61 protein-coding genes (2 of these 61 running past the window's edge) are annotated in these 55,712 nt (G+C 64.4%); 31 read left to right on the plus strand and 30 right to left on the minus strand.

Translation table 11 applies throughout. The features are described from left to right. From MAB_RS00715 to MAB_RS00725, 3 genes are all read left to right on the plus strand, one after another. A protein-coding gene (locus tag MAB_RS00715) for a hypothetical protein (protein WP_005112861.1) crosses the window boundary here: on the plus strand, positions 1-1,257 show its 3' portion. It extends 204 nt beyond the left edge of the window; only the last 1,257 of its 1,461 coding nucleotides appear in the window; its start codon lies beyond the left edge, outside the window; its stop codon occupies positions 1,255-1,257. Between the two features lie 66 nt (positions 1,258-1,323). Further along, positions 1,324-1,815, plus strand: coding sequence for an ImmA/IrrE family metallo-endopeptidase (locus tag MAB_RS00720; protein ID WP_005062809.1), 492 nt, complete (start codon positions 1,324-1,326; stop codon positions 1,813-1,815). Next, entirely contained in the window at positions 1,812-2,927 is a 1,116-nt protein-coding gene (locus tag MAB_RS00725; RefSeq protein ID WP_005112862.1) for a hypothetical protein, read from the plus strand. The genes MAB_RS00720 and MAB_RS00725 overlap by 4 nt, the downstream gene beginning before the upstream one ends. A 104-nt stretch (positions 2,928-3,031) precedes the next feature. On the opposite strand, the gene MAB_RS00730 is transcribed toward MAB_RS00725, so the two are convergent. From MAB_RS00730 to MAB_RS00745, 4 genes are all read right to left on the minus strand, one after another. Next, positions 3,032-3,430, minus strand: coding sequence for a secretion protein EspR (locus tag MAB_RS00730; RefSeq protein ID WP_005062824.1), 399 nt, complete (start codon positions 3,428-3,430; stop codon positions 3,032-3,034). 1,177 nt (positions 3,431-4,607) lie between these two features. Then, complete coding sequence (locus MAB_RS00735; protein WP_005062827.1) at positions 4,608-5,141, minus strand: hypothetical protein; 534 nt, start codon at positions 5,139-5,141, stop codon at positions 4,608-4,610. Positions 5,142-5,307: 166 nt separating this feature from the next. Next, complete coding sequence (locus MAB_RS00740) at positions 5,308-5,931, minus strand: superoxide dismutase (RefSeq protein WP_005062831.1); 624 nt, start codon at positions 5,929-5,931, stop codon at positions 5,308-5,310. Between the two features lie 205 nt (positions 5,932-6,136). Next, positions 6,137-6,292, minus strand: a complete 156-nt coding sequence (locus MAB_RS00745) for a hypothetical protein (protein ID WP_005084135.1) — start codon at positions 6,290-6,292, stop codon at positions 6,137-6,139. 188 nt (positions 6,293-6,480) lie between these two features. On the opposite strand from MAB_RS00745, the gene msrA reads away from it, so the two are divergent. The 5 genes from msrA (at position 6,481) to MAB_RS00770 (ending at position 10,996) form a co-directional block, all read left to right on the plus strand. After that, positions 6,481-7,215 (plus strand): peptide-methionine (S)-S-oxide reductase MsrA, encoded by a 735-nt coding sequence (gene msrA / locus MAB_RS00750; RefSeq protein WP_005112865.1) that lies wholly within the window; start codon positions 6,481-6,483, stop codon positions 7,213-7,215. A gap of 244 nt (positions 7,216-7,459) precedes the next feature. Further along, a complete protein-coding gene (locus tag MAB_RS00755; protein WP_005084133.1) occupies positions 7,460-7,786 on the plus strand; it encodes a rhodanese-like domain-containing protein in 327 nt (108 codons plus the stop codon). A gap of 81 nt (positions 7,787-7,867) precedes the next feature. Beyond that, positions 7,868-9,031 carry a DUF4328 domain-containing protein gene (locus MAB_RS00760; protein WP_012296269.1) on the plus strand — a complete coding sequence of 388 codons (1,164 nt, stop codon included), beginning with the start codon at positions 7,868-7,870 and terminating at the stop codon, positions 9,029-9,031. Then, positions 9,006-9,869 carry a glycerophosphodiester phosphodiesterase gene (locus MAB_RS00765; RefSeq protein WP_005084130.1) on the plus strand — a complete coding sequence of 288 codons (864 nt, stop codon included), beginning with the start codon at positions 9,006-9,008 and terminating at the stop codon, positions 9,867-9,869. Before MAB_RS00760 ends, MAB_RS00765 begins: the two co-directional genes overlap by 26 nt. Before the next feature lie 26 nt (positions 9,870-9,895). Next, on the plus strand, positions 9,896-10,996 hold the full coding sequence (locus MAB_RS00770) for a GGDEF domain-containing protein (protein ID WP_005113741.1): 1,101 nt from the start codon (positions 9,896-9,898) through the stop codon (positions 10,994-10,996). Here MAB_RS00770 and MAB_RS00775 read toward each other — a convergent pair. The 5 genes from MAB_RS00775 to MAB_RS00795 form a co-directional block, all read right to left on the minus strand. Beyond that, positions 10,993-11,910: an SAM-dependent methyltransferase gene (locus MAB_RS00775; protein WP_005084128.1), complete on the minus strand. Its 918-nt coding sequence runs from the start codon at positions 11,908-11,910 to the stop codon at positions 10,993-10,995. The two genes, MAB_RS00770 and MAB_RS00775, sit on opposite strands and share 4 nt — an antisense overlap. 125 nt (positions 11,911-12,035) lie before the next feature. Further along, the gene (locus tag MAB_RS00780; RefSeq protein ID WP_005065153.1) at positions 12,036-12,581 is read right to left on the minus strand and encodes a ferritin; all 546 of its coding nucleotides are present in this window, start codon (positions 12,579-12,581) and stop codon (positions 12,036-12,038) included. A gap of 171 nt (positions 12,582-12,752) precedes the next feature. Then, on the minus strand, positions 12,753-13,310 hold the full coding sequence (locus MAB_RS00785; protein ID WP_005062850.1) for a ferritin: 558 nt from the start codon (positions 13,308-13,310) through the stop codon (positions 12,753-12,755). Between the two features lie 18 nt (positions 13,311-13,328). Then, a complete protein-coding gene (locus MAB_RS00790; protein ID WP_005084127.1) occupies positions 13,329-14,270 on the minus strand; it encodes an LCP family protein in 942 nt (313 codons plus the stop codon). 293 nt (positions 14,271-14,563) lie between these two features. Next, a complete protein-coding gene (locus tag MAB_RS00795) occupies positions 14,564-15,325 on the minus strand; it encodes a CPBP family intramembrane glutamic endopeptidase (protein WP_005129429.1) in 762 nt (253 codons plus the stop codon). Positions 15,326-15,347: 22 nt separating this feature from the next. Between MAB_RS00795 and MAB_RS00800 the strand changes: the two genes are divergently transcribed. Next, the gene (locus tag MAB_RS00800) at positions 15,348-16,037 is read left to right on the plus strand and encodes an alpha/beta fold hydrolase (protein WP_005087477.1); all 690 of its coding nucleotides are present in this window, start codon (positions 15,348-15,350) and stop codon (positions 16,035-16,037) included. Here MAB_RS00800 and MAB_RS00805 read toward each other — a convergent pair. After that, entirely contained in the window at positions 16,034-16,819 is a 786-nt protein-coding gene (locus tag MAB_RS00805) for a DUF2470 domain-containing protein (protein WP_005084123.1), read from the minus strand. The genes MAB_RS00800 and MAB_RS00805 overlap by 4 nt on opposite strands. 135 nt (positions 16,820-16,954) lie before the next feature. On the opposite strand from MAB_RS00805, the gene pheA reads away from it, so the two are divergent. Further along, positions 16,955-17,881 carry a prephenate dehydratase gene (pheA, locus tag MAB_RS00810; RefSeq protein ID WP_005062863.1) on the plus strand — a complete coding sequence of 309 codons (927 nt, stop codon included), beginning with the start codon at positions 16,955-16,957 and terminating at the stop codon, positions 17,879-17,881. Then, positions 17,878-18,564, plus strand: coding sequence for a histidine phosphatase family protein (locus MAB_RS00815; RefSeq protein ID WP_005084122.1), 687 nt, complete (start codon positions 17,878-17,880; stop codon positions 18,562-18,564). The genes pheA and MAB_RS00815 overlap by 4 nt, the downstream gene beginning before the upstream one ends. On the opposite strand, the gene MAB_RS00820 is transcribed toward MAB_RS00815, so the two are convergent. Then, a complete protein-coding gene (locus tag MAB_RS00820; protein WP_005062867.1) occupies positions 18,561-18,788 on the minus strand; it encodes a hypothetical protein in 228 nt (75 codons plus the stop codon). The genes MAB_RS00815 and MAB_RS00820 overlap by 4 nt on opposite strands. Positions 18,789-18,884: 96 nt before the next feature. Continuing rightward, positions 18,885-20,624: a ubiquinone-dependent pyruvate dehydrogenase gene (poxB, locus tag MAB_RS00825; protein ID WP_005087483.1), complete on the minus strand. Its 1,740-nt coding sequence runs from the start codon at positions 20,622-20,624 to the stop codon at positions 18,885-18,887. A 77-nt stretch (positions 20,625-20,701) separates the two neighbouring features. On the opposite strand from poxB, the gene MAB_RS00830 reads away from it, so the two are divergent. The 4 genes from MAB_RS00830 to MAB_RS00845 all read left to right on the plus strand — a co-directional run bounded on the left by MAB_RS00830 (position 20,702) and on the right by MAB_RS00845 (position 23,389). Beyond that, positions 20,702-20,911 (plus strand): hypothetical protein, encoded by a 210-nt coding sequence (locus tag MAB_RS00830; RefSeq protein WP_012296271.1) that lies wholly within the window; start codon positions 20,702-20,704, stop codon positions 20,909-20,911. Between the two features lie 77 nt (positions 20,912-20,988). Beyond that, on the plus strand, positions 20,989-22,095 hold the full coding sequence (locus tag MAB_RS00835; RefSeq protein WP_005062872.1) for an oxygenase MpaB family protein: 1,107 nt from the start codon (positions 20,989-20,991) through the stop codon (positions 22,093-22,095). Next, positions 22,092-22,655 (plus strand): peroxiredoxin-like family protein, encoded by a 564-nt coding sequence (locus MAB_RS00840; RefSeq protein ID WP_005062875.1) that lies wholly within the window; start codon positions 22,092-22,094, stop codon positions 22,653-22,655. Before MAB_RS00835 ends, MAB_RS00840 begins: the two co-directional genes overlap by 4 nt. 113 nt (positions 22,656-22,768) lie before the next feature. Further along, entirely contained in the window at positions 22,769-23,389 is a 621-nt protein-coding gene (locus MAB_RS00845; protein WP_005112869.1) for a TetR/AcrR family transcriptional regulator, read from the plus strand. Here MAB_RS00845 and MAB_RS00850 read toward each other — a convergent pair. From MAB_RS00850 to MAB_RS00880, 7 genes are all read right to left on the minus strand, one after another. Next, the gene (locus MAB_RS00850) at positions 23,346-24,236 is read right to left on the minus strand and encodes an alpha/beta fold hydrolase (RefSeq protein WP_005087485.1); all 891 of its coding nucleotides are present in this window, start codon (positions 24,234-24,236) and stop codon (positions 23,346-23,348) included. The genes MAB_RS00845 and MAB_RS00850 overlap by 44 nt on opposite strands. Further along, a complete protein-coding gene (locus MAB_RS00855) occupies positions 24,233-25,780 on the minus strand; it encodes a flavin-containing monooxygenase (protein ID WP_005112871.1) in 1,548 nt (515 codons plus the stop codon). Before MAB_RS00855 ends, MAB_RS00850 begins: the two co-directional genes overlap by 4 nt. Continuing rightward, a complete protein-coding gene (locus tag MAB_RS00860; RefSeq protein WP_005112872.1) occupies positions 25,777-26,811 on the minus strand; it encodes an alpha/beta hydrolase in 1,035 nt (344 codons plus the stop codon). The genes MAB_RS00855 and MAB_RS00860 overlap by 4 nt, the downstream gene beginning before the upstream one ends. Then, on the minus strand, positions 26,808-28,346 hold the full coding sequence (locus MAB_RS00865; protein ID WP_005112874.1) for a flavin-containing monooxygenase: 1,539 nt from the start codon (positions 28,344-28,346) through the stop codon (positions 26,808-26,810). Before MAB_RS00865 ends, MAB_RS00860 begins: the two co-directional genes overlap by 4 nt. Next, the gene (locus MAB_RS00870) at positions 28,343-29,203 is read right to left on the minus strand and encodes an SDR family NAD(P)-dependent oxidoreductase (protein WP_005112877.1); all 861 of its coding nucleotides are present in this window, start codon (positions 29,201-29,203) and stop codon (positions 28,343-28,345) included. The genes MAB_RS00865 and MAB_RS00870 overlap by 4 nt, the downstream gene beginning before the upstream one ends. Further along, positions 29,200-30,072, minus strand: coding sequence for an SDR family NAD(P)-dependent oxidoreductase (locus tag MAB_RS00875; RefSeq protein WP_005062891.1), 873 nt, complete (start codon positions 30,070-30,072; stop codon positions 29,200-29,202). The genes MAB_RS00870 and MAB_RS00875 overlap by 4 nt, the downstream gene beginning before the upstream one ends. A 191-nt stretch (positions 30,073-30,263) precedes the next feature. Next, a complete protein-coding gene (locus MAB_RS00880) occupies positions 30,264-30,896 on the minus strand; it encodes a TetR/AcrR family transcriptional regulator (protein ID WP_005084116.1) in 633 nt (210 codons plus the stop codon). Positions 30,897-31,059: 163 nt separating this feature from the next. Here MAB_RS00880 and MAB_RS00885 point away from each other — a divergent pair, with 163 nt between their 5' ends. Then, positions 31,060-31,809 carry an MgtC/SapB family protein gene (locus tag MAB_RS00885; protein WP_005062896.1) on the plus strand — a complete coding sequence of 250 codons (750 nt, stop codon included), beginning with the start codon at positions 31,060-31,062 and terminating at the stop codon, positions 31,807-31,809. Positions 31,810-31,819: 10 nt separating this feature from the next. Here MAB_RS00885 and MAB_RS00890 read toward each other — a convergent pair whose 3' ends face one another. The 5 genes from MAB_RS00890 to MAB_RS00910 all read right to left on the minus strand — a co-directional run bounded on the left by MAB_RS00890 (position 31,820) and on the right by MAB_RS00910 (position 36,191). Further along, positions 31,820-32,563, minus strand: a complete 744-nt coding sequence (locus tag MAB_RS00890) for an ESX secretion-associated protein EspG (protein ID WP_005087491.1) — start codon at positions 32,561-32,563, stop codon at positions 31,820-31,822. Next, complete coding sequence (locus MAB_RS00895) at positions 32,560-33,600, minus strand: PPE domain-containing protein (protein WP_005084114.1); 1,041 nt, start codon at positions 33,598-33,600, stop codon at positions 32,560-32,562. Before MAB_RS00895 ends, MAB_RS00890 begins: the two co-directional genes overlap by 4 nt. Positions 33,601-33,603: 3 nt before the next feature. After that, on the minus strand, positions 33,604-33,975 hold the full coding sequence (locus MAB_RS00900) for a PE family protein (protein ID WP_005062903.1): 372 nt from the start codon (positions 33,973-33,975) through the stop codon (positions 33,604-33,606). Positions 33,976-34,120: 145 nt separating this feature from the next. Beyond that, the gene (locus tag MAB_RS00905) at positions 34,121-34,471 is read right to left on the minus strand and encodes a metallopeptidase family protein (RefSeq protein WP_005087492.1); all 351 of its coding nucleotides are present in this window, start codon (positions 34,469-34,471) and stop codon (positions 34,121-34,123) included. Between the two features lie 46 nt (positions 34,472-34,517). After that, a complete protein-coding gene (locus MAB_RS00910) occupies positions 34,518-36,191 on the minus strand; it encodes a septum formation family protein (protein ID WP_005112879.1) in 1,674 nt (557 codons plus the stop codon). Between the two features lie 85 nt (positions 36,192-36,276). Between MAB_RS00910 and MAB_RS00915 the strand changes: the two genes are divergently transcribed. Genes MAB_RS00915 through MAB_RS00930 form a run of 4 tightly spaced genes read left to right on the plus strand, consistent with a single transcriptional unit; the run spans position 36,277 to position 39,346 of the window. Then, positions 36,277-36,714 (plus strand): ankyrin repeat domain-containing protein, encoded by a 438-nt coding sequence (locus MAB_RS00915; RefSeq protein WP_005084111.1) that lies wholly within the window; start codon positions 36,277-36,279, stop codon positions 36,712-36,714. Positions 36,715-36,756: 42 nt separating this feature from the next. Continuing rightward, a complete protein-coding gene (gene serS / locus MAB_RS00920; protein WP_005084110.1) occupies positions 36,757-38,013 on the plus strand; it encodes a serine--tRNA ligase in 1,257 nt (418 codons plus the stop codon). 5 nt (positions 38,014-38,018) lie between these two features. Further along, positions 38,019-38,840 carry a DUF5718 family protein gene (locus tag MAB_RS00925; protein ID WP_005112880.1) on the plus strand — a complete coding sequence of 274 codons (822 nt, stop codon included), beginning with the start codon at positions 38,019-38,021 and terminating at the stop codon, positions 38,838-38,840. A gap of 47 nt (positions 38,841-38,887) precedes the next feature. Beyond that, a complete protein-coding gene (locus MAB_RS00930) occupies positions 38,888-39,346 on the plus strand; it encodes a nitroreductase/quinone reductase family protein (RefSeq protein WP_005084107.1) in 459 nt (152 codons plus the stop codon). On the opposite strand, the gene MAB_RS00935 is transcribed toward MAB_RS00930, so the two are convergent. Further along, positions 39,343-40,896 carry an MBL fold metallo-hydrolase gene (locus MAB_RS00935; RefSeq protein ID WP_005084106.1) on the minus strand — a complete coding sequence of 518 codons (1,554 nt, stop codon included), beginning with the start codon at positions 40,894-40,896 and terminating at the stop codon, positions 39,343-39,345. The genes MAB_RS00930 and MAB_RS00935 overlap by 4 nt on opposite strands. A gap of 128 nt (positions 40,897-41,024) precedes the next feature. On the opposite strand from MAB_RS00935, the gene MAB_RS00940 reads away from it, so the two are divergent. Next, positions 41,025-41,462, plus strand: a complete 438-nt coding sequence (locus MAB_RS00940) for a MarR family winged helix-turn-helix transcriptional regulator (protein ID WP_005084105.1) — start codon at positions 41,025-41,027, stop codon at positions 41,460-41,462. A gap of 10 nt (positions 41,463-41,472) precedes the next feature. Here MAB_RS00940 and MAB_RS00945 read toward each other — a convergent pair whose 3' ends face one another. Beyond that, positions 41,473-42,186 (minus strand): AAA family ATPase, encoded by a 714-nt coding sequence (locus MAB_RS00945; RefSeq protein ID WP_005091945.1) that lies wholly within the window; start codon positions 42,184-42,186, stop codon positions 41,473-41,475. A gap of 129 nt (positions 42,187-42,315) precedes the next feature. Between MAB_RS00945 and MAB_RS00950 the strand changes: the two genes are divergently transcribed. Genes MAB_RS00950 through MAB_RS00960 form a run of 3 tightly spaced genes read left to right on the plus strand, consistent with a single transcriptional unit; the run spans position 42,316 to position 44,598 of the window. Next, complete coding sequence (locus MAB_RS00950) at positions 42,316-43,281, plus strand: NAD(P)H-dependent flavin oxidoreductase (RefSeq protein WP_005112881.1); 966 nt, start codon at positions 42,316-42,318, stop codon at positions 43,279-43,281. A 3-nt stretch (positions 43,282-43,284) separates the two neighbouring features. Then, complete coding sequence (locus MAB_RS00955) at positions 43,285-43,695, plus strand: tautomerase family protein (protein ID WP_005084102.1); 411 nt, start codon at positions 43,285-43,287, stop codon at positions 43,693-43,695. Between the two features lie 12 nt (positions 43,696-43,707). Continuing rightward, positions 43,708-44,598 carry a LysR family transcriptional regulator gene (locus MAB_RS00960; protein ID WP_005087496.1) on the plus strand — a complete coding sequence of 297 codons (891 nt, stop codon included), beginning with the start codon at positions 43,708-43,710 and terminating at the stop codon, positions 44,596-44,598. On the opposite strand, the gene MAB_RS00965 is transcribed toward MAB_RS00960, so the two are convergent. Both MAB_RS00965 and MAB_RS00970 read right to left on the minus strand, forming a co-directional pair. Continuing rightward, positions 44,599-45,162, minus strand: coding sequence for a CHAP domain-containing protein (locus MAB_RS00965; RefSeq protein ID WP_005091953.1), 564 nt, complete (start codon positions 45,160-45,162; stop codon positions 44,599-44,601). It abuts the gene before it with no gap. Positions 45,163-45,207: 45 nt separating this feature from the next. Further along, on the minus strand, positions 45,208-45,930 hold the full coding sequence (locus MAB_RS00970; RefSeq protein WP_005084097.1) for an aminoglycoside 3'-phosphotransferase: 723 nt from the start codon (positions 45,928-45,930) through the stop codon (positions 45,208-45,210). Between the two features lie 44 nt (positions 45,931-45,974). On the opposite strand from MAB_RS00970, the gene MAB_RS00975 reads away from it, so the two are divergent. Genes MAB_RS00975 through MAB_RS00990 form a run of 4 tightly spaced genes read left to right on the plus strand, consistent with a single transcriptional unit; the run spans position 45,975 to position 49,182 of the window. Continuing rightward, the gene (locus MAB_RS00975) at positions 45,975-46,748 is read left to right on the plus strand and encodes an SDR family NAD(P)-dependent oxidoreductase (RefSeq protein ID WP_005112883.1); all 774 of its coding nucleotides are present in this window, start codon (positions 45,975-45,977) and stop codon (positions 46,746-46,748) included. A gap of 47 nt (positions 46,749-46,795) precedes the next feature. After that, on the plus strand, positions 46,796-47,602 hold the full coding sequence (locus tag MAB_RS00980) for a lysophospholipid acyltransferase family protein (protein WP_005084095.1): 807 nt from the start codon (positions 46,796-46,798) through the stop codon (positions 47,600-47,602). After that, positions 47,603-48,367 carry a lysophospholipid acyltransferase family protein gene (locus MAB_RS00985; protein WP_005112884.1) on the plus strand — a complete coding sequence of 255 codons (765 nt, stop codon included), beginning with the start codon at positions 47,603-47,605 and terminating at the stop codon, positions 48,365-48,367. It abuts the gene before it with no gap. Then, on the plus strand, positions 48,364-49,182 hold the full coding sequence (locus MAB_RS00990; RefSeq protein WP_005084092.1) for a Cof-type HAD-IIB family hydrolase: 819 nt from the start codon (positions 48,364-48,366) through the stop codon (positions 49,180-49,182). The genes MAB_RS00985 and MAB_RS00990 overlap by 4 nt, the downstream gene beginning before the upstream one ends. Positions 49,183-49,196: 14 nt before the next feature. On the opposite strand, the gene MAB_RS00995 is transcribed toward MAB_RS00990, so the two are convergent. Next, positions 49,197-50,942, minus strand: coding sequence for an N-acetylmuramoyl-L-alanine amidase (locus MAB_RS00995; RefSeq protein ID WP_005113762.1), 1,746 nt, complete (start codon positions 50,940-50,942; stop codon positions 49,197-49,199). Positions 50,943-51,147: 205 nt separating this feature from the next. Then, complete coding sequence (locus MAB_RS01000) at positions 51,148-51,963, minus strand: hypothetical protein (RefSeq protein WP_005112886.1); 816 nt, start codon at positions 51,961-51,963, stop codon at positions 51,148-51,150. A 275-nt stretch (positions 51,964-52,238) separates the two neighbouring features. On the opposite strand from MAB_RS01000, the gene glf reads away from it, so the two are divergent. The 3 genes in view from glf to MAB_RS01015 are tightly spaced (each overlapping or abutting the next) and all read left to right on the plus strand, a layout consistent with a single transcriptional unit that may run on beyond the window. Beyond that, the gene (gene glf, locus MAB_RS01005) at positions 52,239-53,477 is read left to right on the plus strand and encodes a UDP-galactopyranose mutase (RefSeq protein WP_005096115.1); all 1,239 of its coding nucleotides are present in this window, start codon (positions 52,239-52,241) and stop codon (positions 53,475-53,477) included. Further along, on the plus strand, positions 53,470-55,422 hold the full coding sequence (locus MAB_RS01010) for a glycosyltransferase (RefSeq protein ID WP_005112887.1): 1,953 nt from the start codon (positions 53,470-53,472) through the stop codon (positions 55,420-55,422). Before glf ends, MAB_RS01010 begins: the two co-directional genes overlap by 8 nt. Further along, positions 55,419-55,712, plus strand: partial view of a phosphatase PAP2 family protein gene (locus MAB_RS01015; protein ID WP_005062953.1) — the 5' portion only. 270 nt of this gene lie beyond the right edge of the window; only the first 294 of its 564 coding nucleotides appear in the window; it begins with the start codon at positions 55,419-55,421; its stop codon lies off the right edge, out of view. Before MAB_RS01010 ends, MAB_RS01015 begins: the two co-directional genes overlap by 4 nt.

Here is a 55,712-nt window from a genome sequence, read left to right on the forward strand (position 1 = left end):
GCCCGTAACGCACCCTCGGCCCCGAGCTTCGGCAAGAGCCTGCACGGCGGCTCCGGGTCGGAAGGTGCCGCGGGGGGCAACGGCGACTCCGCCAAGAGCGATAAAGACAAAGACAAGGGCCCCGGGGCGAGTGTCCCGAAGCCCGGATCAGCCGGCTCCACCGGCAAGACAGCCGATAGCGCGGCAGGTAGCGCGGGTTCGGGCACCGGCACGCCGGGCGCCAATTCCAGCGCTCCGGGCGGCTCGAATGGCTCGTCCGGTGGAGGAATCGGCGGCGTGGGGACGACCGTGGGGACAACTCTGCCGCACTCGGGCGGTGCCGCTGGGGTGCACACCCCGACCGCCGAGGGTGCGGCTGCCACAGAAAGCTCCGCTGGCACCGGAACTCACACCGAAGAGCATCCTTCGTTGAAGGGTGCGCTCGGCTCGGTGGCCGGTGCGCTGGCACCCAAGACGGAGACCGCCACCACACCCAAAACGGAGACGGCGACCTCACCGCACACGTCGACGGCGCCGGGCGCGACGGCCGAGACACCCACCGCAGGCACCACGCACCCGGAGCACGAGTCGTCGGCCGAGGAGCCCAAGGTTCCCGGTGTCACCGTGAATATGGGCGGACGCACCATCATCATCTGGAAGAAGAAGCCGAGCACTTCGACGCACACACCGGGTGCGGGCACCGGAACGAATCCGGGGCACGAATCCGAAGGCGACCGCGACCACGTGATCAACCTGCCGGGCTTCCCCGCGCTGGGCGGTGCCACCAACCCGGACGCCCCGTTCGGTGGAGCCGCGGGAACGCGGACCCCGGGCGGGAACCCAAGCATCCACACCGGGCCGGTCGCGCCGCCGACGGTGCCCACTCCGAAGGCGCCTGCTGTTGCGATCGCGACACCGCCCGCGCCGCCGGTCCTCGCGCCGCTGGCGCCGGTCGTGCCGCCGACGCCACCGGTCGTCACCGTCAAGCAGGCCGAGGGCGGACGGGGCGGTGATGTCGTGGTCACCGCGGGCGGCACCAAGCAGCCAGAGGCCGTCACCAAGCCGATCCAGCAGTTCGTCGCCGCCGAGACCATCGCGCCGCGCACCGGCTACACCGATTACCTCCGTCTGACCAAGACATCCGAGATCGCCGCGGTGGCAATTCCGGGTGCCGCAGGTATCGCGATGATGACCTTCGTGGGAGCCGCGCTCGGATACCGGCAAGCCAAGGCCGGGCATACCGTGCGCGCCTCTGCCGCCGCCCGCTTCCTGGAATAGGGGAGAATTGACACAGCACCCCATGAGGGGTCTGTCCGGGAAGGCACACCGCGAGGGGAGAGGCACATGGGCGCAGGCCGTCGTGTGACCGATGCCGTCAACGCTGTGCTCGACCTTGCTCCTCGTAAGGGCGAGGTGACGCTGACCGCCCTCGTCGAGGCCGTAGGCCGTGACCGCGACCGGTCCATCGAGATCATCTCGGCCGATCTGCCCCCCGGGGTGTGCGGTCAATGGCGCCAGTACGAGAACGAAGACATCTTCATCATTCAGCGCGGCCTACCCACCTGGGATCGCACACTTGCCCACGAACTCGGCCACGTGGTGCTGCGCCACGAAGGTATCTCGGTAGTCGAAATGGCAAGAGATGAAGCGGAATTCGCCAGTGATGACCTGATCGCCTACATGCTGTCGCAGCGCACCGGATGTATGGGGGCCACCGGCATGGAGGCTGAACAGGAGGCCGAGGACTTCGCGGCGCTGTTGTTGTATCGGCTTGGCCGGCTGCCCTCCGACCGCGCGTCCATCGTTCAGGTGAGGCTCGGGGAGGCCTTTGGGTGATCGCCTGGGTTATTGCCGGGCTGCTGGGTATGGCGACGGGTCTGCGCATCGGGTGGGTGCTCGTCCACAAGCAATCCCCGGTCAGCACCGGAATGATTGTCGCCCTGGGAAGCCTGGCACTGGTATCGGCGCTGAACTGGGAACCGCTGACGATCTTGGTGGACAGCTCGCTGGGTTGGCCCAACATCTCGGTAGCGCTGAGCCAGGCCGCCTTGACGGCTTGCGCGGCCGGCAGTTGCGTGATGATCACGAGCATGTCCGCCAGCCGTACCGCGGTGGCCAACAAGCGATGGGCGCGCTGGCAGTACCTGGCCGCCACCGTGATTGGCGGCGCGAGCCTCGCGGTGTTCTTCTCCCGTGGCCGGCAGCCGGAGATGACCCCTCGTGAATTTCTGAAGCGCGATCTGGGTGGATTTGCATCCGGCACGGCCTGGTTGGTCCCCATGCTGTACATCGCGGTGGCCCTGTCGGTGGTGCTGTGGGCGGGGATGGCCTATTCGAATCGGACCCGGCGCGGTCGTGCCCTTTTCCTTTTCACTGTCGGGATCAGTCTCCTTGTACTGGCAGTGCTGGTGGTGGCGGGCGTCGCGGTGGCCCAGTCCGAATATGTCACCATCGGTACCGCGGCCACATTGATCGGCTGTGCGATGGCGATGGTGGCAGTGGGCGCGCTGCTACCAACATTTGAAACCTGGCTGGTCGCGCGACGCGAGATGTTTGTGCTGGCCCCGTTGTACAAGGACCTGAAGAAGCGCCAGCCGGACGCCGCGATTGGTGTGCGGCCCCGTGGGCCTTTGGCCTTCCAGGTGGCGGACCGCATGGCCTATATCTCGGACGCGCTCTTCCTGGAGGCGATGCATGCCCAGGGCCTCGACCCCGAATCAGAGGGTGAGGGCGATATCGAGCTGGGTGTGGAGCCCGTCAAACTCGATGTGCTTCCCGCGGCGCAGGCTCATGCCGTAGTGAAATGGGTTCTCACCGAAGGTGATCCGAAGGAAAACTTCCCAGGCCCGGAATGGCTACACCAGCCTGACGGATACTCCGATCGCGAATGGATTCTCGCGATCGCTACCGAGTACCGCAGGCTGGTGCGTGCCGAACATCGTTCTTGAGTTGTAAAGTCCCGTCCCGCTGTGCGTCCCCCGCCGGCTCGACGAGCGGTGAACGCCAAACTGGCCGGTCCTTCCCCGAGTGGACCGGCCAGACAAGCGGTGGACTAGCTGTCGAGACCCTCTTTGCGACGGTATTCGTCGACGGTTTGGGTAATACGATCCTGCGCCTCGACGGACAGACCGACGGTGCGGGCCGCGATCCGGCGAACGCCCTCGTCGCGCATGTTCGCGAGCCAGGTCAGCTCCTGATCGAGCTTCTCGTAGTACTCGTCATCGGTGAAGTACGCCGGCTTGATGCGGAAAAAGTTCGCGAGAGCCTTCATGGTCGCCGACGACGGGTTGGTGCGGTTACCCGACCGCAGCTGCGACAGGTACGGGGCGGACATCGTGATGCCCTCGGACCGCAGGGCCGCGATCACCTCGGCAGAGGTGTGGGGGCCACGCCCGGGCGGATACACGGTGTCGAACAACCGATTCAAACGTGCGGTGAACGTGGTGCTCATCGAGCCTTACCTCCACAAACAGATAAAGTTGCTAATTCGGGGGACGTATTTGCTGCCCATCGTAACCTTAGTTTTGCCTGTAGCCAAGCGCAACCACCAAGTTTGACTACGGTGGACACGATGTTCGGTTATCCAAACGTGCTAGCTCAGGAACATCTGTGCAGCGTCCAATATTCAGGACGATCTGGGAATCTTCGTTCTCAGGCAAATGATTGATAAATCCCCAGTGCGACGGCGCCCAGGCTCCGGCGGGAGCCGTGCGGAGTGATCGCATTCGTTTCCTAAGTCTGCCGGGCTCGGTACCCGGCGCTATAACCTGCTGAGTTGCTACTCGCACCAAAACCGCACTTTCTGCGCGCACGCCTCGCTGACCTGGCACGATGTCACGCCCGTGACGATAACGGCAGCTTGCGATTCTGGTGTGAATCGCCGCGCATAGGTAACGTTTTAATAATGGAACGGTGACCGCAAGTGGGGCCTCCAGCAGGGCATCCCCTCTGACCAGCGGTAAATCGACACCCATCGACTGTGAGGAAGATCACAGCAACTGTCCAAGGCTGAAAGGCGTGCCACTGCCATCTAAGACAACCCCGGCGCGCCGATCAAGATCATTCCGATCGGGAAGATCGTGGCGCGGCCCGGCTCGTTCCTGTGTGTGTGTGACCCGTGTGTCGGATGTATCCGGGCCACTCCCGGGAAGGGGGCCGTGTCAGCGCACGGGATGTCTGGGGTGGGGCGTGGACACCGGGAGATCCGCCGACAGTCGCTGGCGGGCGGAGCGGTGGTCCGCTCGGTCCCCTCGCGTAGGCGCTGAGAAACAGCCAGGGATGGTCGCCAGAAGGGCGCGTCGGACAGCACCGGCAGTCGCTGGTTTCCTGGCCCCGTTTGCGTCGTTCCCATGCGGGCTCCGCAGGGCTCCCGATGGGGCGGTGGCCGCAGGCAGCGGGGCGGGTACTCGTCGACGGCGGCCGCACCGCGAACAGTGCTCGGATACGTCGCGTGCGAGGTGAGGAGAACGACGCCGGGGCCGGTGGCGTCGTGCTGCCGCCAGGAACCTACCGACGTACCCGGGAGCTAGTGATGTGGTAGTTGCTGGCGGACCCTGTCCTGGTGCTGCCCACGGACCAAGGCGCCGTGTGTGTACCGCGCCGCATGGTGGCCCGGGATCTCAAAACCGCTATGCGGCAAGCAGCATTGCCAATACTGCCGTGTCCGGGTCGCTGATGGGATCGATACCGACCCGGCTCACCACCGAAGTGACCGTGCCGTCCGACTCTGCCTCCACCCAGGCGGCCCGATGGTCCAAGCCCAGATGCGGTATTCCGGGTAGGAGGAGGCAACCGGACGCCGCGCCTAGGCATTCCGGCAGTGTCGGATTGGTTTCCGACGGAGGGTGGAGCATGAGCAGCGCCGGCGGCTGATGCTCTGCGAAACGCCCAGGGGCGACTGCCGATTCACCAAGGACCGTGCCTTCGGCGATGACCAAGCCCACCATGCCGGGTGCCGGGTCGTCCGGTAGGTCTTCACGGGCGCCAAAAATCGTTGTGGTGGAGAGTAATCCGGGCAGGGTGGCGATGCGTACCGTCACGATCAGCAGCTGCATCCATTCCTTCGTGGAATCAGGCCACCGGCCGCACACCACAAACCCTCTGAGTGATCCGCCCGCATGGAAGGGCGCGATCTCGATCGGCTGATCGGAACTGGTCGCCATATCTGCCACGCTCACAATCACTCTGACATCACTACCAGTATTGCGCGACGCTGCTTACTTCAGAATTACCATGCGCGGAATCACCCCGCAATCGCTAGCGGACACGCCGAAAAATGCGTGGGCCCCGGATTCGCAAGCGAACCCGGGGCCCAAGCGGTGCGTGAGATCAGCCGAAGATCAGGCCCGACGTCTTGGTGGTGGCCGCGGTGTAGCGGTCCTGCACGTCGGCCCAGTTGACCACGTTCCAGAATGCCTTCACGTAGTCGGCCTTGACGTTCTTGTACTGAAGGTAGAAGGCGTGCTCCCACATGTCGACCTGGAGCAGCGGGATGATGCCCAGAGGGACATTGGCCTGCTGGTCGTACAGCTGGAAGGTCAGCAGCTTCTGTCCGAGGCTGTCGTAACCGAGCACGGCCCAGCCCGAGCCCTGCAGACCGTTGGCCGCGGCGGTGAACTGTGCCTGGAACTTGTCGAACGAACCGAACTGATCGTCGATGGCGGCGGCCAGATCGCCGGTCGGCTTGTCACCGCCGTTGGGGGACAGGTTCTTCCACCAGATCGAGTGGTTCACGTGGCCGCCGAGGTGGAACGCCAGGTTCTTCTCGTTGAGGAAGATCGCGGCGTGGTCGCCCTTTTCGCGGGCCTCCTCCAACTTGGCAACAGCGTCGTTAACACCCTTGACGTAGGTCGCGTGGTGCTTACTGTGGTGCAGCTCGTTGATCTGTCCCGAGATGTGGGGCTCCAGCGCTCCGTAGTCATAGTCCAAATCGGGCAGTGTGTACTCAGCCACGAGATTCCTTTCCGCTTGCGTCGTAATCGCTCGTATCTGCGTTATCGGCAGATCTATCCAACAGAAGACACGGCTAAACCTCTTCGAACCGGAGTGCCGGCCTACCGATTCAACCCTGCTCTATTGCGCAACGCGCCGCAAGGACGCAGGCATCCCCGATTTGGTTACCGAATGTGTGCGAAATGGCCGGAGTGCCGGCCGGCAGTTAGACCAGGATGAGAAACGCGAGACCGGCCGCGAGGATGAGGGCGATGATCAGGGCGCGAAAGGCCGCGACACGATACGAGGTGTTGTAGCAGCGAGGAGTCAACTGCCAGCCGGAAGTGGACATGGGTTCGTGTCCTGCCGACTGTGCTGTCATCGCCGCCCTCCTGCCACTCTCTGCAAGTACCTCCACGGTGAGATGAGTCACAGCACCTCGCGTGTGACGGTCATCATAGCTCCAAATCGCGGTGCGCGAAAATTCACCCAGCGTGTACCTGGAAACCCCAGCTCGACCAGCAAATTGGGCACCGCGGGCGGCGTACCATCGAGTCCATGGCTTCTTGGGTGGATAACGTTCGCGATCAGATCTTGGGGCGAATCGAAGATGGGCTCAAACCGGGAAAGTCGGCAATCGTCGCCGAGGATGCGGCATTGCCTGGGCGCGCGACACCGATTCGGGTGTCCGGCACGCACTTCGTCAACGGCCACACGACAGTGCCGCCGTTCCCGGACGGATGTGAGCTCGCGGTGTTCGGGGAGGGGTGCTTCTGGGGCGCCGAACGCGGCTTCTGGAAGCTTCCCGGCGTCTACTCCACCGCAGTGGGCTACGCCGGGGGATACACGCCCAACCCCACGTATGAAGAGGTGTGCTCGGGGCGGACCGGCCACGCGGAGGTGGTGCTGGTGGTGTTCGACCCTCGAGAGGTGACCTACGGGCAGCTGCTGGTGCAGTTCTGGGAGAGCCACGACCCGACTCAGGGGATGCGCCAAGGGAACGACCGCGGAACCCAGTACCGGTCCGTGATCTATACGACCAGTGAGGGGCAGGCAGTCCAGGCCGCCGAGAGCGCCGCACGGTACGAGGCTGCCCTGGCCGATGCCGGATATGGGGCGATCACCACCGAGATCGCGCCATTGAACGGGCCCGTCGGACACGCGTCGCGGACGTTTTTCTACGCCGAGGAGTATCACCAGCAGTACCTGGCCAAGAACCCGAATGGGTACTGCGGGCTCGGCGGGACCTCGGTTTCCTGCCCCATTGGGTTGGACGTGCCGCCCGGCGGCCCGGCCGAGGCGTGAGCTATCCCACGGGTGTGGCAGTGAATTCGCTAACTCTGCACACGCAGTGCTACGGTTCCCCGTCGCGAGCGCCGCTGGGCCGCATCGTGGAGTCCTGGCCAGCGCAAATGCAAATGAGCACCCTGTGGTTTGTGGATCAACCTGTGGATAGTGTGGATAAGCCGACATTGCTGTGGCGTGCGTCACACCACGAAAAGTTGCGGGCGCCGCGCGTGTCATGCCGATCGAGTGACAGGAATGAACGATGAGCTTCCCTACTGGTGACGACGTGCCACAGGTCGGCATCGACGAGATTTCGGCCGCGCTGAGTCTTGGTGTCAAGTTGCTTGACGTTCGTGAGGACGACGAGTGGGCGGCCGGGCACATCGAGGGCGCGCAACATATACCGCTCGGCGATGTGCCCTCCCGAATGGACGAGCTCGACCCGGATGCGCCGCTATGGGTGATCTGCCACGCCGGAGGACGTTCTCAGCGTGCCGCCGCATACCTGAACCGCAATGGTTTCGACGTCAGCAACGTCTCGGGAGGCATGCTGGCATGGGTTCAGGCAGGTAAGCCGACTATCAGCTGATTTCCTGGCGATCGGGCTCGTACGCGGGCTTCAGCGCACTACTCGCTGCCGGTTACTCCCGTAGGCCGTTACGCTGGACGAATGATCCAGGTGTGCTCCCGCTGCGGGACCCAGTGGAACGTGCGTGAGCAGCGTCGATACTGGTGCCCACGATGCCGGGGCACTCTGCTTGAGCCGGGCATGACCGCCCCGCCGCGGCCCGCCGCGTCCATGTCACGCCCGCCCGTCGGGGCACCCGCGCCCGCCGGCAAGTATTGGGTTCCGCCGACTCAGCAGGGCCCCGTGGCAACGCCTGCGGGACGTCCACAGGCGCGTCCCACCCGGCTGCCCGCGGGATATCGATGGATTGCCGTGCGTCCCGGATCGCCCCCGGCGCCGGCCCGCCGACGTCGTCCGCTCGGGCCGACGCCGCGCTACGCGTATATCCCTCGCTGGGGTCTGGTCGACCACATCGAGCCGACCGGATCGTCACGCCAAGGGATAGCCGGGGGTGCTGTCCCCAGCCGGATACTCGACAGGCTCCTGCTGGCCACAATCATCACCCTGGCAATCACTTCATGTACGCATTTTCTTCGATATGCGTTGATGGTCTACAACCGCGGTGCACTGATCCCGCGGTTCGTCGCCAGTGCGTCAAACGGGCTAGTCCTGATCAGCGTGGCGCTTGCCTTCGCGGTTATGGCGGCCACCGCGTGGTTCCTGACGGACTGGATGATCGCGCGCCGTGCAGAAACCTATCGTGACCTGGGGTTCGACGATCCGCGCAGCCCATGGGAGATTCGGGTGCTGTGCCTGCTACCGATCGCGAACATCGTGGGTATACCGCTACTTCTCCTGGAGCTCGCCAAGATCGAGAACCGTTGGTATCGGCAGTACCGGAACATTATGTGGTGGACGGTTCTGTGGGCGGCGACGTGGCTGCTGGCCCTGGTGACGTGGGTGGTCCGCGATTCGGTGACAGTGCAGGGCATCGCGGACAACGCGCTCTTCACGGCCATCGATTACGCGGTCGCGGCGGTCGCGGCCTGGAGGCTTCGTCGCGTGTACGAGGGCTTCACAGCACCGGAAGGACATCACCGCGCGGTGCGCTGGCTGGCGGTGGAATCCCCGCAGGGGCCGGTGCCGCTGGATGCCGACCGTCCGGACGTGCCGCCGACACGCGACGCCAATTCCGGCGCTGCGGTTGAACCAGTGGGCACGGAACCGGCAGCATTGGATCGTGACCGAGTCGTCGGAGCCTGGTGAGGATGAGGCCCATGCACGGGGAGCCGACGGTATAGACGGCAGGGGCGAACGCCATCCGTTCGTCGTCGCGCATCGGGGCGCGTCGGCGGACCGGCCCGAGCACACTCTTGCGGCGTATGAGCTTGCCCTCGAAGAGGGGGCCGACGGAGTCGAGTGCGATGTGCGCCTCACCCGGGACGGACAGCTGGTGTGTGTGCATGACCGCAGAGTCGACCGCACCTCGGACGGGACCGGGTTGGTCAGTGAGATGACACTGAGCCAGCTGCGCGCATTGGATTTCGGCAGCTGGCATCCGGGGGGTGCCGAGGCAGAGACGGGCACGGGGCTGCTGACTCTCGAGGAACTGGTTTCCCTGGTACTCGACTGGAACCGCCCGGTGAAGTTGTTCATCGAAACCAAGCACCCGGTCCGGTACGGGTCGTTGGTCGAGAACAAGGTGCTCGCGCTGCTCCACCGGTTCGGCATTGCGGCACCGGCATCGGCCGATATGTCACGGGCGGTGGTCATGTCGTTCTCGGCCGCCGCGGTATGGCGCATCCGGCGTGCGGCTCCGATGCTGCCCACCGTGCTCCTCGGCGAGACCTCCAGGTATCTCGGCGGCAGCGCGGCTACCACTGTGGGGGCGACGGCGGTAGGACCGTCGATAGCCACCCTGCGTGAGCATCCGGAGCTGGTGGACAGGGCGGCGGCCCAGGGCCGCGCGACATACTGCTGGACGGTGGATCACTACGAAGATGTCGAATTCTGCCGGAGCATCGGTGTCGCCTGGATCGCCACCAACCACCCGGGCCGCACCAAGTCCTGGTTGCAGCGAGGGCTTACCGGTACCACGTTGTAACCAAATTTCTCGCGCATTCGCTGTCGGTGCGGCACCGCGCGCTCATAATCACCACTGTGGGCGCCGGCGAGATGACGTTCGGTCAGGAGTACCGATTCGCGACGCGCGCGCTCACGGTCACTCGCAACCTGGTGCCGCTCAAAATCGCGATCGGACTGCTGTGCCTGTCGATTGTGGTGTTGGGGACACTCATCCAGTTCCACCCGCTGGGACCGCATGGGTTGTGGCCGAGGCTTATTCACGGTGTGCTGGTGGCGTCCGCACTTGTGGTCGGGATGTGCTGGGTTGTGCTGCCCTGGCCCAGGCGGCGTGTGGCGATCGCATTCGTCTGGTGGGCCGACATCTCGATGGTCGTCGGAGCCTGCACGCTGTCGGCACCCGCATCGCGACTGGGCGCCCTCGCGCATATGGGCCTGATCGGAGTTTTCGCCGCGTTTCTGCTGGGATGGCGAGTGTTGGCGGTGCACTGCGTCTTCGCGACGGTCGCGATCTTCGGCCTCATGGGCTGGAACGTCCGACTCGGCGAGGCGACGTGGTTCGATCAGTACGTCTACAGTGCGCCCGCACTGTCCTCGGTTGTCCTGCTACCCATCATTATTCAGGTCGTCGTCGAGGGCGGTAGACGCTCCCTGAAGGCTATATCGCTTGCTGCGCATCAAGATCCGCTGACCGGGCTATTGAACCGTCGTGGCGTACAGGTGGCGCTGAGCTCCCTGCTGTCCGGGCAGCGGGCAACCCGAATTGTCGCGGTGGTGCTCGTCGACGTGGACGAGCTGAAAGAGCTCAACGACAGGCTGGGGCACGACGCCGGAGACGAATCCATCCGCGCCGTCGCGGCAATGCTGGCCACCACGACCCGGGCCAGTGATCTCACCGCGCGTATGGGCGGCGATGAGTTCATGGTGGTGGGCTTCTTCGACCATGCCGATGAGGCGACAGGCCTCATCGAACGCATCGGGGCCAGGCGATTCGGCATCGGTCCACACCGGGCCAGCGTCAGCATGGGATCTGCCATGCGATCCACCAGCGTGGCCGGCTTCGACTTCGAGTCGCTGCGCCGGGCGGCGGATGAGGAGCTGCGGGGAGCAAAGATCGAGCGCCGCAACGGCTTTCACGCGGTTCCCTAGTGCAGGTAGCTCACGGGCAAGGTGGCCGTCAAGAACCTGCGGGCATCGAATTCGTCCACGTAGGGAGCTAACGCAGCGTCGGGTTCCAAACCGTACCGGTCCGCCAGCTCCCGGCCGGTGGTGGTCTTTGCCAGCCACCCGTGCCCGGATAGCCACTCGCTGGATCTTGTTCGCTCCTCGTATCCGCGTGTCAGCTCCGAAGCGTTGAAGGCTTCCGCGGCGAGGGCGTCGCGAACGTCTGCCCACGACTGGCCGGACGGCGAGATACCGTCGGTGTCGGTCGCGATGGTGCTGCCCAGCGCGGACATCTCGATGATCCGCTCGAACAGCGCGTCATGGCTCGGTCCGGGCAGGTGGGAAATGAGCGCCTCGGCGAGCCACGCGGTGGGCAGATCGGGATCGAACCCCGCCGCCGTCAGGTCGGACTGCCACGGCCCGCTCAGGAAGGTGGCGACCTGCCGCCGTGCGGTGCGCGGTATCGCCCCTACCGACGCGAGCACACCGTCCTTGAACTCCAGTAATTCCGGATAATCGATCTCGAAGACGGTGACCCCGGCGGGCCAATCCAGCCGGTAGGCGCGGGTGTCCAATCCTCCGGCCAGAAGCACCACCTGGGTGGCTCCGGACTGCGCAGCGGCCAGCAGAGCGTCGTCATAGTGACGGGTCATGACGGCCCGGCAGCGCGCGAGGAAAAGCGTGCGCCCGGTCGCGGAACCGCTGGACGGATGTGCCCGGGCCGTCTCCAGCAGCGCCAGTGCATAGGGGTCGTCGGAGCCGAGGACGAGGCGTTCGGCGAAGGAGTCGACGAACAGTGGTTCGGGCCGGCCCGACTCGATAGCACGGGAAGCAGTCAGCGTCAGTTGAATTTGCCTACCGCGGAACAACGTTTGCACCGCCTTTCGCCATGCCGTCACTGAGTGATGTGCTCTGGATACCGATGAGAGATTATCCGAAAGCAACCCGGCAAACGTACGGGTTCACGGCCGGAAATAGAGATGTCCCCCACCCCTGCCGGGTGGGGGACATCGTGTTGACGTGCTTAGAGCGCGCCGCCCGCGGCTGGCGGCGCGGTGGGGTCGCTCTCCACAACCGAGATCTCGCGCGCCACGAACTCCTCGAGATCGAAGTAGTTGTCTCCGGCCCGCTCCGCGACCGTGAGCAGGGTGTCCATGAGCGCGACCTCTTCGACCTGTTCCTTGAGGAACCACTGCATGAACTGCTCGCCGATGTAGTCGCCCTCGTCCCGTGCGGTGCGTGCCAGTTGTGTGACCTGCTCGGTAACGGTCTGCTCCTGGGCCAGCGCGAGCGCCAGCGGTTCGCGTGGCGCGGTGAACCCATTGGTCACCGCCCCCACCGGGGGGATTTCGACGGATACGCGCCGGTCGATCAGGTACCGGACGATCATCATCGCATGGTTGCGCTCTTCAACCGCCTGCTTGTAGAAATGCGCGGCGAGCTGCGGGAGATCGGCATCATCGAAATAAGCGGCAATCGCAATGTATTGCTGCGATGCCGTGAACTCGTGGCCGATCTGGTCATGAAGAAGCGCGTTGAATTTCGTTTTTGGGGTGTCGGTCGCGGTCATAAATTTGACAATAGGCCAGGTCAGAGCCCGTGTCACCCAAGGTGAGCCTTAATGAGGTTACCTTCACCTAAGTAATTGAAGAGTGTTGCGCAAGCTAATTGGTTAATTCTTAACTTAGCCAAAGTTAATTTGTCTCCAGTCCGCAATTGGGAATGGCCGTGCGCAAAATTGTCAGAGTGCGCCGCCGGCCGCTGTGGGCGCGGTGGGATCCGGGCTGACGGGACGAGCCAGTTCCCGGGCGACGAAGTTTTCCAGGTCGAATAGGTCGTGGTCGGCGCGTTCGGCGACCGTGAGCAGGGTGTCCATGAGCGCGACCTCTTCGACCTGTTCCTTGAGGAACCACTGCATGAACTGCTCGCCGTAGTAGTCACCCGCCGAGCGTGCCGCGCGGGCGAGTTCGGTCACTTGATCGGTGACGCGCTTTTCTTGTTCGAGTGCGAGGGCGATGGGCGCGCGCGCGTCGGCGAATTCGGTAACCACGGCGTCAACCCCGGGGATCGTGATGGCTACGTTCTTGTCGATGAGGTAGCGGATGATCATCATCGCGTGATTGCGCTCCTCGACCGCCTGCGCGTAGAACCGTTTGGCCAGCTGTGGCAGATCGGCATCGTCGAAATAGACCGCGATGGCGATGTACTGCTGGGACGCAGTGAACTCGTTGCGGATTTGATCGTGCAACAGTTCGAGGAACGGCGAGGAGGTACGCGCATGGAGATCGGTGGTAGCCACCTTGAAAAGCCTAGTGCGTCAAGGGGTCGGTGTGGCCGGGTCGGGTAAGAGGTCTGCGGGAATTTGTTGGCCGGTACGCAGGGCGTCGAAAAGGCGGGATGACGCGTCCTGATCCCAGGTGACGATGTCGCCCGCCCAATTTTCGGAGAACGATCCGATGGGCATCGTCAAGTTCTGCACGGAACCTGCTAGTGCCCAGCCCAATTGGGCCAGGTTCCAGCTGTGGTCGCCCTCGGCGAGGGTGATCGCGTCGGCGGTCGATGTGGCCACTGGATACCAGCGAAAGGGATTGGCCCACACTGCCGGACTACTCACCCGGTGGAAGAGTGCGCTCATGAAGGCACGCTGATGCGTCATGCGATCCAGATCTGCCCGGGGCGTAGCGCGGCTGCGTACGTACCCAAGTGCACTGGGCCCGTTGAGTATCTGGCAACCCGGCGTCAGATCGATACCGGCCAGGGGGTCTTGGATGGGCTCATCCAGACACATCGAGACACCGCCGATCGCATCGACCACCGAGGCGAAGCCGTTGAACCCGATTTCCGCGTAGTGATCTATGCGCAGACCAGTGGCCTCTTCCACTGTTCGGGTGAGTAGCGCCGGGCCGCCGAGCGAATACGCGGCATTGAGTTTGTTGCTGCCGTTCTCGGGGATCGAGACGTAGGAGTCTCGGGGCAGCGACACCATGGTGGCCGCCCCGCCGTCGTAGAACGCCGGTATGTGCACCAACAGAATGGTGTCCGTGCGGCCGTCGCCGATATCGCCCCCGGTGGCCAGCTGGGTCTCCTGATCAGGAGTGAGACCCTGGCGGCTGTCGGAGCCGACCAGAAGCCAGTTGGTTCCGCTGCCGGTCGCCGGACGATCCGGGTAGTCCTTGAGCGCGTCGACGTGATGTAGCCGTCCGTCGAGCCAGAGGGCCGTACCGATCACGCCGCAGAACCCAAGCAGCATGAGCGTCATGGCGAAAACAACGATGCGCCGTATCCACAGACCCCAGCGCCGCGTGCGTGGGGTGCGTGTGGGTGGTGGTGGCGCCGCGGGTGGCCGTCGAGGACGGGTATCGCGTACGGACGAGCGTGGTGGTGGCTGCGCGCGTCGTGCCGGTGGACCGGGCTGTCGCGGCGGACTGACCGGCGGCGGTGTGGGCGGCAACGGACGCCGGCGGATGACCTGGCTGTCCTCCCGCCGATCGGGGCGCCGACCGCGGAAGGGAACGGTGGGTTCGGTCATCGCGGATGTCCCATGAGATGAGGCTAATGGAGCCAGCCCAGGTGATCCCGGAGCAACGCGTACCCGACAAAGGCCACGGTGTCGATCACGCCATGGGCGACTACCAGGGGCCATAGCCTTCCGGTGCGGTGCCAGACGTATCCGAAGACCACGCCCATCGCCAGGTTGCCGACGCCTGCCGAGACACCCTGGTACAGGTGGTAGCAACCACGCAGCAGTGCCGACGACACGATGGCGGCCGCCGTTCCGTAGCCCAGCTGGTGCAGGCGCGTCTGGAGGTAGGCGATGACCACGACCTCCTCGGCCCAGCCGTTTGCGAATGCGGACAGCACCAGCACCGGTAACCGCCACCAGGTGTCATCGAGAGACGCGGGGATGACCTGAACGCTCATGCCCATCCAGCGCGCACCGACGTACAAGGCAAGCCCGGGAAGTCCGATGAGCGCGGCCAGCCCCAACGCGCCCAAGCCGTCAGCACGCCAGCGCCAGCGGCCCAGCCCGACTGAAGATGGGCGAAATCCACTGCGCCACAACAGATAAACCGCGAGTGCCCCCCATGCGACCAGCCGGGTGATCGATACCAGATTCAATCCCAGGTCGATGAGACTGAGTTCGGCACGGCGCGGATTCAGCGCGACCCTCTGGCCGGAAAGTCCCATCAGCACGGCCGATGCGAACTGCAGGATGGCACTGAATGCGCTCATCCCGAAGCTGATGGCCAGCACAATCGCGATCTCGAGGCGGATTGTGCGCGCTGACATCTCCGATTCGGCCACGGCGCTCATTCTGGCTGGTATTGGTGGAAGAGTGTCCGATGTGGTGAGCATTGCGCGTTACGTGGCCGCACCTGACGGGGTGCGGCTGAGCGTGACGGTGTCGGGTACCGGACCGTCACTGGTGTTGGTGCACGGCAGTTTGCAATCCGGTTCGAGCTGGGCCGGTGTCGTCTCTGAGCTCGAGAGTGACTTCACCTGTTTCGCCGTCGACCGGCGCGGACACGGTGCGAGTTCGGACGCTGAGGAACACAGCCTGCAGCGTGAGGCCGACGATGTCATCGCGGTCGCCGCGGAGGTCGGTCCCGACGCGGTGATCGTGGCGCATTCGTACGGAGCCGTCGTCGTATTGGAGGCCGTACGTCGCGGCGCGGACGTGGCAGCTGTTGTGCTCTACGAACCGCCGCTGCCGATTTCAGAGCGAGTGGCTAGTGCGAATCGGGACGCGAGTGCCGCGTTGCGCGGTCGATCCACGGTGGTCACCCGGGAATGGATGGCTGTGAATCGATCCGTCGAGTCGATCGGCGAGTACACGCGGGCGGCGACTCCGATGTACCTGCTGGAAGGCGCGAATTCGCCGCCTCAGTTTCGGGATCCGGTGGGCTACCTGGCTCGTCGCGTTCCTGGAGTACGAGTGAAAGAGCTTGTTGGGCAGGACCATTTCGCGCACCGCGAGGCGCCCGCGGTGTTCGCCCAGGCGCTCCGCGAACTGTTGCTGAGCTAGATCTTGCGGGCGCGTAGCCCGTTGAGGAACGGGCAGCCTGCCAGGATGCGCAGGGCTTGGCTCAGTCCGGCGGTGTCGTTGACGGGCTCATTGAACGGCAGCCGTACATCGTGATCGCTCTCGGCACCCTCCACGCGCAGCTGGATGCCGTAGCGGTCGATGCCGAGCAGGCGTACCTCCCCGTGTTGCAAGTTCAGTGGCAACCGCCTGGCCAGCCGCTCGACCAGATCGCGGTGGTCGTGGTCGATATGGGAGAGCCATCCCGCCTCGAGCGCACAGAAGGGATCCGGGCGCGCGCTCAGCAGGGCCGAGACGTCCACCGATTCGGCTCCCGTGGAATCGGCGACGACGACGGATTCCACGGTCAGACACAGCAGTACCGAGCCCGGCTCGGTGCGTAGTCGCATATCGGTGCGGATGTCCAGTAGGGCGGGGTCGGGGATGCGGCTGGCGATGACATCGACGATGCCGCGGGCTTCCCGGTCGGAGGCGGCTACCACGTTGCCGCGCACCCAGACCAGCGATCTGACCGGTTCGCGCAGCGGAAGCGGCGCTTGATCCGTGAGTTCCAACAGCGCGGGCATGCCCGCGGAGCCTGCCGCGACCACCGTCGCCGCGATGGCGCTATCGGAGGGGACCGCGACGGCGAAGGTGCCGTCGTCGAACAGGTGGTGCAGTGAGGTCCCGACCACGTCGGCTCCAGCGACGGCGAGGGTCGAGCTCGCGGCCCGTGCGCAAGCCGAGCGCACGCGCTCGGCGGTGGTGGGCGGTGCTGCAGTCATGGCGACCTCTTCCTGACGATCCGGCGAACTGAGGTAAGCCTAAGTTAACAACGGACTGTGGAGAGTGCAAGGGACAGCTGTGCCGCAGCCTGTGTCGGGGGTTCGCCCGGCGATCGAGCGCCTAAGGTTTGAAGTGTGCAGCGCATCACTTATCTGGGTCCGGAAGGCACGTTTTCGGAGGCCGCAATGATCACGCTGCGTACGACGGGGCGCATTCCCGGTTCATCGGAGGTGGAGCCGGTTTCGGTGGCCAGTGCCCGCGAGGCGTTGGTGCAGGTCCAGGCCGGTGACGCCGACTATGCGTGCGTCCCGATCGAGAGTTCGCTGGAGGGGCCGGTGGTCCCCACGCTGGACACTCTGGCGGTAGGTGCGCCGTTGCAAATTTTCGCCGAGACGGTGCTGCCGGTGTCCTTCACCATCGCGGTGCGCCCGGGCACCGCGGCCGGGGATGTAAAGACCGTCGCAGGGTTCCCGATTGCCGCCGCGCAGGTTCGCGAGTGGCTGGCCACCAATCTGCCGGACGCGGAGCTGGTCGCCGCGAACTCGAACGCGGCGGCCGCCGAGGATGTGAAGGCCGAGCGGGCCGATGCCGGTGTGTGCACGGAATGGGCCGCACAGCGTCTGGGGTTACACGCCCTGGCCAGCGGAGTGGTGGACGAAGCTCATGCGCACACGCGCTTTGTGCTGGTGGGGCGGCCGGGGCCACCGCCGGCGGCCACCGGGGCGGACCGCACCTCGGTGGTACTGGGGCTGGGAAACGTGCCCGGTGCCCTTGCCGCCGCCATGAATGAGTTCGCGATCAGAGATATCGACCTGACGCGGATTGAGTCCCGGCCCACCCGCACCGGGCTCGGCACGTACCGGTTCTTCCTGGACTGCGTGGGCCATATCGACGACATCGCCGTCGGCGAGGCACTCAAGGGCCTGCATCGGCGTTGTGAGGATGTGCGGTATTTGGGATCGTGGCCACGAGGGACCACAGCACCTACCGGCGCCAACCCGCCGGTACTGGACGAAGCGTCGGGATGGCTCGCCGAGACGCGGGAAGGGAGGCTGCGATGAGCGGTCGCCTTGTCTTGGTCAGGCATGGACAGTCCTACGGAAATGTGGAACGCCGGCTGGACACCAAACCACCGGGTGCGGCGCTGACCGAACTGGGGTTGCAACAGGCACGTTTGTTTGCCAAACGGTACGAGGAGCATGCGCCCGCAGTGCTGGTGCATTCGGTGGCGGTGCGTGCCGTGCAGACGGCGGCCGGAATCGCCGAACACCTTGGGGTGCAGGCGGAGCAGATCGAGGGGCTGCACGAGGTCCAGGCCGGCGAGTTGGAGGACCGCACCGATCTGGAAGCGTTTGCGGTCTTCGATCGCACCTATGAGCGTTGGCATTTTGGCGATCTGGACGCCCGGATGCCCGGCGGCGAATCCGCGCAGGACGTGTTCGACAGGTATCTGCCCGCGGTCGCGGATCTGCGGCTACGGCACCTGGAGAACGACGCGTCGACGGGCGATGTGGTGATCGTCAGTCATGGGGCGGCGATTCGTTTGGTGGCCGCGGCTCTTGCCGGAGTGGATCCGGGCTTCGCGGTCAATCGGCACCTGCGCAATGCGGAAGCCGTTGTGCTGGCCCCGGTTACCGATGGACGGTGGAGTTGCGTGCATTGGGGCGACGCGGTGGCACCCTTCCCGCATCAAGAGGCCGCCAGTGCCGAAGAGCTGGCGCAGTCGGCCGACCCGATGGGCTAGACCGCCAGCTGGCTTTCGCTATCACAGTCACATTGCGCGGCAATGCAATCGATGACGAGGCTGTGCCGCAACACGTACTGGCCGTCGCAGTCGCGGTCCGTGCATTCGGCATGACGAGAGGAATGCACGATCAGGGTGCCGTGACAGTGGTCGATGTCCCGGAGGCAATCGCGACAGTCCACACCGCAGCTGATGGCATGCCGCCAGTCGGGTGTTTTCCTCATACCTCTGTTGTAACACCGGATACCGACAAGTCGGCGTAACCGCGCGGGGTCCGCTCCCTGTCTGTTTGATCTTCCGGCTGGCAGGAGGCGCACCCATCACTTGCGGCGCAGGCGTGCTCCGAGATTGGTCTTGGCCAAATCGATGAGCTCGTCGCCACGCCCGGACAGCAGCGTTCGGGTGGCCCACAATGAGAATCCCGCAACTTGCGCGGCGGTGATGGTCGGGGGAATCGACAGCTCCTGGCGCGCGGTGAGAACCTCCACGAGCACGGGCCCGGGGTGGTCAAAGGCTTCCGAAAGGGCGCCGTCCAGCTGGTCGGGGCGCTCGACCCGGAGCCCATGGATCCCGAGAGCCTTTGCGACATCTGCAAACACCGGATTATCCAGGGCGGTACCGTAATTGACGATACCGGCGGCCTTCATTTCGAGCTCGACAAAGCTGAGCGCACCGTTGTTGAAGACGACCATTTTGACCGGCAGTTGGGACTGGGTCAGCGTGATGAGGTCGCCGAGCATCATGGTGAGACCACCGTCACCGGAGAGGGTGACAATCTGGCGATCGCGATGCGATGCCTGTGCGCCGATCGCTTGGGGTACGGCATTCGCCATGCTGCCGTGGTTGAACGAGCCGAGCAATCGGCGCCGGCCGTTCATCGACAGGTATCGCGCCGCCCAGATCACGGGTGTGCCGACATCGGCGATGAAGACCGCGTCGTCGGCCGCCAGCTCGTCGATTCGGCGGGCGACAAGCTCGGGACGCACCGGCGTCTGGTTGCGGTCGTCCACGGCCAAGCGATCGAGCTGAGCTCGTGTGCGTGTGTAGTTCTCTCTGGCGCGCTCCAGGTGTCTCCTGTCCGAATGCGGCTGAATCATCGAATTAAGTTGTTGTAAAGTATCTTTCACCGTACCGACGAGTGCGACATCTACTCGGGTGCGCCGGCCGATGTGCTCACCGCGGATGTCGACCTGAATGACGGTGGCCTTCGGTGGGTAGAACTGCCGGTACGGGAAGTCCGTTCCGAGCATGAGCAGCACCTCGGTGTCTTCCAGTGCGTCGTAACCGGAGCGGAAGCCGAGCAGGCCCGTCATACCGACGTCGAAGGGATTGTCGTATTCGACGAATTCCTTGCCGCGCAGCGTGTGCACGATGGGTGCCTGGAGCGCGTGGGCCGCGGTCAGCAGTTCCGCATGGGCGCCCTCGCACCCCGCCCCGGCCAGGATGGTGATCGCGTTCGAACCGTTCAGCTCCCGCACGGCTCGTTCCAAGCAGGACGTACCGGGCAGCCTGATCCCGGCCCCGGCGACGAGGGGAGCAGAGGGCGGTGCCAGGTCGACCTTGGCGCTCAGGATGTCTCCGGGGATCGTCAAGACCGCCACCCCCTGTTGATCGAGGGCCGCACGGATGGCGGTGTCGAGGACATATGGCAGCTGCTCGACACTGCTCACCAGCTCGCTGTAGACGCTGCACTCGGCGAACAGATTCTGCGGGTGAGTCTCCTGGAAGTAGCCGCTGCCTATCTCGGCGCTGGGAATATGCGATGCGATCGCGAGTACGGGCACCCGGCTGCGATGAGCATCGAAGAGGCCGTTGATCAGATGCAGGTTCCCGGGACCGCAGCTTGCTGCACAGACCGCAAGATTGCCCGTGAGCGCGGCCTCGGCGCCGGCGGCGAACGCGGCAGATTCCTCGTGCCGCACGTGCACCCACTCCAGGGTTCCGTCGCGCCGCAGTGCCTCGGTAAAGCCGTTGAGCGAGTCTCCAGGTAGGCCATAAATACGTTGGACACCAGCGGCTTTCACAGTGTCGAGGATGAGCTGGGAAACGGTGCGTGCCATGAGTGTGCTCCGGATCGCTTGGCGGCTGGACGGATCAGACCTGATGCAATCGATGCTAGCGACCATGGCAGGCAGGGATGCCGCGCGCAACGATCGCGGAAGCGAAGTACCAAGCCCCGCACCACTGCCGCGGATCGGCGGGCGAGGCGCAAGGGCTGATGGACCAGGACGCGTCTCTCGTCCGCGGCGTGTGTGCCGAGCGCGCGGCGGTGGCCATACCGCACTTGGCTGGCCTGGGCCCCGGCGGACGCACGTGTAGCCGTCTGAACTGCCGGTACCGCATCTAATATTGCAATGCAATTCGAATAGCAATACTATCTCTATGAATGAACATCGGATGCGGTCGACGGTGAGGAGATGGACTATGGGCAGCCTGCGTGACGATCCCAGATATTCGGGCACGGTCGAGGAGCGACGTCGGCGTGACCGCCGGTACGACTTTCTGCTCAAGCTGCACGGCAAAAACGGTAAGAGGGCACTGCAGCTTGCCGAGGCGCCCCGCCGAGACGACGGCTATTTCGGGCTGGACTCGGTCAGCTTCAAGGTTTACGAGAACGTGATGGTCGCGGGCATGGGAGCGCTTTCCGGGCTGTTCATCTCGGTCCTCGATCCTGATGGAGCCTACGGTGTCGGTCAGCACACGACCTATTACTACGACACGGTGGGGAGGGTGCGTCGCAGCCTGTTGTTCTTCGCGGGCGCGGTCGCGGGTGACACCGAGACGGCGATCAAGGTCGGCCGCGATCTCTTTCGTAAGCACTCCCACATCAATGGCGAGGTTCCGTCGACGGGCGAACCCTTCCGGGCGAATCATGTTGAGACCCTGAAGTTCACATATGTAGTGGGTTGGCCGCATCTGTGGCGTGCGTACAAGAAATTCAGCGACCCCGACGCGACGTATGAAGAAGAATGCCAGTTTTACAAGGAGCAGGTGCGCGTGTGCGAGCTCATGGGCATGCCCGCGGGGGAACTACCCACCACGCCCGAAGAGGTTGACGCGTGGGTTCGGAATGCGGAGAAGAATCTGATGGCATTCACCCGGCCGGCTCAGGAACTCACCGACTTTCTGACGCACAACCCGTGGACCCCGTTGTACCCCAACGTAATTCTGGGTGGCGGACTAAAGCTGGCAATCTGGGCGGCGATACCCTTGCTCACGCCGTATGTCCGGGAAATCTGCGGACTCGCGACGATGCGAATCCGACCGGCCATTGGCACGGTGGCCATCAAGGGAGCGGTACGCGCTTTGCGTAATCCGATCGTCGAACGGTTGATCCTGCCGTGGTTCGGGTACGAGATGTGGGGCTATATGCACAATGCGATTCGGCATGCTCCGGATGCCGGTCCGGTGCCCTTCGATCACGAAGTAGGCCTGAAACTGCAGCAAGGAAAGGGAGGCACGCTGGGTGCGAGTGCCTGCCCGATGCATGCCGTGTCCACCGCGGCACGGCCGGTGGAGGCATCGGTATGACGCGCATCGACATCATGGCCAATGAACGGTTGCTCGACGACCGGCACCACCTACACGAATTCCAGGAACTGTGGGCCGACGGCCCAGTGGCCTTCGTCTTCCTGCGGCAATTCGGCAGCGCCTTCGCGGTGCGGCAAGCCCAGGAGCTCAATGACTACTATGACGAAATTACCGCTGTCGGAGCAAAAGTGGCCTTCATCGGCCTGGGAACTTCCATCCAGGGCTTCACCTTCCGTAAACGTGCGGATACGCGCTTTCTGGTGCTGACCACGCAAGACCAGACGCTCTATCGAACGATGGGACTGTGGCGGTACCGGGCGGGAACAATCGGCCCCTGGAATCTCCGGGAATGGGTGAGGCTCATGCGCGCGGGTGTGTACCCGTATCAGCGTACGGGCGACCCGTACCAACTCGGCGGCGCCTTTGTGGCCACGGCCGGGGGTCAAGAGGTCGCGTGGGATTTCCGGGCGCACAAGGCCTCTGATATTGCTCCCGGCCGCGAGATCGCTGACGCCCTTATCCAGGCCGCGGTGCGCAGACCTGCCGGGGCAACCGTGTGATGCGGCCTCCTTCCGTGCCGTCGCCGGCGATCATCGGTCGATATACTGCGAATCGGCCGGCTGACGCCGGGAAGTCGATGGCGCGTGAGAAGACGCGCAAATGAACAAGCGGGGTGTCGATGCGGAAGGCGCTGACACGCGAGGAGCTCCAGGCGCAGACGCGGGATCTGGTGCTGTCCGCCGCCGAGAGAGTCTTTCTGCAGCGAGGATTTCATGCGACGACGGTCGCACAAATAGCCGCGGAAGCCGGCCGCACTCAGGGCTCGATCTATAGCAATTTCGAGAGTAAAGATGCTTTGTGCCAACAACTTCTGCGCAACCACTACGAAGGCTGGCTGAGCCAGGTCGCGCTGGCAGTGATGGCCGCCGAAAATACCCCGGCCAAACTCGACATCGTTGAATCCAAATGGCGGGTGATGAGCGCCGAAACCGACTGGATCGGGCTGACCGCCGAGTATCTGCTGGCCGTCCGCCACGATCCACAGCAGGCTCAACTGATTCGTGAGAATGTCGCCGCACTACAGGCCGGGGCGAAGGCGGTGTTCGCGGGCCAGCTGGAGGCCGAAGGCTTCGCGGTGCAGGATCATCCAATGCTGGACGACGCCGTGGCGGCCATTGTGGCCACGGGCATGGGACTGGTTGTCAACCATACGTTGGGCCTCGTCGAACCCGATCAGTCCACGAGCGTCTTTATGCAGACCCTGGAGACGTGGCGAGATCGCCTAATCGCCTAGCGGGCGGGCGGGCGATGAACTCCGTGATGATGGCGGTGACTTCCTCGGGGGATTCCATCATCGGGAGATGGCCACATCGAGTCAGGAATTCTTCACGGTCCGGCTGCAGCGTCCTGTTGAGTGCCCGGCCAGCCCGCGGGGATAGGCCGAGGTTCGAGTCACCCCAGATCACGGCGAACGGGGGAAAATCCGGGCCGGGGCGGATCTCGTCCACGGCGCCGAGCGAGGTTTGATCGCAAAACATCTCTGCCAGGGCGGCGAGTCTTCCGCGCACCGACCAGCCCTTGCCGGCCTGCGCGGTTCCCGGCCGCGGCGCCCGGATGCCACGGAGCCAGTTCCGCGGACCGAATTGCACGGTAATGACGATGTTTGTCAGCGCTTGCGGAATCCGTACACGCCGGGAGATGGCCATTGAGAGCGTCGGAAAACGCGAAACAAGTGGCAAAAGCCAGCCTAGTACGCCACGGCGTGCGGTGTTCTTCGACAACGGGTTGATCAGGACAAGTGAGTCGAATAGCTCCGGTCTGCGGTCGGCTAGCAACAGGGCCATCGCACTTCCCATGCAGTTTCCGACAACGGAAATACGTTCATGACCGAGGTGCTCGATAAACGCGGACAGACGCTCCACGTGTTGATCGATGGTGTAGCCGCGTTCAGGCATATCGGATTCGCCGTACCCCAGATGGTCTAGGCAGATCACTTCATACCGTTGTCGAAGCACCTCGACCTGCCGCGTCCAGATCTCCTTGGCAGACCCGCCGTTGTGCAGGAACAGAATTGGCGGGCCGGTGCCAGTGCGGCTGTAGGCGAGTGTGTCACCGCGGAATGTGAACCGTGCTGATGTCATCCGACGCTCTCCGCGACGAGCTGCCGTGCCTGCGTAGTGGTGAATTCGTAGTCACTGAACGGGAAGTACCGGTTTTGCAGGCGCATTTCGGTATTGGTGGACGGACGGTAGGCCGCGGCGTCACCTTGGTAGTTGATGTAGTAGGTGTTCGATCCGGCACACAGCGGTGTGAGTAGATGGCTCTTTGCCGCCCGGGAAAGCATCTGCTGCCAATACTTGTCATGCGGTTCTTGACGCACCTCACAGCGGGTGGCGCCGCGGCGCCGGGTTTCTGTGATGGCCCGCACGGCATGCGCAACTGTCGATTCCAACAGGACCAGGTACGAGCCGGGCGAATATGCCCACGGGCCGATCAGCATGTACGCGTTGGGCCAGCCGGGAACGGTCACCCCCTGGTACGCCTGGTAGCGATTCTCGTCCCACCACGTGTTGAGATCGGTGCCGCCCCGGCCGAGGCAGGGGAATGGCGGCGTCGCGCCCTTCTCCATGACCTTGAAACCGGTGGCGCACACCAAGACGTCTATCTCGTGCTCGGTTCCGTCGGCGGTGATGACAGAGTTCTCGGTGATGCGCTCGATGGGCTCGGTTATCAAGTCGACATTGGGCTTGGTGAATGTCGAGAACCATTCGTTGTGCATGGAAGGCCGTTTGCACCCGAAGGCGTAGGTCGGCGTGAGTTTCTTGCGCAGTTCGGGATCGTGGGGCAGCTGTGTCCACATCCAGCCTCTCAGTGCAAGTCCCACGCCCTGCAGCACCGTCTTGTAAAGGCGCTGCCCCAGCAGCTGGCCCCCGAGCAGGGCCCCACCTAGCCCCAGTTCGACGAGCGCCATCCCGACACCGCGAAGGGGAGTCCGCAGTAGACGATTGCCGAAGACGAACCGGCTGACGGGCCCCGTCTTGAAATCGAGTTTTGGCGCCACCCAGATGGCGGTGCGCTGAAAGACCGTAAGCCGACTGACCTGGTCGGCGATCGCCGGAACCAATTGCAGTGCGGTAGCGCCGGTGCCGATGACCGCCACGCGCTTGCCGGTGAGGTCGTAGTCATGGTCCCACGCGGTGGTGTGCAGAAGCTTGCCGCCGAACGACCCGATGCCGGGAATGTCGGGCAGATTCGGCACTTCCAGCCCACCGATCCCGACGATCACATGGCGGGCGGTGATTTCGCCGCGGTCGGTCTCGACATGCCAGATGTCGGTGTCTTCGTCGAATCTGCTGCCCAACACGGTGGTTCCCAGCCGGAGCTTGTCACGCAGGCCGTGTCCGTCGACGACATCCTCGGCGTATTGCTGGAGTTCCTCGCCCGGTGCGAACAGGCGACTCCACTTACCCGTCTGGGCAAAGGAGAAGCTGTAGATGAACGACGGAATATCCACGGCCACACCGGGGTACTTGTTGACGAACCAAGTCCCGCCCACCGACGGATGCTTGTCGACGATGACAAAATCATCGATACCTGCCCGGCGGAGTCTGACGCCTGCGGCTATGCCGCCGAATCCGGCGCCTACCACGAGGACCTCGTGCTGCGGGAGGGTATGCGTGCTCACGGTGTACCTGCCTTGAGATTGTCGGGGTCGGTGATCCGATAGATGAAATGCGCCATATCGCCGACCGCGGCACGGGCATCGGGCAAGAGATCGGCGCCGAGCTGGAAGTCATGAATGGCGTGCTTCCAGACTTGAACAGTGCACGGCACGTGTGCCTCTGCACACCGCCGGGCAAGTAGGTCCACGTCCACTCGCAGCACCTCAAGTGAACCGACCTGTATGAAAATCGCTGGCATACCGTGGAAGTCGTGATTTACCGCAGACCAGGCCGGGTCAAGTCCGTTACCGCGAGCCATGCCCAACTCCCCAGGAACCGAGAGAATGAAGCCGGACAGCATGGCGTCGTGAGCCTCGTTGGGATGGGCGCGCTTGGCCGAACAATCGAGATCCGCCCACGGTGAAATGGCCGCTATGCCCCCCGGTACCGGTAGGCCCTCGTCGCGTGCCGCGAGGGCGGCGCTGAAGGCCAGCCCGCCGCCAGCCGAATCGCCGGCGAACACGATCTTGCCAGGCGCATACCCACGGTCCAGCAGGTAGCGGTAGGAATCCACCGCATCGGTGATGGAATCGGTGATATGCGCCAGCGGAAGCTGACGATAGTCCACCACCAGTACCGGTATCCCCGACGCGCGGGCAAGGCGTGCGGCCATGCGCCGGTGGCTGTGCAGACCTCCGAGAATGAACGCCCCGCCGTGAAAGTACAGAATGGCGCCCTGCGCCGCCTGGTCCGGATCGGGAAGATCTTTATGCCACAACCATTCCGCACGAAACTGTTCAAACATGACGATGCGGCGCCGGGTGTCACGACTCGGCCGCAACGGGTAGGCAGCCAGCTCGATGAAATTGGCGGCGCGGAATCCGTGCGTTCTCGCCGTCGGATGGCGCGCGGCGATTCGCGCCAGCAGTTCCAAGGTGGGGCGAAGAAGTGCCCGTGCCACGGCGTGAGAAGACCGTTGCACAGCCGAATCGCTCCCGACGGTCTCGATGGTGACCGTGTCGCCGAATGTGGGCTTGTGTGCGGGATCGGTCATGCGGTCACCTTCGCCGGATGCTTCTCATAGACGTAGTCGGCGAGAGGGAAGTCCCGTGTGCTGCGCCGGGCTTCGAAGAAGCCGGCCGGACGTAGATACGTGCTGTCGCCCTGGGAGTTCCGATAGTAGGTGGGGACGTGGCCGTTCAGTTCGGCAAGGTAGTAGCGCATGGCTTCGGATCGTTGTTTGACCGTGTGGTGATAGGCGTCCGCGACCTCTTTGCGTACCTCACAGCGATCCGCGCCGCGCCGGTTGGTCTCAAGGATCGCGCGCACGGCGTGATCCGATGTCATCTCCATGAAGGCATGCCAACCCGAGCCCGTCCATGAGTACGGTCCACACAGGGTCCACCGATTGGGCAGCCCATGCACCGCGACGCTTTCGTAGGCCTGCAAGCCGTTTTCGCCGTAGTAGCTGGCCAGGTCGAATCCATTGCGGCCCAAGATGGCGCCCGGTCGGTACGTTTCGGGATCCGAAAAAACCTCATATCCGGTGGCGAGAATGAGAACATTGAATCGGTGTTCGACACCATCGCGCGTGCGGACGCCCTTTTTGGTGATCCGTTCGATCGGCTCGGTGACGAGTGTGACGTTGTTTCGGTTGTAGGCCTTCAGATAACCGTTGGATATGGTCGGGCGTTTGGCAAGTGGCCCAAAATTGGGGGTGAGTTTCTCGGCTGTCGCAGGGTCGTCCACCACCCATCGGATGTACCGGCGGTAAGCGGCGATACAGGCCGCGTCGAACCTGTCCATAACCGGGCGCGACCATCGAAAAGGGGCCTTACTCAGTGAACGAAGTAGCACATCGGCAAGCACCAATACGGCACCGTTGAGCGCCGATTGAACGCCGGGCGCCGCATATAGCGGGCGTAGGAAGGGGCCCAGGGTGAGGTCGGGTTTGGGCAGCGACCACACGGGTGTGCGCTGAAAGACGGTGAGGTGCGCGATTTCCGGGGCGATCGTCGGAATGATCTGTACCGCACTGGCGCCGGTCCCGATGATGCCGACCGACTTTCCCGCCATGTCGAACTCGTGGTCCCAATCGGTGGGACGCTGGATTTTGCCGCCGAACGAATGGGCCCCGGCGATTCCGATGTCGGCCTTGGGGCGCACAAAGGCACCGACAGCGCTGACCAAGAACCGTGTCGTGACGACCGTGCCGTCCGAGGTGTGAAGCTTCCAGTGCCCGGCCTCATCGTCCCATTCCTCACGCTCCACGTTGGTGTTGAAGCGCACGCGCTCGTAGACACCGAAACGCTTGGCCACGTCCACGTGGTACTGCTTGACTTCGGCTCCTTTTGGAAAAAGCCTGCTCCACTGAGGGTTTCGTGCAAACGAGTACTGGTAGGCGAAGGATGGCACGTCGACGCCTAGGCCAGGGTAGTGATTCTCGTGCCAGCTGCCACCAACATCGTCGGCGCGTTCCAGCAGCACGATGTTTCCGACACCCGCCTGCAGCAGCTTGACCCCGGCTGCAATGCCGCCGGGCCCGGCGCCGATGACGGCGACCTCGAATTCTGGTTGTTCGCTGCTCATTTCGCCACTCGATTCAGTAAAGGTTGCAGCCGGGACATCAAACCGTCAGCCAATTCGAATGATCCGATACCGGTGAGCGTCCGGCTGAAGCTCGGTGACAACCGGTAGAGACCGTAGATGAACCAGGACTCGGGATTGACGGGAACAACGGCCCAGTTATGCCGCACGGAGCGCTCGATGGCGCGCGCCACTTTGTCGGGTCCGGCGTAACTGATCGACTGGATCTTGCCTGCCTGTGCGTGCCACCGCTGCTGGTCATCCTCGCTGATCCCGGCGCGCTGGCCGTTGGCAATCAGGTTGGTGTTGATGACCCCGGGGCAGATCGCGCTCACGCCGATCCTATGTCGGCGCAGCTCCACCCGGAGCGATTGTGACGCCATGAGCACCGCGGCCTTGGCGGTGCCGTATGCGGCGATCATCTTGTGCGGCAGGAATGCTGCACCCGAGGAGATGTTGACGATATGTCCGCGGACACCCGCATCGATCATCTGTTGCGCGAAGATCCGTGAGCCGTAGATGACGCTCATCAGGTCGATGTCCATGGTGCGCTGCCATTGCTCCGCGGTCATGTCGACAAAGCCGCCCCAGTCCATGATCCCGGCGTTGTTGACAAGCAAATCCGCTGGGCCGAACTCGGAGTCGGTCCATTTGCCGAACGTCTCCCACTGTTGCTCGTCCGCGACGTCCAGTTGATACGCCGATGCCCTGCCTCCGGCCGCGACTATCTGGTCGGTCGCTGCCTCGGCAGCGTGGATATCGATATCCGCCAGGACAACCCGGTGTCCTTGCGAGGCAAACAGACGTGCGGTTTCTCGCCCGATACCGGACCCTGCGCCGGTGATGATCGCTGTCTTCATCGTTTTCCTCCGATACCCAAAGCGGTGAGTGCCCGTGAGCTCACATCGACGGCCCGTTCGGCCAGCGACATTTGTGCGATGCCGAGAGCCCCACGCATCAGCCCGGGGGACAGCCGGTAGAGGAACCACCCGATCCAGGCCTCGAATCCGACCGGGACGGTGGACAGGTTCCAGCGCATGGAGCGTTCCACCGCCTCGGCGACATGGTCAGGCGAGCGCCCGAAGAAGTGCTGACCGCGATTCAGCTTGTCTGTCCAACTGCTGCCGGCCGTTTCGTCGACGCCGCTGCGAGTTCCGTTGGCGGACAGGTTGGTATCGATCAGTCCGGGACAGATCGCGCTGACGCCGATGCCGCGCTTACCGAATTCGGCCCGTAGTGCCTGGGTACCGAACCAAGCGCCTTGTTTGGCAACGACGTAAGAGGGAGCCAGTGGAGTCGGCATGAAGGCTCCCACCGAACAGATGTTGGCGATGTGGCCCCGGGCGCCCGCCTCGACCATGCGTTGCACGAACAGACGCGAGCCGACCAGGGGGCTCATCATGTTGATGGCGATCATGCGACGCCAATCGGCACCCGTCTGCTCCAGGAATCCACCGGCGATGAGGATCCCGGCGTTGTTGACCAGCAGATCGGGAGTGCCGTGTTCCTCGCACACCCAGTCGGTGAATTGCCGCCAGTCTTCCAGGTCGGCGACGTCCAGGCGACGGAAAACGGCGCTGCCGCCTGTTCGGGTGATGCGGTCGACGGTCTCGGCCCCGGTGGCCTCGTTGATGTCGGAGACAACGATGGTCCAGCCCTTGCGGCCGAAGCGCTCTGCCGTCGCACGCCCGATGCCGCTGCCCGCCCCGGTGACGACTGCTACCGGCATGAGTCACCTCCCGGGCGCGCCGTAAACCGGAACGATGCTGTGTCCATGCGTGGGCTTCCTCTCCGTTGAGATCTTCATTCGGATAATAGGATTATCTGAATGGTGATGCAATGGCTGACGGAGAAAAGGTGGCGACACGATTTCGGGTAGCAAGGAGCGCCGGGTCACCGATACCGGCGATGTAGTCGGAATTAGCTAGAGATGTGCGCGGACCGGCGCAGATCGGCAATCCAAAGCCGCAGCGTCCGGGTCAGTAGGTCGACGTACTGCTGTTCGTCGATGGTTCCCAAGGTGCGGCCGAGCGCCAATCCCACCGCGGTTGCCAGGACCGCCGTGAGCGCTGCGTCGCGGTCGTCGTCGGAGACGTCATCCGGAAGAGCGTTCGCGAGTACGGCCGCGAGAAGCCCGCGACCCATCTCGATATGGCCCTGCGAGACGGCCAGCTGCACCTGATCCTTGTGTATGGCCAGCGCGTACTCCGCAGCCAGTGCCACCAGGCCCTCGTCTCCCCCCAGCGACGCCGACCACTGCGCGAGTTCGGTGATCTGTTCGTCGACGGACGAGGCTGACTGGATGAGCCTGCCCGCGACTTCCGAGAAGGTCCGCATGTAGCAGCGCAGCAGCACCTCGGCGCAGAGGTTTTCCTTGCTGGAGAAATTCGAGTAGATCGCGCCGACCGTGCGGCCGGCGGCTTCGGCGATCTTGGTGACGGTTGTCCCGCCGAGCCCGTTCGCGAGGAACAGCTCTTCTGCGGCATCCAGAAGTTCCTCACGAGTGCGTTGCTGAGATTCGGCGCGGCTGACCCGCTGACGCTGGCCGGACACCGATACCTCCTCGATTTCGCAACAGCTTCGCCTGGTGGGCTGGCCGCCTTCGTATATTGCCATTATCTCAATGCGTGGTCCAGTGCTGCGTAGCCCCGGTGCAGATGAAGATCGCCCGGGCGCACAAGTTTGGCGCTACCTCGTGGTGGATACCCAAGGGGCTATGGCACTTGCGGATTCTGTGGCGATGTTCGGTGGTGCGGGCCAGGGCGGTCGGCAACTTGTCGGGCTGCTGGCCGCGTTCGTGCTATCGGGGATTATCGGCCTGGAACGCGAGATCGCGGGTAAGAGTGCGGGATTGCGCACACAGACGATTGTCGGGACCTCCGCGGCGCTGATCTTATTGGTGAGCAAATACGGTTTTGATGATGTGCTGGCCGACGGCATCGTGATCCTTGACCCGTCACGCGTTGCGGCGCAGATCGTTTCGGGTATCGGTTTTCTGGGCGCCGGAATCATCATCATGCGCCGCGGGGCGGTGCACGGGTTGACCACGGCGGCGGCGATATGGGAATCGGCGGCGGTGGGCATGGCCGCGGGCGCCGGGCTACTGCTGCTGGCGATGGTGGTGACTGTCCTGCATTTCGCAACGGTATTCGGATTGGCGGCCTTGGGCCGACTGCTCACCGCGAGGCTGCATGGCGCTGTCAGCCTGCACGTCACCTACGCGGACGGCCGGGGTGTCCTGAGGCAGCTGCTCAACGCCTGCAATGCACACCGCTGGTCTTTGTTGGCATTGTCCGCCGACCCACCGGCCGCGCCTCAGACCACCGACTCGATCAGCCCTGGCACCGCGCGTGAGGTCGGCGTGGTGATGACCTTGTCCGGCACAAGACTTGATGCCGCAACGAATGTGCTTGCGGCGGTGGACGGTGTACATCGCATCGACCGGCTTGGCGACGATATCGAGTAGCCGGCCGGGTCTATTCCAAACCGAGGCTCTTGAGGGCGTGCGTCATCCGCTGCGGCGTGGCAGGGGTGAGTGTGGCCCACAGGGCACCGTCGGCGGACGTGCTTGGGGTGGCCATGATTCGTCCAAATGCTGTGTCGTATACCGCGACTCCGCCGGGTGCGCGATCGGTGACGCCATCAACGCGTCTGATCGCGGTGATTTCGGTCATCGCGCCGCGACGTGCCATGCCCTTCGCCACCGTCACCGCGTCGGCCTTGGTGGCCCCGAGCGCCATGAGTTGGCGGGCCATGTCGGCGGGTTCGGAATTGAGCGCCAGCGCCAGCTGCTCGGCCGGTGCGTTGATCGACCCGAACTTCAGCGGGGTGGCGTCGCCGAGATAGCGCCATAGCTCGGCACCGAGCGATCCGGTCACCGACCGCATAGCGACGCCTTCGCCGTCGTTGACCAGCAGTACGTATGCCTCCCCATGCTCGACGAGGCACAGGCGCAGCATCTGCGATCCCGCCCAGCGGCGCACCGCCACCTGACCGGTGGCCTTGCTGGCCGAGGTCAACATGTCACGCAGAGTCGGGTGAAGGTCTTCACCCTTCAGCAGGTTGCGTTCCTTGAGCCGGGCACGCGCGCTTTCCAGTGCGTCTCGGTGTTCGGCTTCGTCTTCGTGGCGCGGACCGGCGGCCAGCACAACCGGCAAGAGGTCATTGCCGGTGATTTCGCGGGTCAGCTCCAGTTCGTCGAAGTCCAGGCGGACGGTCACAGCTCCGCGCTCGCGCCGAGAACCGGAGGCGCAACCGCTCCCTTGGAGCCACCACGCTCGAAGAGCGTTGAGGCGTCAACGTTTTCAAAGTCGGCAACCTTATCGGTGCCGGACTTGCTGGTGAGGATGTCCGGAAGTTCGACAGGCTTGCTCTCGTCGCCCATGAACACGCCGGTGGCGCCGATGGCGGTGAGGTCCTTGTCGTCCTCGTCTTCGTCCTTCTTGTTGACGGTGCCGCCCACCTTGATGCCCTTACCGGCAGAGGCGGCCAGCGCGCCGCCGGCCATCATGCCGGCCATGGGGGCACCCATACCGCCCATTCCGTAACCGGTACCGCCGGCGGCCGTCGGGTTGCCGGCCATCGAGATGGCGGCCGCGCGGGCACTCTGCACCCCGGGCACCGAGTCGGGGCTCAACGGGCTCGGGCCCATCTCAGACAGGCCGACACCGGCCGCGCTGACACCGGTATTGCCGCTGTTGGCCTCCGACTTCTCCTCGGGGTACTTGATGACCTCGGGAGCCGGCGGGAACTCGACGACCTTGGCCGCGGGCTCGCTGGCCGACTCGTACGTCTCCATGGCCTTGGCGGCTTGCAGATCCAGGCCCTGCTCCATGCCTTCGGTGGTGGCGTGCAGACCGAAGAGCGCTCCGCCTGCGGACAACGCCTCGGCCTTGGCCTTTTCCAGCTGGGCCAGGTCGTTGATGTGCGGCATGTCCAGCACCGCGGTGCCGTAGGACTCGGCGTAGGTGTTGGCGGTATCACTGACCTGCTGAGTCAGCCCAGCCATCTTGTCCAGCCATTCGGTGAACGGATTCAGCTTGGTCAGTGCCTCCTCGGCGCGAGGCCCGCGGTACCCCTCCATGAGCTTCTCGCCGACCTGAAGGCTGTTTTCGTGCACCTCGGCGAACGCGGCACTGATCTCCTGCCAGGCCAGTGCGCTGTCGACCACATGGGTCGGGCCCGCGCCGGTGGTCAGGTCAAGAGCCAGCTTCTTGGCCTTACGGGCCACCCAGTTGACACCAGTGAATCCGGTCATGATCTATTCCCCCACACCATTGATACGGGCGGCGTTGTGGTGCTCCAGGTCCACGAACGCCTGCGAGTTACGCCGGAATGCTTCGGCGATGCGCTTGAGCTGCTCGATGCCGTCCTTGGCAACCTTCTCGAAATTCTCGTTGGTCTTCGCCGAGGCGTGTGATACCGCGGTGGACACCTCGTCGCGGCCCGCGGATCCGAACTTGGCGGTCTCGAGCTGCTTGTCGAGAGCTTCCTGCAGTCGCTGCGCCATCGCGTCGTACTCGACGGCGGCATCCTTCATGACATCTGGATCGACTTGCAGAACAGTTCCCGGCTGGTTAGCCAGGTCCCAACGGATCTCCTCACGCTGGGCGGGCGCCGGTACGTCAGCCATCTTCTGTCCCCTTTCCCCCACTTGTCTCGCGTCGTCCTAAGGGCAGTTTTGCCCTTTCACTAGAGATGGACGGCGGATCCCTCTATTCGGTTCCATCATTCTCCAAGATTTTTGGATTTTTTTCCAGCAAACCTCAGCTGCACCTTTAGCCCCAGCCCAGCTGGTGTAAGCGCTCGTCGTCGATACCAAAATGGTGAGCGATCTCGTGGATCACGGTGATCGTGACCTCATCGACCACCTCTTGTTCGCTGGAGCACATCTCCAGCAACGGCTCGCGGTAGATCGTGATGGTGTCCGGCAGCGCCCCGGCGTAGAAGCTGTCGCGTTCGGTCAGTGCGATGCCTTCGTACAGCCCGAGTAGATCGGGATCCTCCGGATGGTGGTCCTGCACCAGCACCACCACGTTGTCGATGGCGGCGGCAAGCTGAGGCGGAATGGCGTCGAGAGCATCGGACACGAGCTCTTCGAACCGTTGCTCGCCCATCTGCACGGGCATCAGGAGATGGCGCCGTAAAGGGACATGGTGCCGTAGAGGGACACCGTCAGGCCGGTCCGGGCGGAGGTGCCCCCGCGGGTGCCTGTCCGGGCGGCGGCCCCTCCATCGGGGGGCCTTCCATGGGCGGACCGTCCATGGGCGGACCGGCCGGAGCCGGAGGCGGGCCCGCCCCCGGCGGCAGCGTCGTCACGATGGTGATACCCGGCTGGTTGGGGGGACTGGGCGCGCCCGACGAGGTTGGCGCGGTGGACGTCCGGGTCGGCTGCTGGGTCGTCTGCTGCGTTGGTTGCTGGGTACGCGTGGGCTGCTGTGTGTACGTGGGTTGCTGCGTATAGGTGGGTTGCTGAGTCTGGGTCGGCTGCTGGGTGGGCGCCGGTGTGGTCGACAGCGGGATGGGCGGCATGTTCAGCCGATCGGCCGGGATGTCCGGCGGTGGCACCGGCGGCTGGCCGTTGATCAGCAGTTGGCCACTCTTGGCGCTATTGACCAGCGTTGACCACGCGCCGTTACCCAGTGTGGAGCCGATGTTGCAGCTGACCTGACGGCTGCCCGCGGTCCAGCTCGGCAAGGTGATCGTGTTGTAGGACAGTGTCAGCGTGGTCGCGCGGAATCCGTCGGGATTGCCCATGTAGTCATTGGTCAACCGGGTGCAGTTGTCCTTGATGAACGCGTCCTGATCGGGCTCGGGAGGAACCGATCCAGGGAACTGCTCTGCCAGGCTCACCGTTCCGGTGATCTCCATGGCATGAGCCTTGTCGCAATCCACCGGGAGCTCGGTGGGCAGATTGGTGGTCGAATCGATGCCCAAGCAGGTGCCGGCGGGCCAGACCTTGGACTGATCTTGCTCGGCGACCTTGCCCCGGAACAGCTGTTGCTGATTGTCGGCGCCGGGTAGTTGCAGCCCACACAGCACCCGGCGTTCTCCGGCCTCGGTCCACCCCTTCTCACCGGGCCACAGCATGCCCATGGTGAATCGGCTGTTCGGGTCGTACCGATCGCCCAGGTAACGGTTGATGGCCACCTGGCACTGTTCCTGGCTGATCTCCTGGATACGGCCGACGGTGGGGGGCTTGGAATTGGGCCCGTACTCCGTACCCGGGAAGGTACGCAGGTCGATGGACTCGGCGATTTCGAAACGGTGGTCGTTGGCGCAGTCGACGATGTTGACGTCGTTGGTGGACGCGGGGGCGGGCCAGTTGAGGCATTCCCCCGCCTTCGCAGAGTTGAAGGTGCTGTTACCCGGTGCGCCCGTGCTGGGTACCGGGTTGGAGTCGATCTTGTTGACCAGGCGGTCGGCTGAGGTCCAGCCGTCCGGCAGGGCTTGGGTGACACCCGCGATGAAGAGGCCACCAAAGGTGACCAGGAGCAGCGCGCGGTGCGTGGAACGCTCTTTGAGCCCTTCCTTCAGGCCCGCCCACCACTGAGGTTTGGCGGATTCCTGGGCGCCTTGCTGCGGTTCCTCGGCCACAGGCACGGCGGAATCATCGGTGTCGGGGTATTCCAGGATTTCCGTCGCAGGCGCCTGCTCGGTGTCGACGGATTCGGTGGCGCCCTCTGCGGAGGACGCGCTGCCCGGAGCCTCTGCGGGCGGCGTGGCGGAGTCCGGAGACTCGACGGGGGAGTCTGCGGATGCGTCGGTGCCCAGCTCGTCGTTGGTGGGCTCATCCGGGGTGGAGTCGTCCCGCTCGACCTTTGGCGTGGGTTCGGCTTCGTCACTCATACTGCAGTCATTGTTACAGGTGGTGCCGCGGGTTAGCCGGGCGATGCGGTCTGCGTACGCCGCTAGATTGAACACTGTGACAACGATGGAACCTGACCGTGACAACCCGGACGACCAGGCGGGGGAAGCCGAACATCAGGCCCGCGTTGCCGAGCAGGTCGCAGCGCTGGCCCATGAACTGTTCAACATGGCCCGGGAGGGTAACGCGTCCACCCTGGCCGCCTACCTCGACGCGGGCGCACCGGTGGATCTGACGAATGAGGCGGGTGACACGCTCGTCATGCTGGCCGCGTACCACGGAAACGCCTCGACGGTGCGATCGCTGGTAGCGCGCGGAGCCGACGTGAACCGGGCCAATGACAAGGGGCAGACGCCGCTGGCTGGAGCGGTGTTCAAGGGCTCCGACGACATCGTCCAGATCCTGGTCAATGCGGGCGCCGACCCCGCCGCGGGCACGCCGTCTGCGCTCGACGCCGCGCGGATGTTCGGCAAGGACGGGTATCTGAGCCTGTTCGGTGCCTAATGGGTTGGCCGGGGTTTCCGGCTCCCACGTAATGTTCAGCAGGTGATCGACCTCAAATTCCTGCGCGAAAACCCCGATGCGGTGCGTGCCTCACAGCGGCTGCGGGGCGAGGATCCGGCACTCGTCGAGGTGCTGCTTGACGCCGACACGGCCCGGCGGGCGGCCATATCCACGGCCGATACGCTGCGCGCCGAGCAGAAGGCGGCAAGCAAGAAGGTGGGCAAGGCGACGCCCGAGGAGCGCCCGGCACTCTTGGCGGCCGCCTCGGAACTCGCCGCACAGGTCAAGTCGGCTGAAGCCGAGCAGGTAGTCACCGAGGCTGCGTTCACCGAGGCCCATAAGGCGATCAGCAATGTGGTGATCGACGGAGTTCCCGCTGGCGGCGAGCAGGACTTTGCGCTCCGCGAGTTGGTAGGCGAGCCACACCCGATCGAAAACCCAAAGGACCATGTGGAATTGGGTGAGTCGCTGGGCCTGTTCGATATGGAACGCGGCGCAAAGGTATCCGGTGCGCGGTTCTACTTCCTCACCGGGTACGGCGCGCTGCTACAGCTGGGCTTGTTGCAGCTGGCGGTGCAGACCGCGGTGGCCAACGGCTTCACCCTGCTGATCCCGCCGGTACTGGTTAAGCCGGAAATCATGGGCGGCACGGGATTTTTGGGTGCACACGCCGATGAGGTGTACCACCTCGAGGAGGACGACCTCTATTTGGTTGGCACTTCGGAGGTGCCCATCGCCGGGTATCACTCCGGCGAAATCCTTGATCTGAATAACGGGCCGCTGCGCTATGCGGGGTGGTCCAGCTGTTTCCGGCGTGAGGCCGGCAGTTACGGCAAGGACACCCGGGGCATCATCCGGGTACACCAGTTCGACAAGGTCGAGGCCTTTGTCTACTGCAAACCCGAAGACGCCGAGGCCGAGCATGAGAAGATCCTTGGCTGGGAACGGCAGATGCTGGGCCACATCGAGGTGCCCTACCGTGTGATCGATGTCGCGGCAGGCGATTTGGGCTCATCCGCGGCCCGCAAGTTCGACTGTGAGGCGTGGGTTCCTACGCAGCGGGCATATCGCGAGCTGACCTCCACCTCCAACTGCACGACATTCCAGGCACGGCGGTTGGCGGTGCGTTACCGGGATGAGAGCGGCAAGCCGCAGATCGCGGCCACTCTCAACGGCACTCTCGCCACCACCCGATGGCTGGTGGCGATCCTGGAGAACCACCAGCAGCCCGATGGCAGCGTCCGAGTCCCCACGGCGCTGGTGCCCTTCGTCGGTACCGAAGTGCTGGAGCCTAAATGACCGAGATGTTCGAGGTCGAGCTGAACGAGCTCCGTACCTGGTTCGGCTTCGGAGTAGCCGGGAACTTCGCCGGCCATCTCGAACAGGCCGGAGAGTCGGCGGATTTCGTGAATGTGGTCACCGAAGCCCCCGCCGGCACGTCCGCGCCCAAGGGAATCTTCCCGTGGTACGTGCCCGGTGCCGACGGGTTCCTCGGACAGTTCCCGCTCTCGCAGGATGAGACGGTATTGCCCGAGAGCCAGACGCCGCTGAACCTGCAGATCGAACCCGAGGTGGGTTTGGCATGCCGGGTGAATTGGCGCGGCGACGTTGTCGTGTCGCTTGAGCCGTTCGCGCTGGGCGCCTTCAATGACTGCTCAATCCGCCGGCCCAACGCCCCGAAGATCAGTCACAAGAAAAATTGGGGTGCGGCATCCAAAGGTGTTGCGCGACAGTTCTTCGAGGTCAGTGATCTGACTCCGGACGGTCCTACGGCCACTCTGCGACTCAACTGCCACCTGCACACCGCGGATGGTCAGGAGCACGCGTACGGTGTCGACAGCCCGCTGCTCGGATACTCGTACTACGGCGAGGTACTGCTGGACTGGATCACCGAGCGCCTGGACAACCAGAAGGGGTCCGCCGACACGCCGTTGGAAGACGTCGGCGCGCTCATGGTGGCCGCCGGACATCCCGAGCACGTGTTGATCGGGATCGGGGCGACCAAGTACACGCCGCTGGGTGAGTCCACCTACTTGCAAGCGGGTGACGAGGCCGTGGTGCGGGTCTATAGCACCGAGTCCGATGCGGCTTCCGAGTTGCGCCAGCGGGTACGTACCGTCCGCTAGGCGGGATATACGGGTTCGGCCCGCTGAGTTCGCGCTAGCGTCGGGGCATGACCGAAGGCGTGACCTCGGATACTTACCGCGAACTTTCCGAAAGCGGTGTGCAGAAACACAATAACCGGATGATACGGCTACTCCGGGAGAACGGCGGCAAGCTACCCGGTGTGCCCGACGACGAGATGCCGGTGCTGATTGTGACCATCACCGGCGCGAAGTCGGGGATCCAGCGGCTGACACCCTTGGGGTACTTCGAACATCGGGGCCGTCGCTTCGTCGTGGGATCCAACGGGGGACAGGAACGGCCGCCGTCGTGGATCTTCAACGTGCGCGCCAATCCAGAGGTGACCGTCGAGGTGGTGCCTAACGTCTACGCCGCCGTGGCGCGTGAACTGAATTCGGAAGAGCGCCACAGGATGTTCCAGGCACTCGCGGCCAAGTACGCATTCTTCGGCGACTACCAATCGCGTATCACCAGGGTGATCCCGATGTTCGAACTGGTGCCGTGCTAGCCCAGCTTTCTGGACCGCAGCTCATGGCCCTTGGAGGTCAGACAGCGCCCATTCTCCAGGTTCCACTCCCAACCGTGCAGATTGCAGGTGAGATTTTTCCCCTCCACCACACCGAATTTGGATAGATCGGCCTTCAGGTGCGGGCAGCGGCGCTGGATCTCCCAACCATCCAGCGTGATCGAAGCGCTGTCGTCGTGGGCCTCGGCGAACCAGCCGTCGGCGTAGGCGATGCGCTCATCGGTGAGGCATTTGAAGAACGTGTACAGGTATTCGTTGTAGCCACCCACGCGCCACGCCTTGAACCGGGTGGACAAGAAGATGGTGTTCACCCAGTCTGGTTCGTCGTCGCGCAGCACCGTACGCACCAGCTCGGGCGCGATCTCGAAGCCATAGCGATACTTCTCGTTGGGAATTGGCTCGCGAACAATACGTTTCGGGAAATCCAGGACCACCGTCTCGCTGCCGAGGCGCAGTTCCACCGGGTAGCCGATGCCATCGCAGATCTGGTCGGTTTGCGCCATGATCGGCTCGAACTTCGCGCGTAGCGGAGCCAGTAGCGGCTCGCCTTCGGCGGGTGCCCAGGAGGACTTCTCCGCGGCCAGTACGGGAGCCATCCGTTGCGCATACGCCTCGATATACGCGGCCTTACCCGCCCCGAAGATGTCCTCTGCTTCCTCGGTCGAAACCGGGTGTTCCAGTGAATTCAACTCGGAGGCAGTGAAATCGGCAACCGTGCCGGGAATCATCAGCAGACCCTTGTCGTGGCCGTGCTGGCGCATCTGATCCAGGAATACCAGCTGATCCGGAAAGATGTTCGCCGGATCGTCGTGATCATCGTTGAGGTCCCGGAGCCCGGTGTCGAGGAAGCACGGCGGTCCCGCTGACGGGATGACCCAGGTGGCGCCGACCTGGGCGATGTACTGGCGGCACCGGTCCATTTGGCGCTGGCGTTTCTGGGTGCCAAAGGCCTCCTTGGCACGGGCGGGCATGTCGTAGACCATCGGGTACCAGATGGCCCCCGAGTACTGCAGCATGTGCACGTCGATATGCCCGAACTCTTCGGCCAGTACATCCAGATCGACCGGACGGGCATCGTTCATGTTGAAAGCCGTCGTGGTGCCGTCGGACACCACAAGCCCGGAGTCGCCGATGGGCCCATCGGCCGGGGCCCGCAGCGCGATGATCATGATGTCCAGGTCGCCCTTGGGGCCACTCACCCGATGCTTCACCGAGTCTTCGGTCTCCACGAAGGTGTGAAATCCCAGTCCCTCCAGCTCCCGTCGCAGATCGGGCACCGGATAGTCCGGCAGTAGCACCACCGCGTCCTTGTTGACGTGGTCGGTCAGGTTCTTCGGGTCGTAGTGGTCCTTGTGGAGATGCGAGACGTAGAGGTAGTCGCAGCTTCCGAACCGGTCCCAGTCCAGGGTGCTGTTATCGGGGAACGGGAACCACGAGGCGAAGTACGCGGGGTTGACCCAGGGGTCGCAGAGGATGCTCCCCGCCGCCGTCTCGATGAAGAATCCGGCATGGCCGACACTGGTGACTCGCATGGCTCCCAGCCTATCGAGCTGCGATTTCGGTAGCCAAAGCGCGGACGGGCGCGTAGGTCCGCTGTTTGTGTGCCGAAATCCCCTGGACGAGGACCAGATGCTTAGCGAAGCTACGTAAAATCGATGGGGTGTCCACCACAGATGGCCTCACTGCCGACGTACTTACCGTCATTGCGCGGCTCAACCGCTGGGTATCCAGCTACGCCGATCTACCCGTGCCCACCGGGCAGGCGCGGCTCCTTGCGCTGGTCGGTGAGATGGAGGACGCCCGGATCTCAGATCTGGCGCAAGCCGATCATTGCAGCCAGCCCACGATGACCGTGCAGCTGAAGCGGCTGCAGGACGTCGGGTATGTCGAGCGGCGCGTCGATCCCGCCGACAAGCGCGCGCAGCGCATCAAGCTGACCAGTAAGGGCCGCGAGGCGCTTGTCGCCATGCGTGCCCAGCGGCAGGGCGTGCTCGACCCGTGGCTGAGTACGTTGCCTGCCGAAGAGCAGCGGACTCTTGCCGAGGCTGCCGCGATCCTGGAGCGACTTACTCGCCGGATGGCGGCGCAGTCCGGTTAGTCCTGCCGCCTCACTCGGCTGCGAACAGATGCCGCAGGTAGGCGCGCGGGTCGGTAAGAAAGCGCTGCCAGTGCCCCACCATCTCCAGGTCATCCCAATCGCGTTGCTGTACACCGTCTTCGTCGAATTCCAGGACGGTGGCGCCGGGGAAGGCGGCCAGCACGGGGGAGTGAGTGGCCATGATGACCTGCGATCCGGCGGCGACCACACCGTCGAGCATGGCCATCAACTGCAGCGATGAGGTGAAGGACAGCGCGGCCTCGGGCTCGTCGAGGATGAACAGCCCCCGCTCCATGTCCCGCTCGGCCAGGAAGGCGAGAAACGATTCCCCGTGCGAGCGCTCGTTGAGCCTGCCGTGGAAGATTTGTTCCGGGGTGCGCCCATCGACGGTTGTGAACAGTTGATGCATGGCCTCGGCACGCAGAAAGCAGCCTCCGCTGGGGCGTGGATGTTCCGCGTCGAGGGTGAATGTCCAGTGCAGGTCGGTGTCCTCGCCGCTGGGTTGTGCCCCCCAATGCTTCACGGCGGCTGGCAGTTTCCAGCTCCAGGCGGATGCCAGCGCCTCGAGGAAAGTCGACTTGCCGGAGCCGTTCTCGCCGACGATCACGGTGACACCGGTGGTCAGCCGCAGGGGTTCGGCGGCGATTCGGGCTATCGCAGGAATGTCGAAATACCAAGCATCCGGCTGCTTTTCACGACTGATCGCGATCTCACGAAGGATCACTTCCTGATGGTACGGGACAGATAATTCTCCCGTTCAGGCGGCTATATCACGGAGCATTCTGAAATACAGAACAGTGGTATCGCTAGAAACCGTTGGACCTGCGGTTTCGCGCGATCCTACGGTTGAGGCATGACCTTCAACACCCGGCTCACGGACCGCTTCGGCATCGAGCATCCGGTGGTCCTGGCGCCCATGGACGACGTAGCCGATGCGCGCCTCGCGAGTGCGGTCAGTGCCGCCGGTGGACTGGGCCTGCTCGGTGGCGGCTACGCCGACGCGGACTGGGTGCGCCAACAGTTCGACCAGGTGTCCGCCGCGGTGGGATGTGGATTCATCACCTGGACCCTGAAGGGAAACGAGCACGTCCTGGAGCACGCACTGGCACGAGGCCCGGCCGCGCTCTTTCTGTCCTTCGGGGATCCCGCGCCGTACGCACCCCGTATCCGGGCCGCAGGTGTCCCGTTGATCTGCCAGGTGCACAACATCAGGCAGGCAGCGCGAGCAATCGAGGTGGGCGCTGACGTCATCGTCGCTCAGGGCGGAGAAGCCGGCGGACACGGAGAAGGGCGGCGTTCCACGTTCACGCTGGTGCCGGAGGTCGTGGACCTCGTCGCCGGGACCGCGCCCCAGATCCTGGTGCTGGCAGCCGGTGGGGTGACCGATGGCCGCGGACTGGCGGCGTCGCTCGCGTTGGGGGCCGACGGTGTGCTGGTCGGAACTCGGTTCTGGGCTGCAGGAGAAGCCGCGATTTCCCGGGCCGCCCAGCGGCATGCGCTCCAGGTGGGCGGCGACGACACCATCCGTCAGCACGTCTACGACATCGTGCGCGGCAAGCGCTGGCCGAGTGCCTACAGCGGCCGGGTACTGCGCAACGATTTCGTCGACAAGTGGCATCGCCGCGAAGCCGAGCTTGCCCAACATCTTGATCAGGCCCGGTCTGAATATCAGAGCGGCGTGGCTGCCGAGGATTACCGCACCGCCAACCTGATCGTCGGTGAAGGTATCGGACAGGTGCGAAGCGTCGAGAGCGTTGCCGACATCATCGAGTCCATGGTGGCTCAGGCCGCTGCCATCAACTCGACATCAAGGAGCTGACCTATGCCATTGGTGCGCATCGACCTCACCGCGGATCGGTCCCCGGCAGAACAACGCGCGATCGCCGACGGCGTGCACGAGGGCCTCGTCGCAGTCTTGAAGATCCCTGCCCGAGATCGTTTTCAGATCATCACCGCACACGACGCGGGCGACATCATCGCCGAGGACGCCGGTTTGGGATTCCGGCGGTCGCGCAGCGTGGTGATCGTGCATATCTTCACCCAGACCGGCCGCACAACCGAGACCAAGCAACGGATCTTCGCAGAGCTGGCAGACCGGCTCGGTGCTGTCGGTGTGACCGGTGCGGACCTGTTCGTCGGTATCAGCGAAAATGGCCCTCAGGATTGGTCTTTCGGCTTCGGACACGCGCAGTACGTGACCGGTGAGCTCGCAGTGCCCGCCGCAGGCGCATGATTGACTTCGGCTATGGAGCTCAGTGACATCACGCATTTCCTCGCGGTCGCCGAGGCCGGCGGTATTTCGCATGCGTCGAAGCGACTGCACACCGTGCAGTCGAACGTCAGCACCCACATCAAGGCACTGGAGGACGAGCTCGGAGTGGAGCTGTTTCGTCGGCATGCCCGGGGCATGGCCCTGACCAACGCGGGTGAGGCCTTTCTGCCGTATGCGGAGCGCATCACGGCGTTGCTGAGAGAAGCCACTCAGGTGGTCGGCGATGAGGCCGAACCCACCGGGACACTGGCGATCGGGTCCATGGAAACCACCGCGGGACTGCGGCTACCAGGTGTCCTGGCCGCATTTGCGGCTGCGTGTCCGCGGGTGGATTTCACCCTCGCCACGGGCACCACTGCCGAGCTGATCGACATGGTGACCGATCGTCGACTGGATGGTGCCTTTGTCTGCGGGCCCATCGAGAATGATTCGTTGACAACGGATTTAGCATTTGTGGAAGAGTTGGTCCTGCTGACGGCCCAGCGGCACACGGAGATCAGCGAAGTCTTCGGCGCACCCACCAGGATGCTCGTCTTTCGCAATGGATGTTCCTATCGCGCTCGGCTGCAGCAGATCTTCACCGAGCAGGGCGTTGATCCTCAAGTCCTCGAATTCGGTAGCCTTGAAGGAATATTGGGTTGCGTTGCGGCAGATATGGGTGTCTCCCTGCTGCCGGCCGGAGTCGTCAGCGCCTCGCAGCGTGCGACGCTGCTACGTATGCATCCGTTGCCCCCGATGCGGGCCCGCGTGGAAACGGTGTTCGTCCGTCGCGCCGATGCGGCTCTTTCACCGGCCATGGCGCAGTTCCTGCGTGAGCTACAGCGTGCCGATACGCCGGTCGTGCTGCGATCGGTGGCGCCGTGATCACTCGTAGCGGCCGTATCCGGTGATCCCGGAATCGTCGGCGGCCACGTAGGTAGATAAACCCACGCCGCGGCCTTCCCCGCCACCGACGGTGGTGAGGGTGCCTTTGTCGTTGATGAGCACGATGTTCACATGCTGCCCCTTGGGACTCGGTTTGTCGTACAGCACCATGTCGCCGGGTTCTGGTGCGTAGCTGGGAGTCTCGTAGCGTCCCGCGTCCCTGAGGTACGCGGTCAGCGTCAACACGCCGGGGATGCGCCAATGTCCGGAGTTGGGATTGGAGAACGGCTTGCCCGAAGCGCGCATCACCCAGCTGGTGAAATCGGCGCACCAGGGCTCGTCGTTGCCCTCGGAATACTTCGCCATCCCGGCCTGGGCGGCGTATTCCTCCCCGAGGATGCGCACCACCGCGGCACGTCCCGGGGACAGTGCGACGGTGTCGACGACAGGAAATGGCGGCGTTGCCGTGCGAGAACGGTAGACGCCGACGGCGCTACCGCCCACCACGACGAGGGTTGCGACAAGGGCTACCAGCAGCAGGAACCGGCGAGTGGTGGGACGCATGCGATCTAGATTACGGAAATTTGCCACAGGGGGGTGGCAGCAAGTTCACTCCTCGGAATCCCACAGCCGCCGGTAGTAGGCCATCCGTTCGGGATCCTCGGTCACGCCGTACGCCGCGAAGAAGGCGTCATTCCAGCCCTTGCCGTAATTCCATTCCAGTGACCAGCTGGCCACCGCGAGATCTGCCCAACGGTCAGCGACCCCGAGGTCACCGAAATCCACATGCCCGCACCAGTTCCCGTTGCCGTCGAGCAGGGTATTGGGCGCGCAGGCATCCCCGTGACACACCACCAGTCGATCGATCGCGGGGTGCTCCGACAGCCCACCGGGATTGGGGATACGGGCCAGCCGCGCGGCCACCGACCAGCTGTAGGGGCAGTCAACGACAGGCAGTCGATCGTGCAGCGCGCGCAGTCCAGACGCGATGGCGCGCACCGACACCTCCGGATTCTCGATCCATCGCGGCGCCACCGCGCTGTCGCCCGGGATGCCCGCGGTGTGCAGCCAATGCAGAGGGCCTTCGGTGTTCACGGACAGCACGGTAGGCACCGTCGTGTACCGGCGCGCCCAGCGGAGCCTTTCGGCCTCGGCAGGCAGGTTGATGGCCGGGTGCGGCGCCGACACCTTCACGAACTCGCGGTCGGCGCCGCTACCGATCTGAAAAGTATGGCCGCCAATTTGGTTGTGCCACACCGCTAGCACCGGGCGCCCCGCCGAGAGATGTGCCACGATATCGGGGATGGTCACCGGCTCGGTCGGAATCGTCACCGTTCCAGTCTGCCCGGCGACGTCAACCGAATAGAGTGCCGAGCGTGAACCTCACTGACTTCCAGTCGCTCTACGATCTGTCCGGGCGCACGGCCATCGTCACCGGGGGTACCCGGGGAATCGGCTACGCGATCGCTGAGGCACTCGGTGCCTGTGGGGCATCGGTGGTGGTGTCGAGCCGCAAATCCGATGCCTGTACCGCCGCGGCGAAGGAACTGCACGACAAGGGGTATCGGGCGCTGGGTGTGCCCGCCCACATGGGCGAGCTGGGCGATATCGACGCCCTGGTGACTGCCACGGTCGACGAGTACGGCGGTGTCGACATCGTGGTCAACGCGGCTGCTAACCCCGTGGCTCAGCCTATGGGCAGCTACACCCCCGAGGCGCTGGGCAAGTCGTTCGACGTCAACGTGCGCGGGCCGGTGTTCCTGGTGCAGGCCGCGCTGCCGCACCTGACCGCCAGCGAGCATGCGTCGGTGCTCAATGTGGTGTCGGTGGCGGCGTTCCAGTATGTGCCCATGCTCTCGATGTACGCGGCGATGAAGGCGACACTCATGTCGTTCACCCGGTCGATGGCGGCCGAATACACGGCTCGCGGTATCCGGGTGAACGCGCTGGCGCCTGGCACCGTCGACACCTACATGCTGCAGCAGAACCCGCAGGAGATCATCGACGCGATGGCCGCACAGTCCTTCATGGGCAGGGTGGCGCACACCGACGAAATGATCGGCCCTGCGCTGCTGCTGTTGTCGGACGCGGGTTCGTTCATCACCGGGCAGGTGATCGTCGCCGACGGCGGGGGCGGGGTGCAGCGCTAGACGGGTATCCGGTGTGCAAGCCGGACCGCCAGCGCTAGGCTCGTCACGTGGAGCCTGTCTATGGAACCGTGATCGGGCTTGCCCGCACCGTCTGGGCGATTCAAGGCCTGAAGTTCACGGTTACGGGTGTTGAGAACCTGCCGACCGAAGGCGGGGCGGTGGTGGCCATCAACCACACCGGGTACATGGATTTCACCTTCGCCGGGCTGCCGGCGTTCCTGCAGAAAAAGGGGCGCAAGGTGCGGTTCATGGCAAAGAAGGAAACCTTCGACAACAAGATCACCGGCCCGATCATGCGGGGCTGCCGGCATATCTCGGTGGACCGTGTCGACGGCGCGGCGTCCTACACCGAGGCCGTCGAAAAGCTGAAGGCGGGTGAGTTGGTCGGGGTGTACCCGGAGGCGACCATCAGCCGGAGCTTCGAGATCAAGGAATTCAAATCGGGGGCCGCGCGGATGGCCATCGAGGCCGGGGTGCCGATCGTCCCGCACGTCATCTGGGGCGCGCAGCGCATCTGGACCAAGGGCCATCCGAAGCATCTGGGCCGCACCAACACGCCCATCTCGATCGCGGTCGGTGCACCCATCGCGCCGACGCTGCCGGTCTCGGAGCTCACTGCGCTGCTACACGCCCGCATGCAGCACCTGCTGCTGGAGGTGCAGGACGACTACGGCCCGCATCCGGCCGGGGAGTATTGGGTGCCGCACCGGCTGGGTGGCTCCGCGCCGACGCTGGCCGAGGCCGCCCGCTGGGATGCTCAGGACGCTGCCGAGCGCAAGGCCCAGCGCGCCGCGCGCGAGGCAGAAAAGCAGGCCCAGCAGGCCCAAAAGGATGGGGCACAGAAAGAAAGCTAGATGGAACCGGTTTACCGACTCCTTGAAATCACGGCGCATGCGGCGGTCTTCCTCACGGGGACCAAAGTCAGATATCGAGGTTTGGGGCAGGTTCCGTCCCGGGGTGGCGCGGTCATCGCGATCAATCACACCAGCTATGTCGACTTCCTGCCCGCGGGGCTGGCGATGGTTCGTGCCGGACGGCGGATGCGGTTCATGCTCAAGGCAGAGATGCAGGAAGTCCCGGTGATGAGCTTCCTGATCAAACATGCCAAGGCGATTCCCGTGGATCGCAGTGCGGGCCACGGTGCCTATGAGGCGGCGGTGGACAGCCTGCGCAGCGGAGAGATTGTCGGGGTGTACCCGGAGGCGACCATCAGCCGCAGTTTCGAGCTCAAGGAATTCAAGACCGGCGCCGCGCGGATGGCCCACGAAGCCGGGGTGCCCATCGTGCCGCTCATTGTCTGGGGCGCGCAGCGCATCTGGACGAAGGATCATCCAAAGGACTTGGGGCGCAGCAGAATTCCAGTGAATGTAGCGGTAGGGGCCGCGTTGGCGGCCTCCCCTGATTTCGAGCGCACCACCGCCGAATTGCACGATGCTATGGAGCTGTTGTTGGTCCAGGCACAGCAGGACTATCCCAGTGAACCAGGTGCATACTGGTTGCCCAGGCGTTTGGGCGGCACTGCCCCCACAGTGGAGGAGGCAGCCGTGCTCGACAGCGAGGAACTGGCCGAACGGGCCCGCAGGAAGGCCCGGAAAAAGACGGATCCGGGGCACGCGTGACCCATCCAGCCCTTATCGCGTCCGATGTGGACGGGACCCTGATCGATTCTGCCGAGATTTTGTCCGCACGCACGCGTGCGGTCATCACCGCCGCGGTCGAGTCCGGATCGGCCTTCGTCCTGGCTACCGGCCGCCCACCCCGATGGATCACCCCGATCGTCGACGCTCTCGGTTTCGCGCCGATTTCTGTGTGTGCCAACGGTTCCGTTCTGTATGACGCCGAAAACGACCGGATAATCTCGGCCGCCACGCTCAGTCCGTCGGAACTGGCGGTGCTGGCCGAGGTGGCGCAGGCGGCCATCCCCGGGGTGGGCCTGGCCGTGGAACGGGTGGGGCGCAGTGCACACGATGCCGCCACGCCGCAGTTCGTCAGCTCGCCGGGTTATGAGCATGCATGGCTGAACCCCGATAACACGGAGGTGTCCCTCGAGGATTTGCTGAGCTTCCCGGCGGTGAAGTTGTTGGTGCGCAAGGCTGGAGCTCGTAGCTCGGAGATGGCCGAGGTATTGGCGCCCCTGGTGACCGAGGCGGGTGCGGCTATCACCTATTCCACCGACAACGGGCTCATCGAGGTAATGCCCACTGGAATCAGCAAGGCCAGCGGAATCGCGATAGTAGCGAAACAGGCAGGGGTGCAGCCCGAATCGATCATTGCCTTCGGTGACATGCCCAATGACGTCGCCATGTTGCGATGGGCGGGCCACGGAGTGGCGATGGGTAACGCACACCCGGAGGCGCGCGCGGCTGCCAATGAGGTGACCGCCACCAATAACGACGATGGCGTGGCCAAGGTTCTCGAACGCTGGTGGGGCTGAGTGCTGCCGGCTCGCTAGTTGGCGGGTGCGAACTGCTCGACGGGCGGCGGCGGGGGAGGCGGAGCCGGTGCGGGCGGGGGAGGTGCCGCGGGCGCCGCCGGGGCCGAGAACTGTTCGGGTAAGGCGTTTTGCGCCACCGGGGCCACCCCGAGTATCTCGCGGGTCTCGCCGTTGATCACGCTCGATACCCGGCCGCTGGCCCGGTCGTAGATCAGGGACCCGTTCTGGAAGTTCTGCACGATGATGTTGGGCTCGCCGATTTCATCGGTCACCGGGAGCCCCAACGGTCCACGCTCGAAATCTGTCTCGGCCCAGGCGTGATAGATGGCGCCGACGACGGGGTGGGCGCCGGTGCCGGGCGAGAAGTACATCGCGCCATTGCGGAAGGTGGCGAAGCGGGCCTCGCCGACGGCCTGTTGCTCGACGGAGGTGGGCGCCCCGAGGTCGCTTTCGGCGCTGCCCAGCCGCGTCCAGGTGTCGTAGATGGCGCCGCCGCGAAGGGAATCCACCAGGTCGGGTGGTTCACCGTTGGCCGCGCCGGCGGCGATGTCACGTAGGCGCGGAATCAGACGGTAGGCCGCCTCTCCAGGGCACTCGGTATTACCGACGTCGCGGTGGGTGAAGATCGTCGGCAGCGTGACGACTTTTCCTCCGGGCACGGTGGTGAAGGGCCCGCCTTCCGAGGCCAGGTCCACCTGGCCGCGAGGGTCGACTCCGGCCAGCCGTAAACGCCAACCCAAGATACGTCCGGCAGCCTGCAGCATCGCCGGTGACGGCTCATCGCGGGTGAAGTCGCCGATCAGTGCGATGCCCCAGCTGTGCTCGTTGAATCCGCCGGTGTGCGCCCCTTGCACGTTGTTGGTGATGCCGCCGAAACGGCCCTCGAAGATCTGTCCGTACTTGTCGACCAGGACGTTGTAGGCGATGTCGCACCACTTGAGCGTTTTGGTGTGATACGCGTAGATCGCCCGGATGATCGCCGCGGAATCGTACGGCGAATAGTTGTTGCTTCCGGCGGTGTGGTGGACCACGCCCGCGCGCACATCTCTGTTGTAAACCGGTGGGCAGCGGTCTGATTCGTTGGCACCCCATTGCGCGCGGGTGATGATCCGTGGTCCCGCCTGCGGCAGCGCCACCGGTGCCGACCAGCGTTCTTCGAACCGGGCGGCGTCGGGCGGCGCCAGTTTGGGGCTGATCAGGATGGCATCGAGCCCGGTGGTCAGCGGCTGTTCGATGCTCGCGGGCCGGTAGCCCAAACCGGCATCGGCCGGGGTGCGGCGATTGTCGGTCTTGGGGGACTTCACGTTCGCGCCATATTTCGGCTGCACTGCGACCTGCGCGGAGTGGGTGGATCCGACGAAGACCGGTTCCGTCGCTGCGGGAATCCCCTTGTGCTCGGCGGCCGGATCGCCCGACTCGACGGGATCGAGCTCGTACCACTGCCCCCAGCTGCCGTCGGTCTGCTGGGCACGCACGGATACGTCCAGGGAGGAAAGGTCTTCGCCGCGCACGGCGATCAGGCTGAAGGAGTCGGCCTGCTGGATGTCATGGACGGTGGCCGGAGTGCTCGGGCCGGGGAGCCCGACCTCGGAGGTCAAGACATCGTGCGTGGCGGCGTTCTGCAAGGACTGCGAGGTGATCGCGGTCTCTTCGGCCTGTCCGGATTTGATGTGATCGACCACGCTGACGGTCATCACCGTCGCGGTGGCGGCAACGGCCAGCGCAAGCTGCCGTCTCACCGGCATCTTGCTGACTCGCATGGGCACGTCGTCTCTCCTGGATCACACGGACGTGCCGCATGGAGCGACACGACCACCAGGGATGTTACGTATGGGACAAATGTGACTAGTGATTCGACACGCGTCAATCATCGATCTTGATGTTTGACGGGTGGATCACACGCAACGACACCGCAGAGCCTCTGTGCCCTGCGGTGCCGTTTCGCTACCTAGCTTGTGTATCGACCTAGCTGGCCGGAGGCGGAGCCGCCGCGGAGGCGGCCGCCGGGATGGCGCCCTTGATCAGATCAACCGCCTGGGTGATGCCCAGCTGGTTGACCGCGCCCATGGCGTCGCTGATCAGGCTGCTGCCGCCGCCCAATCCGCTGCCACCGCCGAGCCCGGTGGGCGTACCGAGGCCCGCCAGCGAGGGGTCGGCCAGGGCCGGGTTGGTCAGGCCGGTACCCAGCGCCGGGTTCGGCGTGATGGGGACCTCGCCACCGGGGGACGTGAGCCCCGCGGCCGGATCGGTCAGCGCCGGGTTCACACCCGTCGCACCGGTGCCCGCGGCGGGAGTCAGTCCCGGGGTGCTGGCGGGAGCGGCCGGGTTGGTCAGACCGGGGTTGGTGAGCGCCGGGTCGGTAAGACTCGGTGTGGTGGAGCCGCTCGGGCTGGTCAGGCCGGGGTTGGTCAGCGCCGGGTTCGTCAGTGACGATGACGGGGAAGTCAACCCGCCGGGCGTGGTGAGGCCACCAGGAGAGGTGAGGGCAGGGTTGGCGCCGCCCAGGCTGCCGAGTCCGCCACCGCCCAAGCCGGGGATGTTGAGACCGGAGAGCCCGGGGATCTGGACGCCGAACTGTGAAGTCATCTGCTGGACCGCGCCCATGACCTCTCCGGGCAGGTCCGACACGATCGCGGCCTGCACGAATTCCTGCTGGGAAGGCGCGGGCGCGGCTGCTTGGGTCATGTTGGTCGCGAGGGCAATGGCAAACGGACTTGCGACGGCCAGCGCGGCGACCGAGCTCAAGGCTGTCGAAAGCCGGCGGCGGCGACGATTAGGCACGGAAGTCTCCTCAATATCGGGTCGATCACTTATGGTCTTCTGCGGTTTTGCGTGTGCTATCACGGGATTTCCCCGCGGGTGTCGGATCGGCGGATCGGCACCGGAACCGACGCATTCGATGGTAACCAGAGTTACTGGTGTGACTAGTGGGACGAAATCAAATCGTGAGCTAATCGCGACCGGATCCGTATCTGCGAACCTCGGCCCATTCGTGTTTCCCGGGCCGGATGTCGCTGTCAGGGGCTGGTGGTGCCGGTCCAGTACCCTGACTGCACGTGACCGCCGATGAGCCGCTTGCGCGAAGAGCAGACAGCGGAGAAAACCAGCAGTTCGATCTGATCGTCGTCGGATCCGGGTTTTTCGGCCTCACTATCGCTGAGCGTGCCGCAACCCAACTCGATAAGCGGGTGCTCGTCGTCGAGCGCCGCCACCACATCGGGGGTAACGCCTACTCCGAGCCGGAGCCGCAGACGGGTATAGAGGTACACAAGTACGGCGCCCATCTGTTCCACACCTCTAATAAGAGGGTCTGGGATTACGTACGCCAGTTCACCGAGTTCACCGGGTACCAGCACCGCGTCTTCGCCATGCACCAGGGGCAGTCCTACCAGTTCCCGCTGGGTCTGGGGCTGGTGTCGCAGTTCTTCGGCCGCTACTTCACCCCCGACGAGGCGCGTGCCCTCATCGCCGAGCAGGCCGCCGAGATCACTACCGCCGATGCCGCCAACCTGGAGGAAAAGGCGATCTCACTGATCGGGCGCCCGCTGTACGAGGCGTTCGTCAAGCACTACACCGCCAAGCAGTGGCAGACCGATCCTGTGGACTTACCGGCCGCGGTCATCAATCGCCTGCCCGTGCGCTACACCTTTGACAACCGGTACTTCAACGACACCTACGAGGGCCTGCCCGTCGACGGATACACAGCGTGGCTGCAGAACATGGCTGCCGACGATCGGATCGAGGTGCGCCTGGACACCGATTGGTTCCAGGTGCGCGCGGACCTGCGCGCCGCGAACCCGGCGGCGCCGGTCGTGTACACCGGACCGCTGGATCGCTACTTCGACTATGCCGAAGGTCGATTAGGCTGGCGCACACTGGATTTCGAGGTTGAAGTGCTTGACACCGGCGATTTCCAGGGCACCCCGGTGATGAACTACAACGACGCCGACGTGCCCTACACCCGGATCCACGAGTTCCGCCATTTCCATCCGGAACGGGCCTACCCGACCGACAAGACCGTGATCATGCGGGAGTTCTCGCGGTTCGCCGAGGGCACCGACGAGCCGTATTACCCGATCAACACCGAATCCGATCGGGCCATCCTGGCGGCCTACCGCACCCGCGCGAAGCAGGAGACAGCCTCGGCGAAGGTGCTGTTCGGCGGCCGGCTGGGTACCTATCAGTATCTCGACATGCACATGGCGATCGCCAGTGCGCTGAGCATGTACGACAACGTGCTGGCGCCGCATCTGGCCGACGGTGCGCCCTTGTCCGGAGGTGACGACAATGAGTGATATTCCATTCGGCCCCATCGATTCGACCGAATCACACGCGGTGAGCCTGCTGTCCCGGGTGATCCTGCCCAGGCCCGGTGAACCTCTCGACGTGCGCAAGCTCTACATCGTCGAGTCCGACACCAATGACCGGCGTGCGCACCCGCCCACCCGTACCTCGTTGGAGATCGGCTCGGAATCCGAGGTTTCCTTCGCCACCTACTTCAACGCGTTCCCGGCGAGCTATTGGCGACGCTGGTCCACGCTGGAGAACGTGGTGCTGCACATCGAGCTGACCGGCTCCGGCCGTATCGACGTGTACCGCACCAAGGCCACCGGGGCGCGAATCACCGTGGGCGGCACCCAGTTCAGTGGCGACAATGCGGTTATCGAATTCGAGATCGGTCTGGATGCCTTCGAAGACGGCGGCTGGATCTGGTTCGACATCACCACGGACAGCGACGTCACGCTGCACAACGCGGGCTGGTACTCGCCGACCGCCGCGCCCGGCCGGGCCAGCATTGCCGTCGGAATACCCACCTTCAACCGGCCGAATGACTGCGTGAACGCGCTGAAGGCCCTTACCTCGGATCCTTTGGTGGACAAGGTGATCACCGCTGTCATCGTTCCGGATCAGGGCACCAAGAAGGTCAAGGACCACCCGGAATGGGCGGCCGCCTCCGGTCCGCTGGAGGGCCGGCTGCGGGTGCATGACCAGCCCAACCTCGGTGGTTCGGGCGGCTACAGCCGGGTCATGTACGAGGCGCTCAAGAACACCGACTGCGAGCAGATCCTCTATATGGATGACGATATCCGCATCGAGCCGGATTCGATCCTGCGGGCCTTGGCGCTCAATCGATTTGCCAAGTCCCCGATGCTTGTCGGCGGTCAGATGCTCAATCTGCAGGAGCCCTCGCACCTGCACGTGATGGGCGAGGTCGTCAATCGTGACAACTTCATGTGGACCAACGCGCCGTTCGCCGAATACGACCACGACTTCGCCAAGTTCGTGCTCGACGACATCGAACAAGACCGCAGCAAGCTGTTGCACCGCCGCATCGACGTCGACTTCAACGGCTGGTGGATGTGCATGATCCCCCGCGCTGTCGCCGAGGAGCTGGGCCAACCGTTGCCGCTGTTCATCAAGTGGGATGACGCCGAGTACGGGCTTCGCGCCAACGAGCACGGCTACGGCACGGCGTCGATGCCGGGTACCGCGATCTGGCACATGGCGTGGAGCGACAAGGACGACGCCATCGACTGGCAGGCCTACTTCCACTTGCGTAACCGATTGGTGGTTGCTGCCCTGCATTGGGACAACAACATTCGCGGTTTGTTGGGCAGCATGATCAAGGCCACCATCAAACACCTGATGTGCCTGGAGTACTCGACGGTCGCCATCCAGAACCGGGCCATCGACGACTTCCTGGCCGGGCCGGAGCACATCGCCTCCATCTTGGAGTCGGCGATGCCCGAGGTACGGGCGCTGCGCCAGGAATTCCCGGATGCCGTGGTGCTGCCGACCGCTACCTCGCTGCCGGTGCCGTCGGGACGCCGTAAGGTACACAGGCCGCCAGTATCGTTGCCTGCCATCGGATTCCGCCTGTCGCGGGGCGTTATCCACCAGCTGACCAAGGAAAACCCCGCGCATCATGTGCGTCCGCAACTGAACGTCGCGACCCAGGACGCCCGCTGGTTCCTGCTGTGCGGGATGGACGGCGTCACGGTCACCACCGCCGACGGGCGGGGTGTGGTGTACCGCCAGCGCGACCGCGCCAGGATGTTCGAACTGCTGCGCGGGTCGCTGCGCCGCAACCTGCAGCTGATGCGTAGTTTCAACAAGATGCGCAAGACCTACCGCAAGGCGTTGCCGACACTGACCAGTAAAGAACAGTGGGAGAACATCCTTGGGATCGGCAAGGACAACCCGGCGCCTCAATCCATGAACCCCGGGGTGAGTGCATGACAGGTCCGCTGCCGGGCGAGGTCACCGCGCCTCAGGGAGAAACCGCGGTTCTCGTCGCCGTGCAGTCGGCCCTCGGCGGGCGTCCCGGAGTCCTCAGCACCGCGCGTGGTCTCTCGCATTTCGGCGAGCACAGCATCGGCTGGGTCGCCGCCGGGCTGATCGGCGCGGCCATCAACAGGCGAGACAAGCCTCGCCGGCGCAGTTGGCTGGCGGCGGGTGCGGGTGCCTTCGGCGCGCATGCCGCGTCGGTCATCATCAAGCGGCTGGTGCGTCGCCGCCGTCCGAGCCAT

Source organism: Mycobacteroides abscessus ATCC 19977 (genome assembly GCF_000069185.1).
GTDB classification, from domain to species: Bacteria; Actinomycetota; Actinomycetes; order Mycobacteriales; family Mycobacteriaceae; genus Mycobacterium; species Mycobacterium abscessus.

Excerpts from the sequence above, each read along its gene's own strand:
- MAB_RS00720 (WP_005062809.1), top strand. The coding sequence starts at position 1,324 with ATGGGCGCAGGCCGTCGTGTGACCGATGCCGTCAACGCTGTGCTCGAC.
- MAB_RS00730 (WP_005062824.1), bottom strand. The coding sequence starts at position 3,430 with ATGAGCACCACGTTCACCGCACGTTTGAATCGGTTGTTCGACACCGTG.
- MAB_RS00735 (WP_005062827.1), bottom strand. The coding sequence starts at position 5,141 with ATGGCGACCAGTTCCGATCAGCCGATCGAGATCGCGCCCTTCCATGCG.
- MAB_RS00745 (WP_005084135.1), bottom strand. The coding sequence starts at position 6,292 with ATGACAGCACAGTCGGCAGGACACGAACCCATGTCCACTTCCGGCTGG.
- MAB_RS00755 (WP_005084133.1), top strand. The coding sequence starts at position 7,460 with ATGAGCTTCCCTACTGGTGACGACGTGCCACAGGTCGGCATCGACGAG.
- MAB_RS00760 (WP_012296269.1), top strand. The coding sequence starts at position 7,868 with ATGATCCAGGTGTGCTCCCGCTGCGGGACCCAGTGGAACGTGCGTGAG.
- MAB_RS00780 (WP_005065153.1), bottom strand. The coding sequence starts at position 12,581 with ATGACCGCGACCGACACCCCAAAAACGAAATTCAACGCGCTTCTTCAT.
- MAB_RS00790 (WP_005084127.1), bottom strand. The coding sequence starts at position 14,270 with ATGACGCTCATGCTGCTTGGGTTCTGCGGCGTGATCGGTACGGCCCTC.
- MAB_RS00795 (WP_005129429.1), bottom strand. The coding sequence starts at position 15,325 with ATGAGCGCCGTGGCCGAATCGGAGATGTCAGCGCGCACAATCCGCCTC.
- MAB_RS00805 (WP_005084123.1), bottom strand. The coding sequence starts at position 16,819 with ATGACTGCAGCACCGCCCACCACCGCCGAGCGCGTGCGCTCGGCTTGC.
- MAB_RS00815 (WP_005084122.1), top strand. The coding sequence starts at position 17,878 with ATGAGCGGTCGCCTTGTCTTGGTCAGGCATGGACAGTCCTACGGAAAT.
- MAB_RS00820 (WP_005062867.1), bottom strand. The coding sequence starts at position 18,788 with ATGAGGAAAACACCCGACTGGCGGCATGCCATCAGCTGCGGTGTGGAC.
- poxB (WP_005087483.1), bottom strand. The coding sequence starts at position 20,624 with ATGGCACGCACCGTTTCCCAGCTCATCCTCGACACTGTGAAAGCCGCT.
- MAB_RS00830 (WP_012296271.1), top strand. The coding sequence starts at position 20,702 with ATGCCGCGCGCAACGATCGCGGAAGCGAAGTACCAAGCCCCGCACCAC.
- MAB_RS00835 (WP_005062872.1), top strand. The coding sequence starts at position 20,989 with ATGGGCAGCCTGCGTGACGATCCCAGATATTCGGGCACGGTCGAGGAG.
- MAB_RS00840 (WP_005062875.1), top strand. The coding sequence starts at position 22,092 with ATGACGCGCATCGACATCATGGCCAATGAACGGTTGCTCGACGACCGG.
- MAB_RS00850 (WP_005087485.1), bottom strand. The coding sequence starts at position 24,236 with ATGACATCAGCACGGTTCACATTCCGCGGTGACACACTCGCCTACAGC.
- MAB_RS00860 (WP_005112872.1), bottom strand. The coding sequence starts at position 26,811 with ATGACCGATCCCGCACACAAGCCCACATTCGGCGACACGGTCACCATC.
- MAB_RS00865 (WP_005112874.1), bottom strand. The coding sequence starts at position 28,346 with ATGAGCAGCGAACAACCAGAATTCGAGGTCGCCGTCATCGGCGCCGGG.
- MAB_RS00870 (WP_005112877.1), bottom strand. The coding sequence starts at position 29,203 with ATGAAGACAGCGATCATCACCGGCGCAGGGTCCGGTATCGGGCGAGAA.
- MAB_RS00875 (WP_005062891.1), bottom strand. The coding sequence starts at position 30,072 with ATGCCGGTAGCAGTCGTCACCGGGGCGGGCAGCGGCATCGGGCGTGCG.
- MAB_RS00885 (WP_005062896.1), top strand. The coding sequence starts at position 31,060 with ATGGCACTTGCGGATTCTGTGGCGATGTTCGGTGGTGCGGGCCAGGGC.
- MAB_RS00895 (WP_005084114.1), bottom strand. The coding sequence starts at position 33,600 with ATGACCGGATTCACTGGTGTCAACTGGGTGGCCCGTAAGGCCAAGAAG.
- MAB_RS00900 (WP_005062903.1), bottom strand. The coding sequence starts at position 33,975 with ATGGCTGACGTACCGGCGCCCGCCCAGCGTGAGGAGATCCGTTGGGAC.
- MAB_RS00905 (WP_005087492.1), bottom strand. The coding sequence starts at position 34,471 with ATGCCCGTGCAGATGGGCGAGCAACGGTTCGAAGAGCTCGTGTCCGAT.
- MAB_RS00910 (WP_005112879.1), bottom strand. The coding sequence starts at position 36,191 with ATGAGTGACGAAGCCGAACCCACGCCAAAGGTCGAGCGGGACGACTCC.
- MAB_RS00915 (WP_005084111.1), top strand. The coding sequence starts at position 36,277 with ATGGAACCTGACCGTGACAACCCGGACGACCAGGCGGGGGAAGCCGAA.
- MAB_RS00925 (WP_005112880.1), top strand. The coding sequence starts at position 38,019 with ATGTTCGAGGTCGAGCTGAACGAGCTCCGTACCTGGTTCGGCTTCGGA.
- MAB_RS00930 (WP_005084107.1), top strand. The coding sequence starts at position 38,888 with ATGACCGAAGGCGTGACCTCGGATACTTACCGCGAACTTTCCGAAAGC.
- MAB_RS00935 (WP_005084106.1), bottom strand. The coding sequence starts at position 40,896 with ATGCGAGTCACCAGTGTCGGCCATGCCGGATTCTTCATCGAGACGGCG.
- MAB_RS00950 (WP_005112881.1), top strand. The coding sequence starts at position 42,316 with ATGACCTTCAACACCCGGCTCACGGACCGCTTCGGCATCGAGCATCCG.
- MAB_RS00955 (WP_005084102.1), top strand. The coding sequence starts at position 43,285 with ATGCCATTGGTGCGCATCGACCTCACCGCGGATCGGTCCCCGGCAGAA.
- MAB_RS00960 (WP_005087496.1), top strand. The coding sequence starts at position 43,708 with ATGGAGCTCAGTGACATCACGCATTTCCTCGCGGTCGCCGAGGCCGGC.
- MAB_RS00965 (WP_005091953.1), bottom strand. The coding sequence starts at position 45,162 with ATGCGTCCCACCACTCGCCGGTTCCTGCTGCTGGTAGCCCTTGTCGCA.
- MAB_RS00985 (WP_005112884.1), top strand. The coding sequence starts at position 47,603 with ATGGAACCGGTTTACCGACTCCTTGAAATCACGGCGCATGCGGCGGTC.
- MAB_RS00995 (WP_005113762.1), bottom strand. The coding sequence starts at position 50,942 with ATGCGAGTCAGCAAGATGCCGGTGAGACGGCAGCTTGCGCTGGCCGTT.
- MAB_RS01010 (WP_005112887.1), top strand. The coding sequence starts at position 53,470 with ATGAGTGATATTCCATTCGGCCCCATCGATTCGACCGAATCACACGCG.